This is a genomic window from Aquibaculum arenosum (assembly GCF_029222965.1).
GTDB classification, from domain to species: domain Bacteria; phylum Pseudomonadota; class Alphaproteobacteria; order Kiloniellales; family DSM-21159; genus Aquibaculum; species Aquibaculum arenosum.
Window position 1 is genome coordinate 340209 of the sequence record NZ_JARHUD010000001.1, and the last position, 55694, is coordinate 395902.

Consider the following 55694-nt stretch of genomic DNA (forward strand, 5'->3'; position numbering starts at 1 on the left):
TTGCGTGGCGTTATGCGCAGTTTCCATCAGAGATGCCCGCTAAGAGACTTTGATCGTGCGCCGTTGCACTCTTTCGCGTCAGGCGCTATCCACCGCGCTCATGTCACACTTCGTCATAGCTGTCGATGGACCGGCCGCCGCGGGCAAGGGTACGCTGTCCCGACGTCTGGCTGCTGCGCTCGACCTGGCCTACCTCGACACCGGCTGCTTGTATCGCGCCGTGGCGGCCCGATTGCTGGAAGCGGGCGGCGATCCTGCGGATGCCGAGCAAGCAGCCGCCATCGCTGCGCAATTGGATCCGGCCGACTTGGACCGCGACGATCTGCGCAGCGAGGCCGCTGGCGCGGCGGCCTCCCGCGTTTCTGCGCATCCGGCCGTGCGAACGGCTCTCTTGGATTTCCAGCACCGTTTTGCAGACAACCCGCCGGGCGGGCGTGCGGGAGCGGTGCTTGACGGCCGTGACATCGGCACCGTGGTCTGCCCCGATGCAAGCGTGAAGCTCTTCGTCACCGCCAGCGCCGAGGCACGGGCGCGGCGGCGCTATGAGGAGTTGCTCGCGCGCGGGGACAAGGTTATATACGCCGAGGTTCAGGCCGAGATGAAGGCGCGCGACGCCCGGGATCGGGATCGCGACGTCGCGCCTTTGCGTGCGGCAGATGATGCCGTCACCTTGGACAGCACCGACCTGAGCGCCGAGGCAGTCTTTCAGGCTGCCTTGGAGATCATTGCCGAAAAGACGGGGCGTTCGCTTGCCGCCATCGGCAAACCGGTGCCAGGCGAACCGAACTAAGGATAAGCCCGGGCCACATCCGGGAAGACCGCCGGAGACAACCGGCAGGCCCGAAACCGAGTGTTTGAAAGGACAGACTGAATGACCACCGAGACTGCGGTTGAACCGCAAATGAAAGAATCTTTTGCCGCCCTGCTCGAAGAGAGCCTGGGCACTGAGGACGGCCTTGAAGGCAACGTTCTGCGCGGGCGCGTCGTCGCCATCGACAACGATGCCGTCGTCGTCGACGTCGGCCTGAAGTCTGAAGGCCGCATCCCGCTGCGTGAGTTTTCGAAGGCCGGGGAAGACGCCGAGCTGAAGGCTGGCGATTTCGTCGAGGTCTTCCTGGAGCGCATGGAAGACAAGAACGGCGAAGCGATGCTGAGCCGCGAGAAGGCTCGCCGCGAGGAAGCCTGGAACCAGCTCGAGAAGGCCTTTGGCGAGAGCCGTCGCGTTACGGGTCAGATCTTCGGCCGCGTCAAGGGCGGCTTCACGGTCGACCTTTCCGGCGCCGTGGCCTTCCTGCCGGGCAGCCAGGTCGACATTCGCCCGGTGCGCGACGTCACCCCGCTGATGCACACGCCGCAGCCCTTCCAGATCCTCAAGATGGACCGTTCGCGCGGCAACATCGTTGTCTCCCGCCGCGCTGTGCTCGAGGAAGATCGTGCCGAGCAGCGCAGTGAGCTGATCGCCAACCTGAAGGAAGGCCAGATCCTCACCGGCGTGGTGAAGAACATCACCGATTACGGTGCTTTCGTGGACCTGGGTGGCGTTGACGGCCTGCTGCACGTCACCGACATTTCCTGGCGTCGCATCAACCACCCGACCGAGGCCCTGTCCATCGGTCAGCAGGTTCAGGTGCAGATCATCCGCTTCAATCCGGAGACCCAGCGCATCAGCCTCGGCATGAAGCAGCTGGAGGCCGATCCCTGGGAGGGTGTGGCCGCCAAGTATCCGGTCGGCGCCAAGTTCCTGGGCCGCGTGACCAACATCACCGACTACGGCGCCTTCGTGGAGCTGGAGCCGGGCATCGAGGGTCTGGTCCACGTCTCCGAGATGAGCTGGACCAAGAAGAACGTCCACCCGGGCAAGATCGTCTCCACCTCTCAGCAGGTCGAGGTCATGGTGCTGGATGTGGACGAAGAGAAGCGGCGCATCTCGCTTGGCCTCAAGCAGACCATGGCGAACCCCTGGGAAGACTTGGTGGAGAAGTACCCGCAGGGCTCCGTGCTCGAGGGCGAGGTCAAGAACATCACCGAGTTCGGTCTCTTCGTCGGCCTGCCTGGCGAGATCGACGGCATGGTTCACCTCTCCGACCTCGATTGGGAGCGTTCTGGCGAGGAAGCCGTGCAGGACTATGCCAAGGGCATGGTCGTGAAGGTGAAGCTCCTCGAAGTCGACGTGGAGAAGGAGCGGATCAGCCTGGGCATCAAGCAGCTCGAGTCCGATCCCTTCGAAGCGGCTGCCGACGGCATCAAGAAGGGCGATGTGGTCACCTGCACCGTGCGTGAGGTTCAGGACAATGGCATCGAGGTCGAATTGGCCGACGGCGCCACGGGCTTCATCCGCAAGGCCGAACTGTCGCGCGAGCGCAGCGAGCAGCGTCCTGACCGCTATGCAACCGGCGAGAAGCTGGATGCCAAGGTGACCGCGGTCGATCGCAAGACCCGCCGCATCACCCTGTCGATCAAGCAGCTGCAGATCCAGGAAGAGAAGCAGGCCATGGCCGAGTACGGTTCCACGGAGTCGGGTGCCAGCCTGGGCGACATCCTGGGGGCGGCCATCGCCAAGCAGCGCCAGGAGCAGAAGAAGGACGACTCGGCCGAGAGCTGAGGCCTCGTCAATCTCCTGCCACGACAAGAGGGCGTCGATCTTCGGATCGGCGCCTTTCTTGTATCTTCTTGTTCTGAAAGGCATCGTTGACCGCTTAGCGGGCCTCTGGCAGGTTAAGGCTTCGCACATCGGACCGGGACTCCTCCGGTCCGTCATTGCCATCCTTGTCGAACGCGGCAAGGCCTTGTCGGGAACACGGCATGACGAAGTCCGAGCTGATCCAGCGTATTGCCGAGCGCAATCCGCATCTCTATCAGCGCGATGTTGCGCGCATCGTGAACACCATCTTCGATGAGATAGGCAGCGCATTGGAGCGGGGCGATCGCGTGGAATTGCGCGGTTTCGGCGCCTTCTCCACCAAGCAGCGGGATGCGCGGACCGGACGGAACCCCCGCACAGGCGACACGGTTGACGTCGATGCCAAGGCCGTTCCCTACTTCAAGACCGGCAAGCAGCTCCGTGAGCGGCTGAACGGTGGCTAGGAAACTCACCAAGAGGAAGGGCGCCGAACCGTGCGACGGTTGAGCTGGATTATTACCATTCCCTTGTTGGTGATTGCGGTGGTCTTCGCGGTCGTCAACCGGCAGCCCGTGGCCGTGCAACTCTGGCCCTTTGAGATCACGCTGCAGGCGCCGCTGTTCCTAGTGGTGCTGCTGGCGATTTTCGTTGGCTTCGTGCTGGGCGGCATCGCGAGCTGGCTTGCGGCCGGACGCAAGCGGCGCGCGCAGCGCGACGAGCGTGAGCGTCTGCGGCGTCTGGAGCACGAGGTGGAAACGCTCCGCCGCAGCCGCGGCCAGCCGGCTCTTCCGGCGAGCACCGGCCACTGATTCGATCCGCCCTGTCCTGCAACGGTTAAGCGTAACGGTGCCCCATGCGTAATTTTTCCGCCGAGGAAACCCACAAGGCCTTGGATTTCCCCTCCCTGGTGGAGGCGCTGCGCGAGGCGTTTCGCAGCGACATCGAGGTGCCCGTGCGCCATCACCACACCATGGCGCGGGCCGAGGAGCCGGATGCCACGCTGCTGCTGATGCCGGCCTGGCAGGGCGAGCGCTATGTCGGCATCAAGATCGTCACCGTTACTCCCGGCAATTCAAATCGCTCTTTGCCCGCAATCCTCGGGGTCTATCTGCTCAATGACGGGCGAACCGGTGCGCCCCTGGCCCTGATCGACGGCCCCATGCTGACTCTTCGGCGCACGGCAGCGGCCTCCGCCCTGGCGGCAGACTACCTCGCCCGGCCGGACAGCGAGCGTCTTCTGATGGTGGGTACGGGAGCCCTCTCGACCCATCTGATCGAAGCCCACGCCGCGGTACGGCCGATCCGATCGGTCTCCGTCTGGGGGCGCAATCCGGAAAAGGCCAGGGCGGTGGCGGCGTCGGTCGACCTGCCGGGTATCGAGGTCACGGCGGTTGAGTCGCTGGAGACTGCGGTGCCGGAGGCTGATGTCATCTCCTGCGCCACTCTATCGACGGAGCCTCTGGTCAAGGGCGCCTGGCTGCGGCCGGGCCAGCACCTGGATCTGGTGGGCGCCTTCACTCCGGGGATGCGCGAAAGCGACGACGAGGCTGTCCGGCGCGCGGACATCTATGTGGACACGCGCGCCGGCTGCCTGAAGGAAGGCGGCGACATCGTCCAGCCCCTGTCCGATGGCGTGATGAGCGAAGGCGACGTGGTGGCCGATCTGCTGGACATGACCGCCGGGCGCCATGCGGGACGCAGCAGTGCCGAGGCGATCACGCTCTTCAAGTCCGTCGGCACGGCCGTTGAGGACTTCGCCGCCGCCCAGCTGGTGGTGGAGCGGACGGCAGACTGATGTCCGAGTCCTGCCCGCCGGGCATGGAGCGGGTCTTTGTCGGTCTGGACACTCCGGACTATGCCCGCGCCCAAGATCTCGTAGAGCGGCTTTCCGGGCTGGTGGGCGGCTTCAAGCTGGGCAAGGAGTTCTTGGCAGCACAGGGACCCAAGGTGGCGCGTGAAGTGGTCGGCGCGGCGCCGCTTTTCCTTGATGTAAAGTTCCACGACATCCCGAACACCGTGGCATCCGCTCTGCGCGCTCTGGCGCCGCAAGCGCCGGCCATCGTCAATGTCCATGCTAGTGGTGGTCCGGCCATGCTGCGCGCGGCCGCTGAGGCGGTCGAGCGCGCTGCCGAGGAGCAGGATAGGCCGCGGCCCTGGCTGATCGCCGTGACGGTGCTCACCAGCTTGGACGATACTGATCTGGTCGCTGTTGGCCAAAGCGGTCCGGTGGCGGATCAGGTGGTGCGCCTGGCCCGATTGGCACAGGACTGTGGGCTGGACGGCGTGGTCTGCTCGCCGCGGGAAATCACGGCCCTGCGGGCTGCCTGTGGGGCTGACTTCAAGCTGGTGGTGCCGGGGATTCGTCCCGCCTGGGCAGCGGCGGGAGACCAGAAGCGGATCATGACGCCGGCCGAAGCCGTGGCAGCGGGCGCGGATCGACTTGTGATCGGACGGCCCATCACTGCTGCGTCGGATCCTGCCGACGCCGCGCGACGTATCGCCGCCGAAATCGGCGCCGAAATCGACGCTGCGTCGAGCAGCTAGTTCCGAGTCTGCTTGCTCCGGGGCACGCCGACCACTAGATCAGGTCCAGGACAAGAGAAAGAGAGTGGCCGTGCCGAGCGAGAACGAACTGGATTTTTCCCGCTTGCCGGATGCGCGCCCACTGGCCCCTATCTCTCCGCGTGAAACGGCGCGCGAAATCTTCGCTCTGCTTTACCATTATGCCGGCGCGATGGCGCGGCTGGCGCTGCTGCCCGTGTCCATCGCCTTTGGGCTGACCGCAGTTGCGCTCTATTTCTCCCTGGGAGCCGGCTTTCACTTCTTTGTCGTCGGGGCCAAACTCTATCTTCTGGTCTGGTTCGCGGGCTCGGTCTTTCGGCTGTTGCTGTTGGGCCCCGGCCCGGAGCTGGCGCGCCCCTTGCCCAACTGGCGGCCGGCAGACGGGCGTTTGGCCCTGCGCGGCCTGGGCGTGATTGCCATCGCCATGCTGGTGACCCTGCCGGCGAGCTTCATCTTCGGGTCGCTGGGCGGCGGTTTGGGGCCGAATGGGCCGCAACCCGGACCCTGGATTATCGCTCCGCTCGTCGTGGCCGCCATCACCACGCTCGGGCTCAGCTTCACTCTGCCGGCGGCGGCGCTTGGTCGTGGCTACGGTTACAAGCGCGCCTGGCGCGAATCACGTGGTGCGCTGGCTCCCCTGTTCGGGCTGTTTGTGGTCATCGTGCTGCCCGTGGATCTGGCGATTGCCCTGATCGACCTGCTGCTGTTGCAGCTTCAACTTGCCACCAATCTCGTGATCCCGCGCGCGGCCGTCGGCACGGCGGCCAACTATCTCTCGGTCGCGCTGGCGTCCACCGTGCTCGCGGTGGCCTTTGCCAAGCGTACCGGCTGGCAGCGGCCGGGTGGGCAACAGCCGCTCATGAGGATGCAGGCATGACGGTTGACTGCAAGATCTGCGGCATCAGGGACCCCGAAGCGTTGCGGGCTGCCGTGCAGGGCAGGGCACGCTGGGTCGGCTTCGTCTTCTTTCCGCGCTCCCCGCGTTCGCTGACGCCCGAGCAGGCTGCCGTCCTGTCTGCAGAGGCGGCAGGCCGGGTGGAGCGGGTCGGCCTCTTCGTCGACCCCGACGATGCTCTGCTGGACGCCACGCTCGGCCGGGTTGATCTCGATATGCTGCAGCTGCACGGCAGCGAAACGCCGCGCCGCGTGGCCGAGATCCGCGCGCGCTGGGGCCTGCCGGTGATGAAGGCGATCAAGATCGCCAGGGCCGAGGACCTTGCGGTGGTCCCGGACTATGCCGAGGTGGTCGACTGCATCCTTTTCGATGCCAAGGCGCCCAAGGAGATGGTGGATGCCCTGCCGGGCGGCAATGCGCTCAGTTTCGATTGGCGCCTGCTCGCCGGGCGGAGCTGGCCCAAGCCCTGGATGCTCTCTGGTGGCCTCAATCCGGAGAACCTCACCGAGGCCGTGAACCTTACGGGCGCCGATGCCGTCGATGTCTCATCGGGTGTGGAGGTGCGGCCGGGTGTCAAGGATCCCGCACGCATAGCGGCCTTTCTGTCCGCAGCCGGGGAACTCTAGCCCCGGGGGATTGGCCCTTCGGGGCGTAACGCTTATGTTTCGCTCTATATGACCCAGCACGAATCCGATATCGAACGCTTCAAGCGCGTCACCGAGGCGACCATGCGGGCCCTGGCGGAGCGTGACGACCTGACCGTGGCCTTCTCGCCCGGCGGCCATGGCCTGTCCGGGACGGAAGCGCGTCTGCCGATGCCGGCGCGCGATCTGCCGGCGGAAGAAGTGGCCCTGGTGCGGGGCTCGGCCGACTCGCTTGGTTTCAAGCTGCGCCACCATGATGCCGGGCTGCATGCGGAGCAGCAGCCCCAAGCGGGCGAGGCGCGCGAGATCTTCGATGCGGTGGAACAGGCCCGCTGCGAAGCCCTGGGCATGCGCCGCTTCGGTGGAAGCGCGGCGAACCTGGATGCCGCACTGCAGGAGAACCTGCGCAACCGCGGGCTCAATCGGGCGCAGAGCCATGAAGAAGTCCCACTGAGCGAGGTCCTTCGGTTACTGGCCCGCGAGCGACTGAGTGGGCGCCCCTTGCCTCGAGAGGCCCAGCGCCTGGTTGAGGTCTGGAAGCCGCATCTGGACCCGCAGGCTCTGGAGGATTTCGCCCAGCTGCCGGATCTGGCGGAGGATCAGCAGGGTTACGCCAAAGCCATTCGGCGCATGCTGCAGCATCTGTCGCTCGATAGCCTCGACGACCAGGAGCCCCTGGAGGACGAGGCGGAGAGCGAGGGCGAGAATCAGCCCGACGACTCCATGCAGAGCCGCGGCGAGAGTGGCGAGCAGGATTCCTCCGAGGCGAGCGCTTCCGAAGAGGGCGAAAGCGCCGAGATGGAGGACGCCGGCGAGGCGGAAGACGGCGGTGAGGTCGATCCCGAGGGCGACATGATGGCCGCCGAGGGAGATGACAAGCCGGGCAGTCAGGCCCGTCGACCGAACTGGGATGGCCAGAACGAAAAGGCCAATGACAGCTACCGAGCCTATCTCACCGAGTTCGACGAGGAGGTGGGTGCAGCTGATCTGTGCGATTCCGAAGAGTTGGTGCGCCTGCGCCATCTGCTGGACCAGCAGTTGAACACTCTCCAGGGCGTGGTGGCCCGTTTGGCCAATCGCTTGCAGCGCCGCCTGATGGCGAAGCAGACCCGGGCCTGGGAGTTCAACATCGAGGAAGGGATCCTGGACACCGCTCGTTTGGCGCGGGTCGTGGTCGATCCCACTCACGCGCTCAGCTTTAAGCGCGAGTTGGACACGGACTTCCGCGACACGGTCGTCACTCTGCTGATCGACAACTCCGGCTCAATGCGCGGACGGCCGATCTCCGTGGCGGCGCTGAGCGCGGATATTCTGGCGCGCACATTGGAGCGCTGCGGCGTGAAGGTGGAGATTCTGGGCTTCACCACGCGCATGTGGAAGGGGGGGCACAGTCGCGAGCGCTGGATCGCTGCCGGCAAGCCGCCGCTCCCGGGGCGTCTCAACGACCTGCGGCATATCGTCTACAAGGACGCCGACATGCCCTGGCGCCGGGCGCGCAAGAACCTGGGTCTGATGCTGCGTGAAGGCATCCTCAAGGAGAACATCGACGGTGAGGCGATCCTCTGGGCGCACAGCCGCCTGCTGGCCCGCGCCGAGCAGCGCCGCATCCTGATGGTAATTTCCGATGGCGCGCCGGTGGACGATTCCACCCTGTCAGTCAATCCGGGCAATTACCTGGAACGCCACCTCCGCGAGGTGATTCATTACATCGAGACCCGCAGCCCGGTGGAACTGATCGCCATTGGCATCGGCCACGATGTCACCCGCTACTATCGCCGGGCCGTGACCATCGTCGATGCCGAACAGCTCGGCGGCACCATGCTGGAGAAGCTGGCCGAACTCTTTGATGAGGAGGGCGCCCAAATGGCAGCACGCGGCGGCGCCCGGCGCGGAGGAACCACGCGGGCCGCCGCTCGCTGAATCTGTTCCCTTGAGATGAGTCCGGGACTCTGACGCCGGTTCAGCTTTTGCCCATCAGGGCCTTCTTCCGCGTCGCCATCTTGTCGCCCAGCTCCTGGAGCGCGTCTTTGCTCAGGCTCTCGCGCGCCATCTTGAACATCATCTCCTCTTCCTCCTCCACATGGTGCTCCACCAGTTCCTTGAGCACCTTCGCCCGGCCGGAGAATTGGACGCTCTGCGCGTCGGTTTTCTGGAGGTCCGGTATGATCATCTCCTCGACCGCGCGGTGCTCCTCCAGCGCCTCGTGGTAGAGCTTGAGATGCTCCTTGCCGTCGGCATCGCGGAAGGCCGGATAGAAGATTTCCTCCTCCAGGGCGGTGTGGACCTTCAACTCCGTTGCGATCTGCTCCAGCAGGTCCTGGCGGGTCTTCCCGGCGCGGTCGGTGGTGCTGGTCAGCTTGGCGAGAAGATCGCGCACCTTGGAGTGATCTTCTTCGAGCAGCGCAATTGCGTCCTTGGCCATGGCGGGCCTCCCTGCTGGTGTGAAACACTGTGGGAGGTAACCCGACGCGGCGTGGCGGGTTCCGAGACCGGTCCGATACTGGGGGTGCGTCAGGCTTTGGGGAATACCTGGCGTGTGGGAAGGATGCTCACTTCGCGGAAGAGACCGGCGCGCGCATAGGGGTCGCCGCTGGCAAAAGCTTCTGCCGATCCCCGGTCGGGCACGTCGAGCACCAGCAGACTGCCGGCCGGTGCGCTCTCGTCCTCGTCGAGCAGTGGACCGGCGTAGACCAGCTGATCGGCGTGAGCCTCCAGGTAGGCAAGATGATCCGGGCGGTGTTGCATGCGCAACTCCAACTGGTTCGGCTTGTCGTGGCAGATCAATGCGAACAGCATTTCCCGGGGCTCCCTACGCGTTCAGATGAAAAGCCTAACCCGATTTGCGGTGAGGCGCCAAGCGGCCTGTTCGGCAGCTCAGGACGCAAGTTCGCTTGCGGTTGCTGCTGGCGTCGATGCCGTGGGCGCGCTCAGGCTGTCCAGCGGCCAGCGCGGCCGGGCCGGGAAGTCCAGGCCGTCGACGGCACCCAGGCGGAATCGCTCCAGCCCCGCCCAGGCAATCATGGCGCCGTTGTCCGTGCAAAGCGCCATTGGGGGCGCGATCAGTTCGGTGCCCTGGGCTTGCGCCACATCAGAGAGGCGCGCGCGCAAGGTGGCATTGGCCGCAACCCCGCCGGCCACCACCAACGGCCCGCTCTGGCCGGTTTCCGCCTGGAAGCGGGCCAGCGCCCGGGCGGAACGGTCAGCGAGCACGTCCGCTACTGCCGCCTGGAAGGCTGCGGCCAAATCGGCCCTGTCCTGCGGGGTGACGGATTCCAGCTTGCCAAGGGCGTGCCGCACGGCGGTCTTCAAGCCGGAGAAGGAGAAGTCGCAGCCCGGGCGCCCCACCATGGGCCGGGGCAGCGCGATGCGCCGCGGATCACCGCTGCGCGCGCGGCGTTCCACGGCGGGGCCGCCGGGATAGCCCAGTTCAAGCAGCTTCGCCGTTTTGTCGAAGGCTTCGCCCACCGCGTCGTCTATGGTCCCGCCATAGCGGCGATAGCGTCCCACGCCCTCGACCGCCAGCAGCTGACAATGCCCGCCCGAGACCAGTAGCAGCAGGTAAGGGAAGGGCAGGTCGTGGGTGAGGCGGGCGGTCAGGGCATGGCCCTCCAGATGATTGACTGCCACGAAGGGCTTGCCGTGAACCGCGGCGATCGCCTTGGCGGTCATCATGCCAACCATGACCCCGCCAATAAGACCGGGACCGGTGGTTGCGGCAATGGCATCCAGATCGGCAAAGTCCACGCCGGCCTCGCGCAGGGCCTCGGCCACCAGGGCATCGATCCGCTCAAGATGACTGCGCGCGGCGATTTCCGGCACGACGCCGCCGTAGAGGCGGTGCTCTTCCAATTGCGTGAAGACCAGGTTCGCGCGCAGGCGTGCGCCGACATCCGCGTCGGAAACGACAGCGGCGGCGGTTTCGTCGCAGGAGGTTTCGATACCAAGGATCAGCATGATGCTTTGTGTAACATGGGGGCGGGCAGGAGACATGGCAAAAGCCGGCGAGGTCGGCATCGCCGCGGTTTGTGCATGGCAGGCAGTCGGCCTATAAGGGCGGCCTGTTTGACCGCTGTTTTTCCGGAGGCCTTCATGCCCCTGCTTCGTCTCGGTTCCCGCGGCAGTCCTCTGGCCTTGGCCCAGACGGAAGAGACCAAACGCCGCCTGGCGGAAGCGCACCCGGAACTTGCGGCGCCTGACGCCGTTGAGATCGTCGTGATCAAGACCACCGGTGACCGGGTTCAAGACCGTCCCCTGTCGGAGATTGGTGGCAAGGGGCTTTTCACCAAGGAGATCGAGGAGGCTCTGTTCGACTCGCGGATCGATGTGGCCGTGCATTCGATGAAGGACATGCCCACCTGGCCGCCGGAGTCACTGGAACTGGCCGCTTATCTCCCGCGTGAAGATCCGCGTGACGCTTTCTTCTCGCCGCACGGCCATCGAATTGTGGATCTGCCGCAGGGCGCGGTGGTTGGAACGTCGAGCCTCCGGCGGCAGAGCCAGGTCCTGGCACTGCGGCCGGATCTGCGCGTCGTCTCCCTGCGCGGCAATGTTGACACCCGGCTGCGCAAGCTGGCGGCGAAAGATATCGATGCAACGCTCCTGGCCCTGGCGGGCTTGCGTCGGCTGGGGCGGGACGACCGACCGCACAGTGTGCTGGAAACGGATGAAATGCTGCCGGCTGTCGGACAGGGCGCGATCGGCCTGCAATGTCGCAAGGCGGACGAGCGTACGCAGGCGTGGCTGCGCACTATTGACGACGAGCTAACGCGCCAGCGCGTCGAAGCGGAACGTGCCTGCCTTGCCGTGTTGGATGGTTCCTGCCGTACGCCTATCGCTGCCTTGGCGGAGTGTACGCAGGAGGGGGGTATGCGCCTGCGTGCACTGGTGGCCACACCCGACGGCGCCCGCGTCTGGCAGGGCGAGGAGACCGGATCGCAGCGAGACTTTCTGCGACTGGGTCAGAGCCTTGGGCAAAGGCTGCGCCTGGACGCGGGCGAAGAGTTCTTCGCCTCTTTGGCTTCCCACTGATGCGACTCTTGGTCACACGACCACGCGAGGATGCCGGCGAGACCTTGGCTGCCCTTGAGCGGCGTGGCCATCAGGGGCTGAGCGAGCCGCTGCTGCACCTGCACCGCCTCGCGGTGGAATGGCCGCCGCGTGCCGAGCTGCAGGCTCTCGTGATCACAAGCCGCAACGGGCTGCGGGGTTATCTGGCCGAGGTGCCCGACCGCAGTCTTCCGGTCTATGCCGTGGGGCCGGGCAGTGCCGAGGAGGCGCGCCGCGCCGGCTTTGCCGAGGTGCACGATGCCGACGGCGATGCCCACGCGCTCGCAGACCTGATCCGTCGCTCCTTGGATCCGCGAGACGGGGCGCTGTTGCACCCCTCGGGGCGCGATGTTGCGGACGGCTTGAGCGATCCTCTGCGCGCTAACGGTTTCGATCTGCGCCGCTGCGTTGTTTACGCAGCCGATGCTGTCGAAGCGCTATCGCATGATTGTGTCAGCGCCCTGGAAAGGGGTACGCTTGACGGCGCGTTGTTCTTTTCCCCTCGTACAGGTGCAACTTTTGCCGCCTTGATCGAGGGGGCGGGATTGCAGCAGGCTTGCAGTGCAATGACGGCGTACTGTTTGAGCGACGCTGTTGCGCAGACGGTGGTTTCAATGCCGTGGCACGCTATTCGTACAGCCGCGGCGCCGAACCAGGCGGCGTTGTTGAGTTTGCTGCCGGCACAGACAGAAGCGGAAGGGCGATCATGAGTGACGACCGGGACGAGACCGCAGGTGGCGAAGAGGGCGGCGGAAGCGCTGCGGAGCGGATAATCGCGCGCTTTGGCGGTATTCGTCCCATGGCGGCAAAGCTGGGTGTGGCCGTGTCCACCGTTCAGGGTTGGAAGATCCGCGGTCACATCCCGCCCGCCCGTCGATCTCAGATCGAGCAGGCGGCGGAAGATCAGGGGCTGGAACTGGAGGAAAGCGACCTCGAAGCAGCCTTCTCTTCCGGCGGTGATGCCGGTGACGAGGCGGAAGCGGATGCTGTCGCCCGGGAGTCCGACGCGGAAGCCGGCCACGGCGGCACCTCCCTGGAAACGGAACAGTCCGATGCCACGCCCTGGCGCAGTGTCGGAGAGGAGGCCGACAAGGCCTCGGAGCCTGGCGGAGCGACTGGAACCGCGGACGCACCGCCGGCGCGGACCAGCCCGCTTCCGGCCATGCTGTTGGGCGGGGTTCTGGTGGCTGCCGGCGCGGTGATTGTCATCCTGCTGAGCGATCTCTGGATGCCGCGGGATGAGCCGCCGGCGGCGGCAGCAGTCGAGGCACTGGAGCGGCGCATGGAGCGCCTCGAGGACCAGCGGGTCGAGGGTGAGGGCGCCAGCGAACTACAGCGCGCCATCGAGCAGGCGCGCAGTCGCCTGGAAGAGATGGACGGCCGCCTGGCCAATATCGAGGGCAGCGCCGGTGAGGGATCCGGCGAACTTGAGTCCCTGCGCACGGTGACCGAGCGCCTGTCGGAGCGTCTTGAAGGTGTGGAAACCACGCTCGGCGCCAATGACGAGGAGTCGCGGGTGGGCGCCCTGGAAGCACGGGTGCAGGAGTTGGCCGGTCGGATCGAGGAGGTGGCTGAGACGCCTACCGAGGCGGACGAGATCACCCAATCGCGATTGGACGCTCTCGACGGTCGCATCGAAGGGGCTGCCGGCCGGATTGAGGCACTCGAGGCACGCTTGCGCGATGCGCTCGACGAAGTGGCTGCCGCACGTGCGCGCGTCGGTGAGGAAACGGTGATCGCCCTGGCGGCGGGTCAGCTCCGCGAGGCCTTCCGCACCGGCCGGCCCTATTCCGAGGAGCTCGACGGTCTGCGCCGGCTTGCCGGCCAGGATGAAGACATTAAGGCCGTACTGGGACGCCTCGAGCAGCAGGCAGAGGCCGGTGTGCCCACCCTTGCTGCACTCCAGGCCAGCTATGCGGAGGCCGCCCGGCGCGCGGTCACCGCAGAGCGGGCGGAGGGGGCCGACAGCGAATGGCAGGGAATGCTCTGGGAGCGGGTTTCGGATCTCGTCTCCGTGCGCTCCGTGGGCGAGCCCGAAGGCAACGACGCGGAAGCCATTCTGGCCCGCGCCGAAAGCCGCCTGGAAGGTGGAGACGTTGCCGCAGCCCTGGGGGAGCTCGACGCCCTGGAGGGCGCGCCTGCCGAAGCGATGAGTGCCTGGCGCGCACGCGCCGAACGTCGTCTGGAGGCCGAGGCGGCCCTGGGGGAACTGGGGCGCGTCTCCCTGAATCGCCTGAGCGGCGGGGAGGGCTGAGGCCATGTGGCGCGGCATCTTCTTCTTCATCAAGCTGGCGATCCTGGTCGCCATTGCCGTCTGGCTCGCGAACAACCCCGGTCAAGTCGCCTTCGAATGGCTTGGATACCGAATCGACACCAGCATGGCGCTGCTCGTCCTGGCTTTGGCCGTGCTGGCAGTGGTGGTCATCCTGCTCTATCGCCTGTTCCGGGGCATTTTCGGGGCACCGGGCGGCGTGCGGCGCGGCTTTGGTCGCCGCCGGCAGCGCCGCGGCCAGGAGGCTCTGACTCAGGGTCTGGTCGCTGTGCATGTCGGCGACACCAAGGGAGCGGAGCGCTGGTCACGCAAGGCCGCGGACCTACTGGAGCCGCAGCCGGTCCTGAAGCTTCTCCAAGCTCAGACTGCGCAGCTTTCTGGTGACGAGAGCACGGCGCGCAAACACTACACAGAGATGCTCCAGGCCGAAGAGACGCGGGTTCTGGGCTTGCGAGGCTTGACCATGCTGGCCCTGCGCGAGGGTAACGAAGCCGAGGCGCGGGAGCATCTGGATCGGGCGCGCGCCCTGCAGCCCGATGCGCCCTGGGTTCTGGGCAACCTCTTCGAACTCAGCGAGAAGAGCGGCGACCTGCCGACGGCGGAAGCGGTCATGCTGGAGAGCGAGCGCCAGGGTGTGCTGCCCAAGCCGGAGGCTCAGCGCAAGCGTGCCGTGGTGATCTACGAGCGCGCGGAAGCCGCGCTGGTGGAAGGCGACAAGGAGACGGCCGAGAGCAAGGCCCGTGCCGCGGCCAAGCTGGAGCCGAGCCTGGTTGCTGCGACGCTGCTTCAGGTGCGCCTGCTTGCGGAGCGCGGTCGTAAGCGCAAGGCTGAGAAGCTGCTTGAGGAAGCCTGGCAGCGTGCGCCTCATCCGGACCTGGCGGATGCCTGGCTGGAGCTCAATGGCGATGTCGCACCCCTGGATCTGGCAAAGCGGGCCGCTGCCTTCGTGCAGGGGCGCAGCGAGGAGCGCGAAAGCCGGATCCTGCTGGCACGGGTCGATCTGCGTGCCGAGCTTTGGGGTGAAGCGCGTCGCCATCTGACTGCCTTGAGTGCGGAATCCCCTCCCGAACAGCGGGTCTGCCGCTTGATGGCGGAGATCGAGGAGGGGGAACATGACGAGGCGGCGGGCAAGGAGTGGCTGCGGCGCGCAACTGTGGCGGTTCCAGATCCGGCTTGGCTCTGCGAGACCTGCGGTGCCATTTCCCCCAGCTGGACGCCCCACTGCGGCGCCTGCGGCAGCCTGGATAGCCTGCGCTGGCGCACGCCGCCGCATCTGGCGCCTTCGGTCCCGGCCGTTGTGGAGGCGGTCGAGGCAGAGACCGTCGACCTGGACGAAGAGGAAAGCTCTCCCAGTCCGGCTGCTGCCTGACCGGAGCTCGGGAGCGTCTCAGGCGGGGTGCCCACCCTGAGACGCTGCCGGCACGGCGAGGGACGTCGGTGCCTCTTGATCCCTCGCAGGATTGTCGAGCAGCGTTGCCAGGGTGGTGCTGTCCAGAACCGCTGTCGTGGCAGCGTGGGCCTTGGCGAAGACCCGGCGCATTCCGCAGCGCGCCTCATCGGGGCAGTCGCTGCAGCGGCGATAGGCGGTGCGGCTGAGGCAGGGCAGGGGCGCCATTGGCCCGTCGATTCCCCGCACCACCTGACCGAAGGTGATCTCCTCCGGGCGTTTTAGCAGGCCGTAGCCGCCACCGCGGCCGCGCCGACTGTAAACAAGACCTTGGTGCTTGAGGTCGAGCAGGATCTGCTCAAGGAACTTATGCGGAATGCGTTCGCCGGCCGCGATCTCCGAGATCATCACTGTCTGCTGCGCGGGCAGGCGCGCCAGCGCCATAAGGGCACGCAAGGCATAGCGCGCCTTCTGCGACATCATTCCGCGTCAATCCGATCCATCTTCAGAGTGTTGGGGGCAGAGCCTAACATCTATGCCGTGAAGGTCACCCTTTTTAACGCGAGCTATCCGCCGCGAGTTCGGCCTGCCTGGCCCGCCAGCGGCGCCAAAGCAAATAGCCGCCCCAGACCAGCAGCGCCTCCACCAGCACGACGCCGAGCAGCACCGGCAGGGCCAAGCCATCTTCGCCCAGCGGACTGGCTTCCAACAGATAGCCAGCCAAAACGAAAGCCCCGTTCCAGCCGAGGATTCCGATGACGGTGGGCAACAGCACGCCCTTGGCCGGCACGCGAAGCACGCCGGCGGGGAAGGTGGCAAAGATACGCACAGTGGGCACAAGCTGCGTCAGCGCCAGCAGCAGCCGGCTGTGTCTACGGTATCCGCGGGCAGCTTGATCGTAGGCCCGTGGCGTCAAGCCCAGCCAGCGACCGCGTCGTGCGATGAAGTTGTCCACGCGATCCGGCCCGACGGCGTGGCCCAGAGCATACCAGCCCAGGCTTCCGAGGAAGGAGCCGAGCACGCTGGCAAAAATAGCGGCCTCAACGCCATAGGCACCTTCCGCGGCGGCGATGCCGCCCAGTGCGAGAACCGCGTAGGATGGCAGGATAGGCAGGAAGCGCTCACTCGCCATCACGGCGACCAGGGCAATCAGGCCGCCTACCTCCAGCCAGTGTATGAGAAAGGCTTCCAAGGTCGGGATTCCGCGCAGCGGCCGCTTGCGGCCTTTGAAGTTGATTCTTTAAGCCAAAGGCGCAGGGCCGGACAACGCACCCAGGCGCAGATCAGCCTTGCGCTTCCTCCATCTTGCGGGCAGCCAGGCGTTGTACCATCGCCCGCTTCGGCTCCCACACTTCGCCCTGCTCGTAGGCCACGACCTGGAGCTGTTGGCGCACAGCCTCCAGCAGCTCGCCCGGCGCCAGCAGGAAATTAGGGTTGCTGGGGCGCCCGAACCGCTCGTTGCCCTGGGCGAAGGTCTCGTAGAGCAGGAGCCCGCCGGATGAGAGCAGGTCCGGCAGCCGCGGCAACAAAGGCCGATGCAGATAGTTCGTGACGATGACGCAGTCGAAACGCCGCCCCTCAAGCGGGAAAGGCGAACCATTTTCCAGATCGGCCTCGATCATCTCGACATCGGGCAGATGCGCCAGATCGGCAAGCGGACTGATATCCCGGTCCACGCCGGTCACGGGATGGCCCATGGCGCGCAGCAGTCGCAGATGTCGACCGCTGCCGCAGGCGAGATCGAGCACGGCCCCGCCCGGCGGAATCAGCGGGGCAAAGCGACAGACCCAGGCGGAAGGCCGGGGCAAACCCGGGGCGTGATCTTTACTTGTTGCCATGGCAATGCCATTTAGCAGTCAGTGCAACCTCTTACGCAACACCTGTGATGATCCGCTACGCCCTCTCCTGTGACAACGATCATGGCTTTGATTCCTGGTTTCGCAATTCCGAAGCCTTCGACACGCTTTCAGCCAGCGGCAACATTGCCTGTCCGCACTGTGGTTCGACCGCGGTGAGCAAGGCTCTGATGGCGCCGCGCGTGGGCAAGGAGGTGGTCGAACTGCAGCAACCGCTAGCCAACGCGCCCCAGGCGCCGGATGAGGCGCAGGTCGAGCAAGCGTCGCCGAACAGCCAAGCCGTCATGGCGCAGGCGGAGCAGTTGCGCCGGATGCTGCAGGCCATGCGCCGCAAGGTGGAAGAAAGCTGTGATTATGTCGGCGGCGAGTTTGCCGAGGAGGCCCGGCGCATCCACTACGGTGAGAGCGCGCAGCGCGGCATCTACGGCGAAACCTCCAGAGAGGAAGCCGAGGCCCTGGCGGACGAAGGCATCGACTTCGCACGCATCCCCTGGGTGCCGCGTGAGGACGCCTGAGCCCGTCTCGCGCTAGGCGGTCTTTTTCGCGGCCGGTGCCTTCTTCTTCGCCGTGGTCTTGGTCGCGGCAGTCTTTTTGGCTGGTGCCTTTTTGGCCGGCGCTTTCTTTGCGGTGCTTGCTGTGCGTTTGCCTGCGGGAGCCTTGGCCGCCTTTGCGGCGATCAGGGGCAGGGCTTCCTCCAGCGTGACCGCTTGCGGATCGCTGTCCTTGGGCAGGGTGGCGTTGATCTTGCCGTGCTTCACATAGGGGCCGTAGCGTCCCGAGTGGACAGTCACCTCGCCCCCATCGGGGTGATCGCCCAGCGTCTTGAGCGCACCGCCACCGCGTTCCACCTTCTGTGCCAGAAGGTCCACCGCCCGATTGAGCCCGATATTGAGCACGTCCTCGTCGGCCGGGATCGATTTGTAGGTCTTGCCCTTGCGCACATAGGGGCCGAAGCGTCCGATGCCGGCGGTGACCTCCTCGCCCTCGTGCTGGCCCAGTGTGCGTGGCAGGGAGAGCAACGCCAGGGCGCGTTCCAGGTCGACCTGGTCCGGCGGCAGGGTCTTGGGCAGCGAGGAGCGCTTGGGCTTCTCGCCCTTTGCCGCGGCTTCGCCCAGTTGCACGTACAGTCCATAAGGGCCCTTGCGCAGGGTCACTTCGAGGCCGCTTTCGGGGTCGAGGCCCAGCTTGCGCGGTTCGGCGGCAAGATCACCGCCTTCGCCATCGGCTTGCGCCAGCGGCCGAGTGTAGCGGCAATCGGGGTAGTTCGAGCAGCCGATGAAGCCGCCGGTCTTGCCGATGCGCAGACCCAGGCGCCCCTCGTTGCAGGAAGGGCAGAGCCTCGGGTCCTTGTCCGGGTTCTCCGCATCGACCGGGAAGAAGTGCGGGCCGAGGTCCCGGTCCAGCGCATCAATCACTTCGGCGATGCGCAGCCCCTTTGTCTCCTCGACCGCAGTGGAGAAGGCGCTCCAGAAGCGGCGCAGCACCTCTTTCCAGTCTTCGCGGCCGCCCGAAATGTCGTCGAGCTGGTCCTCGAGCTGGGCAGTAAAATCGTATTCCACGTAGCGCTGGAAGAAGGCCTGCAGGAAGGCAGTGACCATGCGGCCGCGGTCTTCCGGAATGAAGCGCTTCTTTTCCAGGCGCACGTAGTCGCGATCCTGCAGCACCTGGAGGATCGAGGCATAGGTGGAGGGCCGGCCGATGCCGAGCTCTTCCAGCTTCTTCACCAGGCTCGCCTCGGAATAGCGCGGCGGCGGCTGGGTGAAATGCTGCTCGGTCAGCACGTCGCGCAGATGCAGGTCCTGACCTTCCTCGAGCTTGGGCAGGCGCGCCTGGTTCTCGTCCTCGCTGTCCTCATCGCGGCCTTCCTGATAGAGCTTCAGGAAGCCGTCGAAGAGCGGGATCTGACCGGTGGCGCGCAGGCGGGTGCGGCCATCGCCGACAGCGATATCCACGGACACCTGCTCGAAGCGGGCGCTTTCCATCTGGCTCGCCAAGGCGCGCAGGTAGATGAGTTCATAGAGCCGGGCCTCGTCCTGAGGCAGGAACCGTCGCATTTGCTCGGGCGTGCGGCGGAAATCCGTCGGGCGTACGGGCTCGTGGGCCTCCTGCGCGTTCTTGGCCTTCGACTTGTAGTGGCGTGGCGCGCTGGGAAGATAGGTGTCGCCGTACTGCTCGCTCACCATCTGCCGGGCCAGGGAAATGGCCTCGTTGGACATGGCGACGCCGTCGGTCCGCATATAGGTGATGAGCCCGACCGTCTCGCCGTTGATCTCGTGCCCCTCGTAGAGCTGCTGTGCCAGGCGCATGGTGCGGGTGGCACCCAGCCCCAGCTTGCGCGAGGCTTCCTGCTGCAGGGTCGAGGTGGTGAAGGGGGGCTGCGGATGGCGGCGGACCTGCTTGCGGTCCACCGAGGCCACACGATAGGTGCCGGCAGCGCGCACCACCTCCTCCGCATGGCGAGCGGCACCCTCGTTGCCCAGGGACAGCCGCTCGATCTTCTCGCCCTCGAGCTGTGCCAGGCGCGCCTTGAAGCGACCCTGTCCGACGGCTTCCAGCTCCGCCGCAAGCGACCAATACTCCTGCGGCCGGAAGATCTCGATCTCCGACTCCCGCTCGCAGATCAGGCGCAGCGCCACGGACTGCACGCGGCCGGCAGAGCGGCTGCCCGGCAGCTTGCGCCAGAGCACGGGCGACAGCGTGAAGCCAACCAGGTAGTCCAGCGCGCGGCGGGCCAGATAGGCGTCGATCAGCTCGCGGTTCAACTCGCGTGGATGCTTGAAGGCCTCGATCACCGCGGATTTTGTGATCTCGTTGAAAACGACGCGCTTGACCGGCGTGCCCTTCTTTAGCGCCTTGCGTCGCTGCAGTTCCTCGACGATGTGCCAAGAAATCGCTTCGCCTTCGCGATCCGGGTCAGTGGCGAGATAGAGCTGGTCGGCCTGCTTTACGGCACGGGCGATGTCGCGCAGGCGCTTCTCGCCGCGCTCATCGACGCTCCAGGCCATGTCGAAATCCGCCTCGGGATTGACCGAGCCATCCTTCGAGGGCAGGTCGCGGACGTGACCATAGCTGGCCAGGACCTCGAAGTCCTTGCCCAGGTACTTGTTGATGGTCTTGGCCTTGGCGGGGGATTCGACAACGACGACGTGCATGCGGTTTTACTGCGCTATCCAGAAGCAGGGGCGTCCGGATTGCGCGCCGGACGGCCGTTAGCCAGGCTCGGCGGCCAATGCCACACGGTTGCCCGGACGACGTTCGATCAAGCCGGCAAGCTCCATCTCCAAGAGCGCAAGGCTGACCGTCGGTCCGGAGAATTGGCACTGGCGAAGGAGTTCGTCAACCGATACCGCGGTGGGAGACAGCAGCTCACGCAGCTCCCGGTGTGCTGCATCGGCTGCATTCTTGTCGGTCTCTTCGAGCTCCGGCAGCTCGAAGTTGACCGGCGGGGCTTCACGCAGCGGTGTGAGTGGGCCGGCCAGCGCCTGGAGCACGTCGTCTGCAGTTTCGACCAAAGTGGCCCCCTGGCGCAGCAGGTCATTGCAGCCGCGGGCGCGGGGATCGAGCGGAGAACCGGGCACCGCAAGGACCTCGCGACCCTGCTCGGCGGCCAGGCGGGCGGTGATCAGGGAGCCGGAGCGAGGGGCCGCCTCCACTACGAGCACGCCACGGCTCAGCCCGGAGATGATGCGATTGCGCCGCGGAAAGTGACGGGCCTGTGGCTCGGTGCCGGGGGCCAGCTCCGCCAGAAGAAGCCCCTGATCGGCAATGGCCTGATGCAGCGCCTCGTTCTGCGGCGGATAGATGCAGTCGATGCCGCCGGCGAGGACGGCAGCGGTGCCATCATCAAGCGCACCTTCATGCGCGGCCGCGTCGATGCCACGCGCCAACCCCGATATGATCAGCAGCCCTTCTGCTGCCAGATCTCGAGCAAGGTGCCGCGCTAGGCTGCGCCCGCTGCTGGAGGCATTGCGGGCGCCCACAACGGCCAGTGCCGGACGGTCCAGCAGATCGCGCCGGCCTTGCAGTGAAAGTGTCGGCGGTGCGTCGCTCACGGCAGCAAGCGGCGGTGGAAAGTCGCCATCGCCGTAGATCAAGAGCTGCGCCCCGATCTCGGCCAGTCGCTCCATCTCTCGTGTTGCTGCCTCGCGGCGGCAGAGCCGAACCGGTCGCCGCCGGCCGCCGCGCCGTGCCAGTTCTGGCAGCGCCTCCAGCGCGGCGTCGGCGCTGCCATAGCGCTGGAGCAACTGCCGGAAGGTCACCGGGCCCACATTCTCCGTACGCGCCAGCTGCAGGCGCGCCAGGCGCTCCGCCTCGGAGAGGCCGCATGCCGTTGTAATCGCCATCATGCAACTCTTAACAGAAAATGCAACTCGGTCAAGTCGCTCTGGGAGAACGTGGGTTGCCTAGAGGTCCAGAGGCTCGGTCCAGCCGGTTTCTTCGAGAAACCAGACCGCGTGCCACCTGCCGGCCTCGTTGCAGTTCAGCAGAAGGAAGTTGCGCTGGGCGGCGTAGATTTTGCTTCGCCCCGGCAAGGGATGCAGCGAGATCGGGCGACCTGGCAATGGCGTTTCGCCGAAGCTGGCCAGCAGTCCCAGCGCGCGCGCATAGGCTTTTGGCGGTGGCGGATGAGCGATGCCAGAAGCGACCAACTGGTGCAGCGCGCCATGCTCCAAGCGCATCTCGGCCCGGGTTGCCAGATGGATCTCCCCCGAAAGGAGGGTTATGTGCTGTCGGCGCAGGTTGATCTGCTGCTCCAGAAACGAGAGGAAACGGATCCATTCGCTGCGATGATGGCGGCTTTGCCACTGGTCGCGCAGGTCGTCCTCGTACTGGCGCAACTTCGGAACGAAGCCAATGCAGGCCTCGACCCAGGAGAGGCGCGGGCCCAGGGCGGGAACGCTGGAAAGCATCAAAATGCGCCGGTCGTCCGGCTCGGCTTCCAGGGCGTTGCGGAAGCCCTGCCACCCGGGTGCGCCCATCACCTGATTGGGGCGCCTTTCGGAGCGCAGGTCGGGCGCAATGACCGTGAAGTCCGGGTAACGGAAAACCCAACCCAGAGAAGCGCCACTGGGGTCGAGGGCGCCTGGCGGTTCATCCTCGGGCCGCATGCCCAGCTGCAACAGGCAATAGGCCTGCCGAGCCGCCTGGAAAACGCCGGCGCCCACGGGGCAGTCGAGCACCTCCTCGGGGTGGCTGCCCCAGCCGTCGAAGATGTCGTGATCGTCCCAGATCATCAGCGAGGGCACCCGCGCCAGCAACCAGGCTGTGGGCGGCTGCGCGTAGACCTGGCAATAGCGCTCAATGTAGAACTCGCAGGCGGCCGCACGCATTTCTTCGGTGAAGTCCATGCCGAGCTGTTCGCGCCGGCCCGCTTCCGTCCAGCGCTTGAGCGCAGCATGCGCTTCCCACACAGGATCGGCGTAGAGCTGATCGCCACCGTGCAGCATGAGGTGGAAGGGCGCGGCTTCGTGCTCTTCGCGCAGCCGATACCAGAGCGCGTTTCTCTCGCCCTCGGGGCGCAGCAGGTCGCCGTCCTCCTGACCGTTGCAGGATACGAATGCCACCCGGGTTTGGGGCGTGTCCGTCACGGCCACCTCAAAAGTCTCGGGTCCCAACTGGTAGTGCGACTGCTGCGGTGACAGCGCGAAATCGTAACGCCAGATCGTGCGCTGCCGGCTGTCTGAAAGGCGAAGCGGCTCTACCGCCTGGCCGCTGGCAGGGGTCAGAGGCAGGGGGGCTTGATCACGTGCGGTGATCAGCAGTGCGGAGAGGCGGTGCTTGCCCTCCTCGAAGCCGCGGGCCAGCAGAATGGGACCGACGATTTCCTGCGTCATTCGGCAAGCCTTGTGCCGTGAAGGGGGAGGGGAACTTGACCGCGGTCAGGAGAATTGGTCTGGGAGAGCTTCAAAAGGAGGTGAGTGTTCATGCCGGCAAAATCAAAGGCTCAACAGAAGGCGGCGGGTGCGGCCCTGGCGGCGAAGCGAGGGGAGCAAAACCCAAAGGACCTGCAAGGCGCTTCCAAAGAGATGTATGACTCGATGAGCGAGAAGGAACTCGACGACATGGCGTCCACCAAGCGCAAGGGCAAGCCGGAGCACGCGTCGAAAGAGTGACTTTTTCAGACTGAAGCCTTGCGACCCGAGGTGGCTCAGGGTTTCTGCTCCGGTTTCCGCTGCCCGATGCGTGGTTCATCGCCCCGCAGCAGCCGGCGGATGTTGTCGGCGTGGCGCAGCCAAGCGAGGATCGCCAGGATCCCTGCGAACTCCACCAGTTGCAGATCGCCCAGCAGCCACCAAGCCAATGCTGGGGCTGCGGCCAGAGAGAGCAGAGCGGCGAGCGAGGAATAACGCGTCACCGCGGCCACCAGCAGCCAGGCACCGCAGGTGGCGAGGCCCAATGGCCAGGCGATGGCGAGCAGGGTGCCGAGTGTTGTGGCAACGCCCTTTCCCCCCTTGAAGCGCAGCCAGATCGGGAAGAGGTGCCCCACCACAGCCGCCAGACCGGCGCTGAGCGCCATGTCCGGGCCCCAGCAGCCGGCGACCAGCACCGCCAGCGCTCCTTTGCCACCATCGAGCAGCAAGGTGGCGGCCGCCAGGTCCTTGCGGCCGGTGCGCAGAACGTTGGTGGCGCCGATGTTGCCGGAACCGATGCGGCGCAGATCCCCGGCGCCGGTGAGGCGGGTCAGAAGCAGCCCAAAGGGGATGGCGCCAAGCAGATAGCCGGCCACCGCGGCGGTCAGGAGATAGGGCCAGGAGAAGGCCCAGGAAATGGGGTCCGGCATCGCGCGTCGCTTTGCTGCCTTTGGTCAGGCCTGTGATGGCGCTTGCCGGGCCCCGGCGTCAAGGTGCGGAAGTCGCTCTCCTACTCCGTGAGGCTGACCGCCGTCAGTTCCGGATCAAGACTTCGCGGATCTCCGCGGGCAAAGCACCGACGGGTTCGCCGATCAGCCGGGGCTTCTCGCCGCTGGACTTGAGCGCACCCAGCAGGCTGCCGGTCTGACGGTGGATGGCAAAGGCGCCGTAATCTGTGTTGCACATGTGCGGCCTGCAGCCCGATCCCACGATCCAGTCACCATCCGCTTCCATTCCCCCGCTCCCCACGATGGTCGAGTTGCGCAACTGATCCAGGTCGTCCCAGCCAAAGGCGGCGATGAGATCGGCTTCCGTTTCGGCCGCGGTCAGGAACTCGTGCATGCTTTCGCCGATCCAGGCATCAGGATTGCCGGCGGCTGCCTTCGCGATGTCGGACTCTTCAAGTCCCAGGACGCGGCGCGTGATGGTCTTCCCATCGTAGTCGAAGGCGACATTGCCCTCGCTTGCGTTGTAGGAGTTCATGGTCACGGTGAGGATGCCATCGGCGTGGGTGACCTCGCCACCTTCCGCACAGGTGCCGAAAGTCTCGCTGAGACGGACGTTTCCTGCCGAGGTGTCCAGCCAGGCGAAAGTCGTCGGGCAAGCGACCCCGCCGCTGGAGATGGACACAAGGATGTAGTTGCCGACGCGGGTCGAAAGATACGACCTGGAGTAAGTATTTAAGGGAATGACCTGGTTGCCGATGGCGACCATATAACCTTCGCCCTCAAGTTCGATGATCTGCGCCCGGCCCGATGGCGTGTCGTAGGCCTGGAACGCCCAGGCGCTTGGCATGGCGAGCAAAGCCGCGAACAGCGAGAGGGCGAAGAGAGTAGGGCGCATGGGTCCGCTCCGGGGCATGGTTCGTTCAAGAGGCGAACAGGAGGCCCTATCATTCCGCATATCTAGAGGCGACACAACCCTGAGAAGTATCCTGTGAAACGGAATCGCCAATGTCTGTGGGACAGGGGGGTGGGCGGGGGACCAGAGTGCCGGCCAGGCCCCCTGGACAGGCCTTGCCTGGACGTTGACAGGTCCAGCGCCCTCCGTTCTAACCCTTAGGGCCGTTTCCAGGAGGGGCGAGAGTGTTCGACAAGATACTGATTGCCAACCGAGGCGAGATCGCCTGTCGTATCATCAAGACCTGCCGCCGGCTCGGGATCAAGACGGTGGCGGTCTATTCCGAGGCTGACGCTGACACGCTGCATGTGCGCCAGGCCGACGAGGCCGTGCACATCGGCGGTGCTGCGGCCTCCGAAAGTTATCTGCAGGCTGATCGGATCATAGAGGCGGCCAAGCGCAGCGGCGCCCAGGCGATCCACCCGGGCTTCGGCTTTCTGTCCGAGCGCGCCAGCTTTGTGGAAGCGGTGGAAGCGGCTGGGCTGGTGTTCATTGGACCGCCGGCCAATGCCATCGCTGCCATGGGCGACAAGATCGAGTCCAAGCGCCTGGCCGACAAGGCGGGTGTCAACACTGTCCCCGGCTATATCGGTGAGATCGACAGCGCGGAAGATGCCGTGCGCATCGCCGAGGAGGTCGGCCTGCCGGTCATGATCAAGGCCTCGGCCGGTGGGGGCGGCAAGGGTATGCGCATCGCGCGCAGCGCCGAAGAGGTGCGCGACGGCTTCCGCTCGGCTCAAAACGAGGCACGCGGCAGCTTCGGTGACGAGCGGGTCTTCATCGAACGCTATGTAGAGCAGCCGCGCCACATCGAGATTCAGATTCTGGCCGACGGGCAGGGGCGCTGCCTCTACCTCTGGGAGCGCGAATGCTCCATCCAGCGCCGGCATCAGAAGGTGGTGGAGGAAGCACCCTCTCCCTTTCTCGACGAGGAAACGCGCAAGGCCATGGGCGAGCAGGCCGTGGCCCTGTCCGAGGCCGTCGGCTACCGCTCAGCCGGGACGGTGGAGTTCATCGTCGATCAGAACCGCAATTTCTTCTTCCTGGAAATGAACACCCGCCTGCAGGTCGAGCACCCGGTGACCGAAATGATCACCGGCCTCGATCTGGTGGAGTGGATGATCCGGATCGCGGCCGGTGAGCGTTTGAGTTTCGGCCAGGACGAGGTCCGACGCGACGGCTGGGCCGTGGAGACCCGCGTATACGCCGAAGATCCGGCCCGCGGCTTTCTGCCGTCCATCGGCCGCCTGCGCCGCTACCAGGAGCCCAAGGAGGAAGAGGGCGTGCGCGTGGATAGCGGCGTGCAGGAAGGCGCCGAGATTTCCATGTACTATGACCCCATGATTGCCAAGCTGGTGACCTGGGGGCCGGATCGTGAGGCGGCGATCGACCGCCATCGCACGGCGCTGGACGCCTACTACGTCCGCGGTGTCGACCACAACATGGCCTTCCTTTCGGCGGTGATGGCGCACCCACGCTTTCGCGAGGGCCGACTTTCCACCGATTTCATCGCCGAGGAGTTTCCTGACGGCTTCACCGGCCGGGCACTGTCTGAGGCCGAGCGGGACGAACTCTCGGCCGTGGCGGCCTATCTGGAGCTGCTGCGCCAGGCACGCGGGGAGCCCTTAAAGGCCCGTGAACTGGTGGTGGAGATGGATCGCGAGCAGAAGCAGCTTCGCGTCGAGCCCAGTGAAGGCGGCATCCTGGCGCACAGTGGCGAGCGGGCTATCCGCGTCGAGGGCGATGATTGGTGGCCGGGACAGCCGCTGCTGCGCTGCCGGGTCGATGGTCGCCCCATGACGCTGCAGGTGGATGCCCTGGGACCGCGGCTGCTGCTGCGCCACGACGGCACGATGGTCTCCGCCCTGGTGCTGCGCCGCTCGGTCGGAAAACTAGCGGCGCTGATGCCGGTCAAGGAGCCGCCGGACCTCTCCAAGTTCGTGCTCTCGCCCATGCCGGGCCTGCTGGTCACCCTCAAGGTCGAGGTGGGCATGAGCGTGAAGGCCGGCGAAGAGGTAGCGGTGGTCGAGGCCATGAAGATGGAGAACGTGCTGCGCGCCCTGGCTGATGGCATGGTCAAGGAGATCCACGCCCAGCCCGGCGACAGTCTCTCGGTGGACCAGAAGATCGTCGAGTTCGAGTAGGCCTGCGCGGTCCTGTCGGCTGCTGTGTCTTTTCCGGGGCCGGCGCATCCGCTAAAGCCTGAGCAGTCGTCCACTGCGTGAGGCCCGAGTCGTGTCGATTGCGCCAAATCCATCGATTGCCCCGGCCGGCCGTTCCCAGCCGCCGGCCCGCGTGATCGTGCTCGGCAATGAGAAGGGCGGTTCCGGCAAGTCGACCACCGCCATGCACCTGGTGGTCGCTCTGCTTCGCACGGGACGCAGCGTCGGTGTGATCGACCTCGACGCCCGCCAGGGCACGCTCTCGCGCTATGTGGAGAACCGGCGCAGCTTCTGCGAGCGTGAAGGCCTGTCGCTGCCGCAACCCGAATTGCGTAAGGTGGAGCGCTCTCAGGCCGCTGACCGCGACGCTGCCGAGGCCGAGGAAGCAGGAGCGCTCGAGCAGGCGCGCATGGACCTGGCGGACTGCGACTATTTGGTCATCGACACGCCGGGCTCGGACTCTCATCTCTCGCGCCTCGGGCACACGCTGGCAGATATCCTGATCAGCCCGATGAACGATTCCTTTGTCGATCTCGACCTCCTGGCCCGGATCGATCCCGACGGCCAGAAGATCCTCGGGCCCAGCGTCTATGCCCAGATGGTCTGGGAGCAACGGCTGAGGCGCGCCAAGGCCGGCGGCCGACCCATCGACTGGGTGGTGATGCGCAACCGGCTCTCGCACCTGGACGCCCGCAACAAGCAGCGTGTCGGCGCGCTGCTCACCCAACTGGCCAAACGCATCAACTTCCGGCTTGCGCCCGGCTTTGGCGAGCGGGTGATTTTCCGCGAGCTCTTCCCCAAGGGGCTGACGCTGCTCGACCTGAAGGAGAGCGGCGAGGGCCTGACCATGAGCCACATCGCCGCCCGCCAGGAAGTGCGCGAGCTGCTGCGCACCATCGGGTTGGGCAGCGAGGAAACCGGTGCCGAGGAGGCCTTTGCCCGGGCTGCGGTGCTCTGATCCGCTGACGTCCCCGGCCTTTCGTTACCGCCGTGAAGGCTCCAAGTCTGGCGCCCGGGCGCTGACGTGCCTACCTTAAGCCTTGTGATGAGCAGGGACAGCAAGCTTCCAAACAAGACCGGGACGGCGCCGTCGCAGCCGGACCGCAGCGGTGGGAAACGCAGTGAGGTAGACGCCTTTTTGCGTCAGGTCGCCGCCACGCCGCCTCCGCGGAAGCAGGGAAGCGGACGCGGGCGCCTGATCTTCGCCCTGGACGCCACCGCCAGCCGCCAGCCCACCTGGGACCGGGCGATGAACACCCAGGCGGAGATGTTCGAGGCGGCCGCCGGGCTGGGCGGTCTCGATATCCAACTTCTCTTCTATCGCGGTTTCGGTGAGTGCAAGGCAAGCAAGTGGCACGCCGATGCCGGCGGCCTGCTGCGTGCCATGACCGCGGTGAAGTGTCTCGCCGGACGCACTCAGATCGCCCGTGTGCTGCGTCACGCCGCGAAGGAAAGTCGCAAGCGGAAGGTCAACGCCCTGGTCTTCGTCGGTGATTGTGTCGAGGAGAACGTTGACGAACTGGGTCATCTTGCCGGTGAACTGGGGTTGCTGGGCGTGCCCTGCTTCCTGTTTCAGGAAGGCCACGATCCCGCGGCGCGCCAGGCCTTTCAACAGATCGCACGATTGACCGGCGGCGCATGCTGCCGCTTCGATAGCAATTCGGTTCAGGAACTGCGCGATCTTCTGGCTGCCGTGGCGGTCTTCGCCGCTGGAGGCAGGCAGGCGCTGGCCGATTTTTCGCAAGCGCGGGGCGGCGCCGCCTTGCAGCTCACCCACCAGCTGCTCTGAAGCGGAGACAAGGCGCCCATGCTCCTCTGGCTCCTGGTCGGTGTCGCGCTGCTTGTGGCGGTCGTGGCCGGCCTGCGCTGGTTCGCCAACGCCCAGCCGGGAGAGGTGCTGCGGGCGCTGCGTTGGGTGGCCGCGGTGGCCGGTGGCGCACTGCTGCTGCTGGTCGTCCTGGGTGCGGCACGCCAGCTTCTCGCCGTGGCCCTGCCGCTGTTGCTTCCGTTGCTTGCTCAGGCCATCGGGCGCTTGCGCAGCTGGAGTCCGCCTTCCGGCAGCGACAGCGGGCAGATCTCGGAGATCGTTACCCGCTTCCTGCGCATGCGCCTCGATCACGACAGCGGCGCCATGGAGGGAACGGTGCTGGAGGGGCCCTTTCGCGGCCGGCACTTGTCGGAACTGACGGCGGCGGAACTCTTGGCCCTGCTGCGCGATTGCCGTGCCGAGGACGAGGAATCGGCGTCGGTGCTGGAAGCCTACCTGGATCGCACCCAGGGCGCGGAGTGGCGCGGTTCGGGCGAGGACGAGGCCAGCGCCGATCAGGGGGCGGGCAACGCCGGGCCCTCGATGGGCGGTACGATGAGCGTGGAGGAGGCCCGCGCCGTGCTGGGCATTGGACCGGACGCCGACGAAGCGGCGATCAAGGCGGCGCACCGACGCTTGATGCAGCAGCTTCATCCCGATCTCGGCGGCAGCGACTATCTGGCGGCCAAGATCAACCAGGCTAAGCAGGTGCTTCTGGGTCGATGATGCGGCGGCCTGAAACCTTTAGCGGCCGCGGGGGAGGCCTCGGTTGCCGCGCTCGCCGCTGGCGCCTATAGATAGATCGAATGCTATACAATTCGGGTCAAAGTGAACAGGGAACGGACATGAGCAAAGCCATCCGGAAAGCAGTCTTCCCCGTTGCGGGGCTGGGCACGCGCTTTCTCCCGGCCACCAAGTCGATGCCGAAGGAGATGCTGCCGGTCGTCGATAAGCCCTTGATCCAGTACGCGCTGGAGGAGGCCAAGGCCGCGGGAATCGAAGAGTTCATCCTGGTCACCGGCCGCGGCAAGAGCGCGATGGAAGACCACTTCGACCATGCCTTCGAACTGGAAGCCACCCTGCAGCAGCGCGGCAAGCAGGAGGCGCTGGAAAGCCTTTCCGACACCATGTTCGAGGCCGGGCAGATCGCTTACGTCCGGCAGCAGCAGCCTCTGGGTCTGGGGCACGCGGTCTGGTGCGCGCGCCACCTCATCGGCGACGAGCCCTTTGCGGTCCTGCTGCCCGATGATCTGGTGCTGGCTCAGACCCCCTGCCTGGCGCAGATGGTGGAGGTGCATGGCAGCGTGGGCGGCAATGTCGTTGCTGTCATGGACGTACCGCGCGAGCACACCAAGCGATACGGCATCCTCGACGTGGTGGAGGACGACGGGCGGGTGGCCAAGGCCAAGGGGTTGGTCGAGAAGCCGGACCCCTCGGAAGCGCCCTCAACCCTCTCGATCATCGGCCGCTACATCCTGGACCCGCAGGTGCTGCGCGCGCTGGACCGCAAGGAGACGGGGGCCGGCGGGGAGATTCAGCTCACCGACGCCATGGCTCGCACGATCACTGATGTGCCCTTCCATGGCCTGCGGTTCGAGGGCACCCGCTTTGATTGCGGCAGCAAGGAAGGCTTCCTCGAAGCCAATGTGGCCTATGCACTCGCACGCGACGACCTGCGCGAAGCGATGCAGGGCATTTTGAAGACCTACGCGTGATTCGAGGAGCCTCGATAATGCCAGCCCATACCTTCGATCCGACCCTGCTGCGCGAGTACGATGTGCGCGGGGTGGTTGGAAAGACCCTGCATGAAGCCGATGCCCGGGCCCTGGGTCGTGCCGTGGGAACTGCCGTTCGTCGGCGTGGCGGGTCACGCGTCGCCGTCTGCTATGACGGTCGCCTGTCCTCGCCGGACATGGAAGCGGCGGTGGTCGAGGGTCTTTCGGCCGCCGGGGTGACTGCCCTCAAGATCGGGCTTGGGCCGACGCCGCAGCTTTATTTCGCGGTGCATCATCTCGATGCCGACGGCGGCATCATGATCACCGGCTCGCACAATCCGCCGGAGTACAACGGCTTCAAGCTGGTTCTGGGCAAGAAGGCCGTCTTCGGGGAGGATATCCAGGCCCTGGGGCGGATGGCCGCGGCCGGTGATTTTGAGAGCGGCTCGGCTGAGCCGGAAACGCACGATGTTTTCGAGGCTTATGTCGACCGCCTCGTGCAGGACTTCCACGGGCCGGAAAGCCTGAAGATCGCCTGGGACGCGGGCAACGGCGCCGCCGGCCCGGCCATGCGCCGCCTGACCGAGCGTCTTCCCGGCGAGCATATTCTGCTCTTTGATGAGGTCGATGGCACCTTCCCCAACCACCATCCCGACCCGACGGTGCCGCGCTACCTCGAAACCCTCAAGGAGACGGTGCTGCGCGAAGGCTGCGACCTGGGCATCGCCTTCGACGGCGACGGCGACCGCATCGGCGCGCTGGACGGGCAGGGGCGGCCGCTCTGGGGCGACCAGATGATGCTGCTGCTGGCGCGCGATGTGCTGAAGGAGCGCCCGGGCGCCACCATCATCGCCGACGTGAAGGCCAGCCAGATCCTCTTCGACGGCATTGCCGAATTGGGCGGCACGCCGCTGATGTGGAAGACGGGCCATTCCCTGATCAAGGCCAAGATGCAGGAGGTGGATTCGCCCTTTGCCGGGGAGATGAGCGCACACCTCTTCTTCGCCGACCACTTCTATGGCCATGATGACGGGCTTTATGCGGCAGTGCGCCTGCTCAACGCCCTGGGAAGCTGGGGCAAGAGCCTGGCCGAGTTCCGGGACAGCCTGCCACAAGTGATGAACACGCCGGAGCTGCGCTTTCCCTGTCCCGAGGAACGCAAGAAGCCGGTGATCGAAGAGGTGCGGTCGCGCCTGCAGGAGGCCGGCGCGGAGGTCGATGCCACTGATGGCGTGCGGGTGCGCGATGGAAGCGGCTGGTGGCTGCTGCGGGCCTCCAATACCCAGGATGTGCTGGTGGCACGCTGCGAAGCCCAGGATGAAGCGGCCCTCGAGCGGCTGCGTCGGACCCTCAATGAACAGCTTGCGGCCAGCGGCATCGAGGCGCAGGAGAACTGATCTTCGATATCGGCATCGAATCCCGACGCGGGCCATTGCGCCGCATCACGGGATTCGTTAGGCATCGGCCCTTTCCAACGCTGGGGCTGGGCCGATGCAGTTCTTTTTCTATGGGACCCTTCTCGATCCCGAAGTGCGCGCGGCGGTCATGCCGCACATCGCTGAGTCGCTGGAACTGCAACCGGCGCGCCTGCGCGGCTATCGCCGGGTTCGCGCCCGGCATGGCACCTATCCGGTTCTGGTTTCCGATGCACGCAGCCGGGTAGACGGGTTGTTGGTCTCCGGTCTGGATGCCCGCGCGCTCTATCGCATGGCCCACTTCGAGGGTGACCTCTACCTGCCGCAGCAACGCCGGGTGCGCGCAACCGATGGGGCGGCCGCTCAGGCCTGGATCTTCATGGCAGTGCACCCCGGGCTTGCGGCCCAGCGCAGTTGGAGCCTGCAGCGCTGGCGCATGCAGCACAAGCGCCGGCTCCTGGCCGACACCAGCCGTTGGATGCGTGAGTTTGGTGTCGATAACGGACAGGCCCACGACATGAACTGGCCCTTCCGCCGCACAATCCAGGCGCTCGCGGCAGATCTGGAAATGCCGGAGGATACGCTCTCCTGGCAGGAGGCGGCCTGACTTCGGTGGGGCCTGGCCCACAGAGGTGAGAAAGCAAAACGCCCGCCATTTCAGGCGGGCGTTTCTTGGCTTTGCCGGTTGGTCGGGGAGAGAGGATTCGAACCTCCGGCCCCTACGTCCCGAACGTAGTGCTCTACCAGGCTGAGCTACTCCCCGGCGAAGCGGAGCGCGCCGCTAAAGCGTGCGATCCGGGCGGCTATATAGCCGCTCCCAGGGGGGCTTGCAACGATGAAGCGCAAGCCTCGGACGATTGATTTTCGAACCGCTTGGTCTTCGGGTCGCTCGGCCTCAATCGCGCACCACAATCACCGAGGCTTTGGCGTGGCGTACCACGCGGGCGGCGTTGGGGCCCAGGAGATAATCCTCCAGTTCCGGGCGATGCGAGGCCATGACGATGAGGTCGCAGCCGGTCTTGTCGGCGTAGTGCAGGATTTCACGGTAGATGGTTCCGTGGCCGACAATGTGCTGCACGGAGATATCGTCAGGGATTTTCTCTGCGACATAGGCGTGAAGCGCTTTGTTGGCTTGGGCCAGAGCGTCGCGCTCATAGTTCTTGGGAAAGAAACCGGCAACCATCGACATGCCGAAATCTGGCACGACCGAGATCACGTGTAGCCTCGCCCCGAAGGAGCGGGCGCAGGAGATTGCGGTTGCAACCGCCTTTTCCTGCGTCTCCGGGTTCGATAGATCGACAGCCAAGAGTATGTCGCGATACATGGCAGCCTCCCTAGGGTTCAGGCCTTGGCGCGGCGGGGGGAGCCGCTGGTAGCACCGGCCCGACGTTTCTGCAGCAGATAGACCAACCCCAGCAGCAGCAGGGCGGGGATGAACATCAGCTCCTTCGGCGGTCTTTCGGGATTGGGCACCAGCACCTGATTGATGTCCCAGCCCATGCCGATGCCGTAGCGCCCGGCGTCGCCACGCTCAATCACCTGCGTGATCGACACGGCATCACCCATTGGCGCGACCATCAGGCCGGCATGCATCAGGCGTTCCTGTGCTGCGGCCTTGGGACCGACGTTGAGCATAACCGTCTTCTCGATATCGTCGAAGCTCGCGGGATCGTACCCGGCCACGCGCAATCTCAGGAAGCCGTTGTTGGGGACTTCCTTCACGATCTCATAGATCTCGCTGGCAGGCCGGGCCACATAGTCTGGCTCGATCATGTCCATCCAGAAACCGGGCCGGAAGAGGGTGAAAGCGACCAGCAGCAGCGCGATGCTCTCGTAGATGCGGCTACGGGTGTAGAAGTAGCCCTGGGTTGCCGCGGCAAAAACCAGCATGGCCAGAAGAGCGCTGATCACGATGATCGCGAGCTGGAACGGCCCCTCGATGCCGATCAGCAGGAGTTGGTAGTTGAAGATGAAGATGAAGGGCAAGGCGACCGTGCGCATGGAGTAGTAGAAGGCCTGCACGCCGGTTTGTAAGGGGTCGCCGCGCGAGACCGCAGCGGCCGCGAAGGAAGCCAGACCCACCGGGGGCGTCACGTCCGCCATGATGCCGAAGTAGAAGACGAAGAGGTGCACGGCGATCAGGGGCACGACCAAGCCCTGCTGAGAACCCAGTTCGGCGATCACCGGAGCCATCAGAGAGGCGACGATGATGTAATTGGCCGTCGTCGGCAGGCCCAGGCCAAGGACGAGGCTGAGCAACGCGGTGAGCACCAGGATGATGATGAGGTTGCCGCCGGAAACCTGCTCGATCACCTGGGTGAGCACCTGACCCACGCCGGTCTGGGCGACCACGCCCACGATGATGCCTGCTGCCGCCGTGGCAACGCCGATGCCGACCATGTTGCGCGCACCGGTGACCAGGCCGTCGATCAGGTCGCGGAAGCCCTGCACCAGAGCCGAGCCGAGGTTGCTGTCATGCTTGCGGAAGAGGGTCAGCAGCGGCCGTTGCGTCAGCATGATGAAGATCATGAAGACCACGGCATAGAAGGCCGACAGACCCGGCGACAACCGCTCGACGATCAGGCACCAGATCAGGATGACCACCGGCAGGATGTAGTAGAGGCCGCTCTTGACCGTTGGCGCCACCTCGGGGAGATGCAGCACCGGGGCGTTGGGATCATCCAGCTTCAGCTCGGGAACCTGGGCGGCGTACCACACCAGGCCGACGTAAGCGACCAGCACACCCAGGCCGACGAACCAGGTGGCTGCTTCGCCGAAGACGTCGCGAGTCCAGCCGATGCCGTAATAGACCAGCCCGGCCAGGATGATGATGCTGCTGACCGTGATGCCGAAGTTGATCAGGCTCTGATAGAGCGGCTTGGGGTTGGGCCGCTCCATGCCCTGCATGTTGGCCTTCAGGGCCTCCAGGTGCACGATGTAGAGCAGTGCGATGTAAGAAATGATCGCCGGCAGGAAGGCGTGCTTGATGACGTCGACATAGGGAATGCCGACGTACTCCACCATCAGGAAGGCGGCCGCGCCCATCACCGGGGGCATGATCTGGCCATTGACCGAACTGGCCACCTCTACGGCGCCCGCCTTCTCCGAAGAGAAGCCGACGCGCTTCATCAGAGGAATGGTGAAGGTGCCGGTGGTGACGGTGTTGGCGATGGACGAACCCGAAATGAGACCCGTGAGGCCGGAAGCCACCACCGCTGCCTTGGCAGGCCCGCCGCGCAGATGGCCGAGCAGGGCGAAGGCCACCTGGATGAAATAGTTGCCCGCCCCGGCGCGGTCGAGCATCGATCCAAACAGCACAAAGAGGAAGACGAAGGATGTGGAGACCCCCAGCGCGATGCCGAACACACCTTCTGCGGTCAACCACTGCTGCGACATGACGCGCGAAAAGGAGGCGCCGCGATGCGCGATCAGGTCGGGCATATAGGGCCCGGCGAAGGTGTAGAAGAGGAAGATCGAGGCGATGATGGTCAGCGCCGGGCCGAGCGCGCGCCGGGTGGCTTCCAGGAGCAGCACCATGCCCATGCCAGCGATCATCAGGTCGGCCAGGGTCGGCGCGCCGGGCCGCATGGCCAGCGCCTCGTAGAACACGAAGAGATAGCCGGCACTGACGGCACCGGCAAAGGCCATCACCCAGTCGAGCTTCGGAATGCGATCGAGCGGGGTCGGGCGGCTCGCGGACCAGGCAACAACAAAGGCGGTCGCGGCGGAAAGCCCGAAGATCAGCAGGCCGTTGGTGTTGCCCGCCAACCCTTGCTGCACAGCGGCGTAAGCGGCGCCCAGTCCGCCGAGCGCGAAGATGACGCCAAAGATCGGAAAGCGCCTGCCGCTGGCGACGATGCCGGGAAAGGCGGTGAAGGCCAGAAACAGCGCAAAGGACAGGTGGATGGCCCGGGCGTGGGTATCATTGAAAATCAAGAAACCCAGCATGAAAGGCAGCGGCGAAGCGTACCAGAGCTGGAACAGCGACCAACACAGCGCCACGGCATAGAGCAGGCGTGCCTGAAAGCCTGTGGGGGAGCGGGCACCGGTATCGGCCGTTGCAACCAGATCTTCCGCGCTCTTCTCTGACACGTTCCCGTGCCGCTGCTCGCTCATGATCCTTGCCCCCGTTCAGAACGTCCAGGTGATCATTCTTTGTCTTATGGCTCGCAGGAAGGGGCAGGGCAGCGCCCGATGGTGCTGCCCTGCCGTCCGATCAGTTTAGACCGGCTTCCTCGTAGTAGCGGGTCGCACCTTCGTGCATCGGCGCGGAATTACCCTGGGAGATCATCGAGTCCTGCTCCAGCACGGCGAAGGCCGGATGCAGCTCCTTGAAGGAGTCGAAGTTCTCGAACACGGCCTTCACCACCTCATAGACCACGTCGGCCGAGGTGCGGGTGGAGGATACGAAGGTGGCACCCACGCCGTAGGTGTGGATGTCTTCCTCGTTGTTATAGGTGCCCGCCGGAATGGTCGCGGAGAAATAGTAGGGGTTGTCCTCGACCAGTTCGTCGACCTCGTCACCCTCGAGAGAGATGAGCTGCGCGCCGCAGGTGGCGACCGGCTCGGCGATGGAGCCGGAGGGGTGGCCGACGGTGAAGAGGAAGGCGTCGACCCGATTGTCGCAGAGTGCCTGGGACTGCTCACGCGAGGGCAGCTCGGAAGCCAGTTCGAAGTCATCGATGGTCCAGCCGAGCTTCTCCATCAGGATCTCGACCGCGGCGCGCTGACCGGAACCTGGGTTGCCGATGTTGACGCGCTTGCCCTTCAGATCCTCCAGGCTGTCGATGCCCGAATCAGCACGCACCACGGCGGTCAGCGGCTCGGGGTGCAGAGAGAAGACCGAACGGAGCTCTTCGTCGGGGCCGGCGTCGGAGAAGTTCTCCAGGCCATTCATGGCGTTGTACTGGACGTCGGACTGAACGATGCCCATGTCCAGTTCGCCCTGGCGGATCGTGTTGACGTTGAACACGGAGCCGCCGGTGCTCTCGGCAGAGCAGCGAATGCCATGCTCGGAGCGACTCTGGTTGACCAGGCGGCAGATGGCACCGCCCGCCGGATAGTAAACGCCCGTGACGCCACCGGTGCCGATGGTCACGAACTGCTGCTGCGCCTGCGCGTCGCCGGCGCCGAGCAGGCCGTAAGCGCCTGCAGCGAGGGCCGTGGCTGCGGCCGTGAGTGCGATCCTCTTCATCTCGTCATCCTTCCGTATCTTTGACTTTGGGGCAGGGTGCACCGTGGCGGTCTCGCCACTTCGTTGAGCGAAGCACCGCTGGAAGAGTCGCGGATTCCGGCCCTCTGGCCGATTTCAATCCTAGAAGCACTCCCATGCCGGGCTCGCAACCCGAACGACACCCTGTTCACGGCTTGCTCCTTTGCCGTTTGTCGAGAAACTAAAGCATCCTTCGTCTCGGGAAGGCTACTCCAATTTCTCCTGCCCAGGGTTTAGCAGAAATTGGCGAGTCGCGCGCTATCTTTGCGTGCCACGGTTACGCAGGCTCACTCCGCCAATTGCCGCAACTCTCTGGCCGTGCCGATAGGACGGCCAAAATGGGCGGCTCCCTGGGCGAGGCTTGCCACCAGGGCGGCGTTGTTCGGTGCAAGCTGTCCATCCGGCAGAAAGAGGTTGTTCTCAAATCCGACGCGCGCGTGACCGCCCAGCGCCGCGGCCGTGAGGGCACAAGCTGCCTCCTTTGGCCCGAAGGCACAGACCGCCCAAGGATGGCCGCTTTGATTGGCCTGGATGAAGGGCAGCAGCTCATGCGGTTCCGAGGTCTGGTCCTTGGCGTAGCGCCCCAGCACGAAAAGCAGAAGCTGTCGGCCGGCCGGGAGGACACCGCGCGCCACCAAAGCCTCGAAGCGTTCCACGTCTTCCGGGCTGTAGAGAATGAACTGCGCTTGGATACCGGCTTCCTGCAGCCAGCCGAAGAAAGCCTTAGCGTCCGCCTCGGAAGCGACATCGGGAATCAGTTCGCGCACCGCAAAGCTCGCCGCTTCGGGCTCGAGTGCCCGAATGCAGGCCATTTGTTCGTCTGGTGTGTAGCGGCCAACCGCCTCGGTGGTGACCTGAATGACGATCGAGTCGCCGCAGCTCTCCCGCACAGCCGCAGTCGCTTCGCGATAGCGGCCCGCATCGAGGCTGTGCGCGCCCGACGCGTCGCGTACATGCAGGTGAATCATGGTCGCTCCCGCGTCGACGCAGGATCGGGCCGTGGCGGAGAGTTCGTCCGGGGTGATCGGCAGGGCCGGATGATCTGCTTTGGTCTTGCGGGCGCCGTTGGGGGCGACAGCGATAAACAGCGGATCCCAGGCAGCCTTGCTCATGTCGCTCGCACCTCTGTGAGGGAGCGCTCGATGGCGCGGCCGAGCTTGTCGACGATCTCCGCCACCTGCTCCTCCTCGATGATATAAGGCGGCGCCAGCAGGACATGGTCGCCGGCGCGGCCGTCCACGGTTCCGCCGCCCGGATAGCACATCAGGCCTTCCTGCATGGCATTGTGCTTGATGTGCGCATGCAGCTTCAGAGCCGGGTCGAAGGGCTGCTTGCTTGCCCTGTCTTCCACCAGCTCCAGACCCAGGAAGAGCCCGCGGCCGCGGATGTCGCCGATGTTGGGATGCTTGCCGAAGCGCTCGATCAGGGCGGCCGTGAGTTCGCCGCCGCGTTTGCCCACCTGATCCAGAAGCGATTCGCGCTCGATGGTTTGCTGCACTGCCAGAGCGCCGGCACAGGCGGTGGCATGGCCGATATAGGTGAAGCCGTGCTGAAACGCGCCGCTGCCACCCACGATGGTGTCGTGGATCTTGCCGGAGATCAAGCAGGCCCCGATGGGTTGGTAGCCGGCGCCCAGACCCTTGGCGCAGGTCAAAAGGTCGGGGGCGATGCTTTCCTGGTCGCAGGCGAAGAGCGTGCCCGTCCGGCCCATGCCGCTCATCACCTCGTCGAGGATCAGCAGGATGCCGTATTGGTCGCAGATCTCGCGCACGCGCTTGAAGTAGCCCGGCACCGCCGGCACCGCCCCCAGTGTCGCGCCCACCACCGTTTCCGCGACGAAGCCGATCACCGTGTCGGGTCCCAGCTGCTGCAGCATGGCTTCCAGCTCGTTCGCAACGCGCAGGCCATAGGCCTCCTCGCTCTCCGTATCCTGCCGCTCGCGATAGGCATAGCAGGGCGCGATGTGATGCGCTGGCATCAGGATCGGCTCGTAGACGGCCCTGCGTCCCGGATTGCCGCCGATGGAAAGCGCGCCCAGGGTGTTACCGTGGTAGCTCTGGCGGCGCGAGATGAACCAGCGGCGCTGGGTCTCGCCCTTCTCATGGAAGTATTGGCGCGCCAGTTTCAGGGCCGTTTCGTTGGCTTCTGAGCCGCCGGAGAGAAAATAGACTTTCTCGAGGCCCTCAGGGGCACGGTCGATCAGGTGCTCGGCCAAGGCTTCCGAGGGCTCGTTGGTGAAGAAGCCGGTGTGAGCATAGGGCAGGCGGTCGAGCTGAGCCTTGATGGCCTCGACAACCGGCTTGTAGCTGTGCCCGAGGCAGGAGACCGCGGCGCCGCCCGAGGCATCTAGATAGCGCTTGCCCTCCGCGTCGATGATGTAGGGGCCCGAGCCGGCAACGGCGGTGGGCAGGGTCTGCTTCGGGTCGCGATGAAGGATGCGTGTCATGCTGCTGTCCTAATTGACCGCTCGGCCGCCATAGACGCGCCGTGTTGCTTGAGGCTGGTGCTCCAACTCTACTTCAGTGCCGGGACCAGCCGCTCCATGGCCTGAGCGATGCGGGCAGGGGAAGAGGCGAAGCACAGGCGCAGATAGCCTTCACCGGCTGCACCGAAGGTCGAGCCCGGCGCCAGCCCGACGCCGCAGTCGAGCACAAGTTGCTTGGCGAAGGCCAGGCTGTCCGTCACGCCCTCGACTCCGAAGAAAGCATAGAAGGCCGCCTGCGGCTTGGCGATGGTCACCCGCGGGCATTGCGACAGGGCTTCGAAGACGATCTCGCCGCCCTGGCGGCAGCGGTTCACCATCTCCTCGACGAAGGGCTCGCCCTCGCGGATGGCCGCGACGGCCCCGTCCTGCAGGAAATGCTGCGCACCGGAGCTTGAGTACTCGATCAGCTTGCCGAATGTCTCGGCCATGGAGGGGGGATGCAGCAGCCAGCCCAGCCGCCAGCCGGTCATAGCCCAGGCCTTGGAGAAGGAGTGGACGCAGATCAGCGCGTCCTCCGGATCGGCAATGCTGGCGAAGGAGGGGGCCAGCGGTCGGTCATAGGTGAAGCGGTGGTAGACCTCGTCGGCGATGATCCAAAGCCCCTTCTCTCGCGCCAGGGCCAAGACCTCGCGCTGCTGCTCGCGCTCCATCATCCAGCCGGTGGGATTGCCGGGTGAGGCGATGAAGAGCGCGCGGGTGCGCGGGCCGATGGCCGCCTTCAGCCGATCGAGGTCGAGCAGGAAGCCTCCGTCTGAGCGGGGCGTCAGCGCGACCTCCACAGGGCGCCCGCCGGCTATGCTCACGGCTGCCATGGCGTTGGGCCAGATCGGCGAGACCAGTATCACCTCATCTTCCGGCTCCAGGATCGCCTGGAACACCAGTGCCAGCGCCGACATCCCCGAGGAGGTGACGGAGATGCGCTCCTGGTCCGGGGCGATGCCCAGGTGCTTTGCGTGGTAGTCGACCAGAGCGGCGCAGAGCGGCGGGATGCCACGCTTGTGGGTGTAGTAGGTGTTGCCAGCACGCAGGGAGGCGATGGCCGGCTCACAGATGAATTCCGGCGTCGGGACGTCACCTTCCCCAACCCAAAGTCCGATCACGTCGTCACGCTGGAAGCCCATCTCCCAGACCTGCTGAATGCCCGAGACCGGAAGCTCCGCCACCTGCCTGCGAATCGGCAATGGTGTGTCGTGGGAGGCAGGCCGAGCTTGGACGTTGCTGACAGACATGAATTGGACCTTCTGGACGCTGGCGGGACACTGGGACTATGAATCTACCTGCCAGACGCAACGCTGTCCTGGCAAGCAGCGCCTCTTCTGCGCAGGGCAGCTCTGCCCTTTCTTGGTCACAAGCTGAGGGCGTGAAACCCAGGAATGTCACACCTCTGCTCTGATGCTTCGACTAGAGTGTGTTTCGAGGCCATGGCGTCAGGCCATGGCTCGATCGTCCGGCGGCGGCAGACGGGTATGCCCATCCCCCATCCCCCCGTGTATCCGCCTTGCCGCCGCCGTGACGACTGGCAGCAGACTCTCCTCCTCTCGTTGCGGCGACAGGCCCCAGGATACTCCCCCTGGTAGGCCTGTCGGCTGCTGTGCGCCTTTTGCGGCGTGTGGCTTGCCCCAATGGAGCGGTTTGATCTCGCGTTGCCGGGCAATTGGTTGCACTATTCTTGCCGATTCCGGTCGAAACGACCGGACCATTGGCCGAGAGACTTCCCCCATGCTGCGTCGTGCGTCCACCGCGCCACTCTTCACCCTCACATTGGAACGGGGTGCCAAGGCGCCGCCGCTCTACCGTCAGGTCTATGACCAGGTGCGGCTGGCCGTGCTGGAGGGGCGCCTGCCACCGGGCACGCGCCTGCCATCGAGTCGGATTCTGGCTGACGAGCTGCGCTGCTCGCGCAACACCGTGGTGGGTGCGTTCGAACAGCTCCTGGCCGAAGGCTATCTCGAAGGGCACGTAGGCTCAGGCACCTATGTGTCCCGAGTACTACCGGACGAGCTGCTGGCCGTGCGACCGGAGCGTCCGGTCGCAACCAAGCCGACGGAGAGTGCACCGCCGACGCTGGGCAAGCGCGGCCATCGCTTGGCACGGCTCGAGCCACCGGGTGCACCCGCGCGGCGCGGTGACGGCCGGCGCGCCTTCGTGCCTGGCATGCCAGAGACGGCCTTCTTTCCCTTTTCGGTCTGGGGGCGTCTGGTGGGGCGCTTTTGGCGGGTGCCGCCGCGTGAACTGCTGCGCCCTGGAGAGCCGGGCGGCTTCCGCCCACTGCGCGAAGCCATTGCTGCCTACCTTCGCGCCGTGCGGGCGCTGCCGGTGGAGCCCGAGCAGGTATTTGTCACCTCAGGCGCCCAGCAGGCGCTCGATCTGGTGGCGCGGCTGCTCCTCGATCCCGGCGAACGGGTTTGGATCGAAGACCCCGGCTATGCTGGCTTGCGCGGTCCTCTGTTGGCGGCGGGCGCGGAGGTGGTGCCTTTGCCGGTGGACCAGGAGGGGATCGAGGTGGCCGAGGGGCAACGGCGGGCGCCCGATGCCCGCATGGCCGTGGTCACCCCGGCGCGGCAGTACCCGCTCGGACTGGCCATGACCCTGGCGCGGCGGCTGGAACTCCTGTCCTGGGCGCAGCAGGTCTCGGCCTGGGTAGTGGAGGACGACTACGACAGCGAATACCGCTACGCGGGTCGTCCCCTAGCGCCGCTGCAGTCGCTCGATGAGGGCGCTGGACGGGTGGTCTATATCGGCAGTCTCTCCAAGGTGCTCTTTCCTTCGATCCGGCTCGGCTACCTAGTGGTGCCGCCGGCGCTGGTGGAGCCGGTGACCCGCGCGCGGGCCGTGCTGGAGGATTATCCCGCGTTGGCGCTGCAGCCGGCCCTGGCCGCTTTCATACAGGAGGGCCACTTTGCCGCGCACCTGCGGCGGATGCGGGCGCTCTATCAGAGTCGTCAGGATGCCATGCTGGATGCAGCCCGGCGTCACCTGGTCGGCATGGTGCAATTGTCCGGCAGTGAGGCAGGCTTGCACCTGTTGGCGCGCCTGCAGCGCCCGATCACCGATCACCAGGCCAGCGCAGCGGCATCGGCGGAAGGTCTGATCGCGCCGCCGCTCTCCGCCTACTTCTACGACGGACCGCCAGGCGGAAGCAGCGATGCCTTGCTGCTCGGCTTTTCCGCCGTGCCCGAAGAGGTGATGGATGGACAGGTGGCGAAGCTGGCGCAGGCTCTGGAGCGCGCCGAAAGGTCGGCTCGCACCTGACCTGGGAGCAGTCTCCTGCCGTCAGCCCTGCGGCTCGATGCGAGACGGCACGATCTCACCATCTTCCAAACGTGGTGCCTGATAGTCGCTCCAGGCTTCCCCGCCGCGGTGGGCGTGGAACCAGAAGAGCGACGCGGCCAGCAGCACCACGGCCGAGAGGAACATTGCCAGCCAGGGCGCGCGCGTCCAGCCGGGCGGGTCGGGCTCATTGGCCTTGCGTGCTCGGTAGCGTGCCAAGACCATGTAGAGCCACCAGATCAGGAAAGGCGCTATCAGCGGCAGTACGACTGTCAGAAGCTTTCTCAGCATTCCTGGTCCAGGAGCCGTTCCGCCAGATTGTTCAGCATCCCCGCCGTCGCGCCCCAGATGTAGTAGTTGCGATAGGGATAGGCATAGAAGTAGCGCGCGCGACCCTCATAAGTCCGGGCATGGCGTTGCCGGTTGGCCGGGTTGAGGAAGAAATCCAAGGGCACCTCGAAGACCTCGTCCACCTCGCGCGGGTCGAGGATGAGTTGATCCAGAGCGATTTCCTCTTCGATCCAGCCCACGATCGGGGTCACCGCAAAGCCCGTGCGGGTCACATAGAGATCCAGTTGGCCCAGCGGCTGGATGCGCTCCGGCCCCAACCCGATCTCCTCGTGTGTCTCGCGTAGCGCCGTCGCGCGGGCATCGGCGTCCTGCGGCTCGGAGCAGCCGCCCGGAAAGGCGATCTGGCCGGCATGGTTCGTCAGGGCGCTGCTGCGTCGGGTCAGCAGGACGTGCGGTTCGCGCCGGCGCCCGAACAGGGGCACCAGGACGGCTGCCGGCCGTTCCCTGCCTCCGGGGCAGCGCAGGTCGGGGTTGAGATCGTGGTCGCCGCGCAAGACAGTCGTTGACTGCTCTGACGGCGCGTTCCCGCTGTGATTGTCACGCAGGACGGCCGCAAGCAGGTCGGGTGTCACGAGCGAGCGGCTGGACCCGGACTGGACGCGGTCAGGGGGAAAAAGTGTCCGTTGCTCCATACGCCCAGTCGTTCCTCCTTTCCCACGCTTTCCGATTCAGCCAAGTCGGCCAGATGATAATACACGGATCGGACGAGCCGTGCCTCAAGTCCAGGCCTGACCAGGATATAGGGACGCGGTTCCTCGCTGTCGCCCCGTTCCTCGACACGAAGCGGATGTTCGCCGTCCAGATCGACCCAGTCGTCCACATTGGTGCGCAGGCGTAGGCGCCGATCACGACCGCTGCCTTCCTGGGCGAGTTCCACCGCCAGGAAGGGCGCATCCTCGACCACCACCCGGCCACGCTCCACGGGCGTCACCAGCCAGTAGCTGCCGTCATCTTCTCGTCGCAAAACCGTGGAAAAGAGTTTCACCAGAGGTTGCCTGCGGATCGGGCTGCCTTGGTAGAACCAGGTTCCGTCTGCCGCGATGCGCATGTCCAGCTCACCGCCGTCGAGCAACCGGTCCGGCAGGTCCGTGAGGGTGCTGGCCTTGGCGCCCGTCTTCGGGGATGCTTGAGTGTCGTTCGGATCCGTCATCGCTCACACTGTGCTGCTGTATTGCACGCGAGGGAAGTAAGGAGAGGCCGTGACTAGCACCGACACAGCCGACCATCGAGCCGAAGCCGAACGCCTGGTAGGAGAAATCGAGAGCTTCGGCCTGCGCCTTTCCGACCTCCGTTCGGCAATCGGCAAGGTGATATTTGGGCAGTCGGAGGTCATCGATCAAACCCTGATCACCATGCTGGCCGGCGGGCATGCCCTGCTGGTGGGGGTGCCCGGGCTGGCCAAGACGCGGCTCGTGGAAACTCTGGGGCGGGTTTTCGGGCTCGATGAACGGCGCATTCAGTGCACGCCCGACTTGATGCCGGCCGACATTCTCGGCTCCGAGGTGCTGGAGGAAGGCGAGGGCGGTCGGCGCAGTTTCCGCTTCATTCCGGGGCCGGTCTTTGCCCAGGTGCTCATGGCCGACGAGATCAACCGCGCCAGCCCGCGTACCCAGTCGGCGCTGCTCCAGGCCATGCAGGAGCGCCGGGTGACTGTTGCCGGAAAGCCGCATGAGCTGCCAACCCCCTTCCATGTGCTGGCGACGCAGAACCCGCTGGAGCAAGAGGGCACCTATCCTCTGCCGGAAGCCCAGCTCGATCGTTTCTTCATGCAGATCGACGTGGGCTACCCCGACTACGAGGCCGAGCGCGAGATGCTGCTGGTCACCACGGGGGTTCACGACAGCACCCCAGTTGCCGTGCTCACGGCGGCCGATCTGCTCGCCGCCCAGCAGTTGGTGCGGCGCATGCCGGTGGGCGAGACGGTGGTCGACGCCATTCTCGGCCTGGTGCGGCGGGGGCGACCGGAGGAGAGCGAACTGGCCGAGGTGCGCGCTCATGTGGCGTGGGGGCCGGGGCCGCGCGCCAGCCAGGCGCTCATGCTGGCCGTGCGCGCTCGTGCCATGCTGGAAGGCCGGCTGGCCCCCTCGGTCGAGGACGTGATCACCATGGCGCCGCCGGTTCTGCGTCATCGCATGGCGCTCAACTTTGCGGCCCGCGCCGACGGCGTCTCGCTCGACGATGTCATCAACCGTCTGGCCGAGCCCTATCTGTGAGAATTCTCACCACTGCCTGAGGAGAGTCGCGCCCGCTCATGGCACCTGCTTCCAAGCAACGCAGTCCGCCCCTCGACGCACAGCGGCGCGGCGAAGCGCTGGCCGCGGGCCTGCCGCCGCTGCTCGTGGCGGCGGAGCGGGTGGCCGCGACGGTTGTCCAGGGGGTGCATGGTCGCCGGCGCGTGGGCCTGGGCGAGACCTTTTGGCAGTTCCGTAGCTATGAACCCGGCGATCCGCCGCAGCTGATTGATTGGCGGCAGACGGCAAAGAGCGATCGGGTGTACGTGCGTGATCTGGAGTGGGAAGCGGCGCAGTCGCTCTGGCTTTGGTCGGATGGCAGTGGCTCGATGAACTGGCAATCGATCGAGGCGGCGGAGCAGAAGAAGCGCCGGGCGGACGTCCTGCTGCTCGCCCTGGCATCGCTTCTGGTGAGGGGCGGCGAGCGTGTGGCCCTGCTCGGCAGTGGCCGGCGGCCCCACAGCGGGCGCGATGCCCTGCAGCGACTGGCGCTCGCCCTGGAGCGGGAGCAGGGCACGGAGCAGGGCGATGGGCAGGAGGGTGAGGGGCTGCCGCCGCGCGATACGCTGCCACGCCATTCTCGATTAATCCTCTTCAGCGATTTTCTGGCGCCGGTGGAGGCGATAGAGGCGCGCTTGCGCGTCTTTGCCGAGCGCGGCGTCGGCGGGCACCTTGTCCAAATCCTGGATCCGGCCGAACTCTCCTTTCCCTTCACCGGCCGCCTCAACTTCATCGGCCTGGAATCCGAGAAGTCCTGGCTGCTCAGCCGTAGCGAGGCCGTGCGCGGGGAGTACCTCAAGCGCATGGAGCGGCAGCGCGCGGCCCTGGCCGATCTGGCGCGCCGGCTCGGCTGGCGCTACCAGTTGCATCACACTGATCGCTCGGCTGAAGGCGCGCTGCTCAGTCTCTATCAGACCATCGGCACTCTGCCGACGGCCCGTGGAGGAGCGCGCTGATGCTCGGCTTTGGTCCGCTCGCCTTCGCCAGTCCCTGGCTGCTGCTGGCCCTCCTGGCCCTGCCGGTGCTCTGGTTCCTGTTGCGGGTCACGCCGCCGTCGCCGCGTCGGCAATTTTTTCCAGCCGTGCGCCTGCTCATGGGCCTGCGAACACCGGAAGAAACCCCGGCTCGCACGCCCTGGTGGCTTCTGTTGCTCCGACTGTTGATCGCTGCGCTGGTGATCCTGGCACTGGCACGGCCCATCCTCAATCCGACGGCGCCCTGGGGCGGGGAGGGACCGCTGGTGCTGGTGGTGGATGATGGCTGGTCTGCGGCCCTGGACTGGGATGCGCGGCAGGAGGCGGCCAATGCCCTCGTCGATCAGGCGGAACGGCGGGAGCGAGCCGTGCTGCTGCTGACGACGGCGCCGGCGCGGAGCGGACGCGCGCAGGAGCCCCAGGTTGCCGCCTTGCAGGATGCGGAGGCGGTGCGCCGACAGCTGCGCACGCTGTCGCCGAAACCCTGGGCGGTTGATCGGCAGCGCGTGGTCGAGGCCCTGCAGGACACGCGGCTGCCGGGACCGGCGCAGGTCTATTGGCTGGCCGACGGCCTGGATGCCCCGGGCACCACGGCCATGCTGCAGCGGCTGCGCCGATTGGGCGCCGTTACCATGCTGCGCGGCGCTGCGGACGAGGCGCCCAAGCTACTGCTGCCGCCGGAAAACGAAGGGGCAGAGATGCTTGTCCGGGCAGCCCGTGTCCCGGCAGACTTCAGTGAAACAGTCACACTGCGCGCCGTCGACGCCGAAGGATACGCCGTCGCCTCGACCGACCTGACCTTCGAGCCGGGCAGTGCCGAAGCGCGGCAGCCACTCGATCTGCCGTTGGAACTGCGCAACCGGATCGATCGCCTGCGTCTCGAACGTGAACAGGGGGCCGGCGCGGTGGTCCTGCTGGACGAGCGTTGGCGCCGGCGTCCGGTCGGTCTTGTGACCGTCAGTGCTGGCGCGGGCTCCCAGCCACTCCTCGACGAACTCTACTATCTGGAGCGCGCGCTCGATCCCTTCACCGAGATCTATCGCGGCAGTCTGGAGCAGCTTCTGGAGCGCCGTCCCGCGGTCATGATCCTGGCGGACAGCCGGCCGGGCAGTCCCTCCGAAGCAGCCTCCCTCCGCGAATGGGTGGAGGATGGCGGGCTGCTGCTGCACTTCGCCGGCCCGCGCTTGCTGGATACGCCCGACTCGTCGCTTCTGCCGGTGGAACTGCGCGACGGAAGCCGCACGCTGGGTGGAGCTCTTGCTTGGGATCGACCGGCCGGCCTCGGAGCCTTTCCGGCAGAGGGGCCGTTGAGTGGCTTGGCTGTGCCTGACGATGTCGTGGTGCGCCGCCAGGTGTTGGCCGAACCTGCGTTGGATCTGGCGGAGAAGACCTGGGCGCGTCTGGAAGACGGCACTCCCTTGATCACCGCCGAACGCTGGGAGGCGGGGTGGAGCGTTTTGGTGCACACGACCGCGAACGCCGAGTGGTCGAACCTGGCGCTTTCCGGTCTGTTCGTGGAATTGCTGCAGCGGGTGGTCGCGCTGAGCGAGGGTGTCGAGACCGACGGGGAGGAGGCGCTGCCGCCGCTCCGCCTGCTCGACGGATTCGGTCGCTTGGTCCGGCCGTCGCCTGGCGTGCAGTCCCTGCCTGCCGATTCGGAAGTGGTGCCCGGGCCGGCGCATCCGCCAGGGCTCTACGGTTCGGCCTTGTCTCGCCGGGCGTTGAACTTGGCAGAGGCGGTGCCGGCGCTGGAGCCGCTGCCCGAGGTGATTGGGGACGTGGCCATGGCGCCCTATCGGGCAGAGCGCGAGCAGTCGCTGATGCCGTGGCTGTTGACCGCAGCCTTGCTGCTCGCCCTGCTGGATCAGTTCCTTGGCCTGGCCTTGCGCGGGCTCCTGCCCGGACGGCCGCACCGCCGCTTGGGCCGCCTGGGCAGGAGACCGCGCCGTGGCGCCGGTGCCGCGGGCCTTGTCTGCGCGCTGGCGATCACCGGCCTTGTCATGGCGGACACAGCGCGGGCGCAGGATGGGTCAGCGGGCACCGATGAGAGCTATGCCTTCGCGGCACTGGAGGAGACCCGCCTGGCCTACGTGGTCACTGGCCAGACCGATATCGACGAGATGAGCCGTGCCGGACTTCTGGGGCTGAGCCAGATGCTCACGCGGCGCACGACCATCGAACCGGGCGAGCCGATGGGTGTGCGGCCCGGGCGTGACGAACTGGCCTTCTTCCCACTGGTGTACTGGCCCATCACCGCGAGCCAGGGCGGTCTGGATCAGGCAGGGCAGGATGCGCTCAACCGCTTTTTGGAGCATGGTGGCACCTTGCTGATCGATCTGCTGCGGCCCGACGCCCTGCGCGATGTCATGGGTGGCACAAACAGCAGGCTGCAGCAGACCACGGACGGCCTCGGCATTCCCCCCCTGCAGCCGCTTCCCCCGGATCACGTTCTGACCCGCGCCTTCTATCTCATTCAGGAGTTTCCGGGGCGCTACAGTGGCGCCGGCCTCTGGGTGGAGGAGACCGATGAGCGACGCCATGATGGAGTCGCCACCGTGATTCTCGGCGCCGGCGACTGGGCCTCTGCCTGGGCCGTGGATGCTCGAGGCCGCCCGATGGCTGCGGTGGTGCCCGGCGGAGAACGCCAACGCGAGATCGCCTATCGCTTCGGGATCAATCTCGTGATGTACGCCCTGACCGGCAACTACAAGGCCGACCAGGTACACGTGCCCTACATCCTTGAGCGCCTGGGACAGTAGGCGATGGCGCTTGATCTGGCCTTCTCCCCCTATCTGCCGACCTGGGCACTGCTTGTGCTGGGGCTGGGCGTGCTGTTGCTCGGGCTGCTCGCTATCCTGCGGCGTGCGCGCGGCGCCTGGTTGCGACTGGCTTCGGCTGCGCTGCTGCTGCTTCTGCTGGCCAATCCGGCGCTGATCCGTGAGCAACGCGAACCGCTGAACGACCTTGCGCTGGTCGTGGTCGACCGCAGCCCCAGCCAGGGGATCGAGGAGCGTCAGGCACAAACAAGCGCCGCCCTGGCCCGCTTGCGTGAACGCCTCTCCGATCTCCCTGTGACCGATGTGCGCGTGGTGGAAAGCCGGCCGGGCGGAGCCGAGCAGGATGATGGCACGCGGCTTTTCCGCGAGGTGGGCCGGGTCTTGGCCGAGGTCAACCGCGAGCAGGTGGGCGCCATCTTCCTGCTGAGCGACGGTCGGGTGCATGACGTGCCCGAGGACGCCGCCGCGCTAGGCATCGATGCGCCGATCCATCTGCTGCGCAGCGGTCGAGATGGCGAGCGCGACCGCCGGCTTTCGTTGATCAACGCTCCCAGCTACGGCCTGGTCGGAGAGCAGCTCGAGGTGAGCTTCCAGGTTGATGATCTGCCGCAAGCGGAAGAGGGTTTGGCAGAGGTCCGACTGTCGGTCGATGGTGAGGCCGTTGATTGGGAGGTGGTACGCCTCGGTCAAGAGCAGAGCCTAAGCTTCCACCTCGATCGCCGCGGACCTGCGGTGATCGAATTGGAGGTCGAGGCTGGTCCCGAGGAGCTGACGCTGATCAACAACCGGGACGGCACCATCGTGAACGGCGTGCGCGATCGACTGCGCGTCCTGTTGGTCTCGGGCGAGCCGCATGTGGGGGAGCGGGCCTGGCGCAACATCCTGAAGTCGGACCCCTCGGTCGATCTGGTCCACTTCACCATTCTGCGCCCGCCGGAGAAGCAAGACGGCACGCCGATCAGCGAGTTGGCTCTTATCGCCTTTCCCACGCGAGAACTCTTCGAGCTGAAGCTCCAGGAATTCGACCTGGTGATCTTCGACCGCTATCAGCGCCGTGGCATTCTGCCGACCAGCTACTACGAGAACATCGTGCGCTATGTCGAGGAGGGCGGCGCGCTTTTGGAGGCCGTGGGGCCGGTAACCGCAACGCCGCTTTCGGTGCATCGCACGCCGCTGCGCCAGGTGCTGCCGGGGGAGCCCAGCGGGCGGATTGTGGAGCAGGCCTTCCATCCGCGCATTACCGAGCGCGGGCAGCGCCACCCCGTGACAGCTGAACTTAACGGCTCCGCCCGCACTGGCCAGGCGGACACCCCGGCTTGGGGGCGCTGGTTCCGGCAGCTGGAAACGGTGCGGCGCCGGGGCGAGGTGGTGATGAGCGGAGCGGAAGAGCTGCCGCTGCTGATCCTCGACCGGGTCGGCGAGGGGCGCGTGGCCCAGTTGAACAGTGACCAGATCTGGCTGTGGAGCCGCGGCTTCGAGGGCGGAGGCCCGCAAGCCGAACTGCTTCGCCGTACGGCACACTGGCTGATGAAGGAGCCCGATCTGGAGGAAGAGGTTCTGCGTGCCCGTGTGGACGACGGCGAACTGCAGATCAGCCGCCGTAGCCTGGAGGAGGGGGATGCCGCGGTGACGGTGACGCTGCCCGATGGCGAGGAGCGGGAGGTGACACTCGAGGCGCAGGCTCCCGGGCTTGCCCAGGCGCGCCTGCCGGCCTCTCAGGCCGGCCTGCACCGGGTCACGGACGGCGAGAATGTGGCTCTGGCGCCGGCCGGCCCGGCCAATCCGCGCGAGTTCGAGGATCCGCGCGCGACCACGGAGATCCTGCAGCCGGTGATCGCGCAGACCGGCGGCGGCGCCAGAACGATGGAAGAGGGTCTGCCAGAGCTGCGCAAGGTGTCGCCCGGCCGTGATCGCGAAGGCCGCGGCTGGCTGGGCGTGGTGGGGCATGGGGCCTATCTGGTGACCGGCATCGAGCGGGTTGCGCTCTTCCCGGGGATCATCGCTCTGTTGCTCACCCTGGGCCTGCTTCTCTCGGCCTGGCGCCGCGAAGGACGATAGCGGCGCGGGCATCACCGTAGTATCAGGTGGCCGAGTGGCCGAAAAAAGAAGAAAGGCCGCTGGTTCCGCCAGCGGCCTTTCCTGACTCTGCTGTGGGCGGGAAGTCTCTCCCGCCACACCTCAGCGAGGGATCAGAGCAGCTTGCCCATCGCAACCGCCGTGTCGCTCATGCGGTTCGAGAAGCCCCATTCGTTGTCGTACCAGGACATGACCCGCACCAGGGTACCGTCGATCACCTGCGTGCCCGAGAGATCGAAGATCGAGCTGGCCGGGTGGTGGTTAAAGTCGATGGAGACCAGAGGCTCGTCGTTCACGTCCAGCACGCCCTTGAGCGGGCCACTGGCTGCCGCACGGATGGCGTCGTTGATCTCTTCGCGGGTCGTGCTGCGGCCGGCGTCGAACTTCAGGTCCACCAGGCTGACGTTCGGCGTGGGCACGCGGATGGCCACGCCGTCGAGCAGGCCCTTCAGTTCCGGCAGCACCAGGCCCACGGCCCGGGCGGCGCCGGTGGAGGTGGGGATCTGCGACAGGGCCGCCGCGCGGGCGCGGTGAAGGTCCTTATGCAGCGTGTCCACGGTGCGCTGGTCGCCGGTGTAGGCGTGAATGGTGGTCATGAAGCCGCGCTGGATGCCGACCGCCTCGTGCAGCACCGCAGCAACCGGCGCCAGGCAGTTGGTGGTGCAGGAAGCGTTGGAGATCACCTCATGGGCCGCCGTCAGTTTGTCGTGGTTGACGCCGTAAACCACCGTGAGGTCGGCATCGCCCGCCGGGGCGGAGATGATGACCTTCTTGGCTCCCCCCTGGAGGTGGGCCGCTGCCTTGTCGCGGCTGGCGAAGAGGCCCGTGCACTCCAGCACGATGTCGACGCCCAGATCGCCCCAGGGCAGCTTTGCCGGGTCGCGCTCGGCGAGGACCTTGATCTCCTTACCGTCGACCAGAAGCGCAGCTTCCCGGGATTCGACTTGGCCGGGATAGCGACCGTGCACCGAATCGTACTTCAAGAGGTGGGCGTTGGCTTCGGCCGTGCCCAGGTCGTTGATCGCCACGAACTCAATATCGTCGCGCTTAGATTCCGCGGCTGCCCGCAACACCAGGCGACCGATACGGCCGAAGCCGTTGATACCGACACGAACTGCCATCCCTTTAGTCCTCCACCAGGTTGAGAATGTCCGCCATCACAGGCCGTTGCGTACGGCCTTTACGATTGCGTCCACCGTGATGCCGAAGTGCTCGTAAAGCTGTTCCGCGGGCCCCGAGGCACCGAAACCCTGCATGCCGATGTAGACGCCGTCCGGACCCAGCCAGCGCGGCCAGCCGAAGGGACCGGCCGCCTCGATGGCCACGGGCAGGGCACCCGGCCCCATCACTTCGTCGCGGTAGTGAGGCGGCTGCTCCAGGAAGAGCTCCCATGACGGCATGGAGACGACGGCTGCCGAGATGCCTTCCTCGCGCAGTTGCGCCTGGGCCTGGAGTGCCAGATGCACTTCAGAGCCGCTGGCGAAGAGCGTTGCCTGACGCGCACCGGCGGCAGGGGAGAGGATGTAGGCTCCCAGCGCCGACCAGTTGTCCTCCCCGGCCTCCTGGCGAACCGTCGGCAGGCCCTGGCGGGTCAGCGCCAGGATGGAGGGCCGCTCCTGGGTTTGCAGCGCCACCTGCCAGCACTCCGCGGTTTCGATTGCGTCGGCCGGGCGGAAGACGTTGAGGTTGGGCATGGCGCGCAGGGCCGCCAGATGCTCGACCGGCTGATGGGTCGGGCCATCTTCGCCCAGACCGATGGAGTCGTGGGTCATCACATAGACCACCCGCTTGCCCATCAGCGCCGACAGCCGGATCGAGGGTCGGCAGTAGTCGGAGAAGACCAGGAAGGTCCCGCCGTAGGGGACGACGCCACCGTGCAGGGCGAGGCCGTTCATCGCCGCGGCCATGCCGTGCTCGCGGATGCCGTAGTAGACGTACTGTCCGGAGTAGTCATCGGCGGTGATCGGCTGCTGCGCCTTGGCCTTGGTGTTGTTGGAGCCGGTCAGGTCGGCTGAGCCGCCCACCAACTCCGGCAGGATCCCCGCCAGGGTTTCGATGACGTTGCCCGAGGCCTGGCGCGTTGCCACCTTCGGCTGCTCGCTTTGCACCTTCCGCTTGAAGTCCAGGATGGCCTGGTCAAAGCCCTCGGGGAGATCGCCGGCCATGCGCCGCTGAAACTCCTGGCGCAGCTCTGCCGGCGCGGCCTGCAGGCGGGCTTCCCAGGCATCGGCGGTGGCGGCGCCGCGGCGGCCGATGGCGCGCCAGGCTTCCAGCACCGCATCGGGAATCTCGAAGGGCGCATGCGGCCAGCCCAGGGCCTCGCGCGTCGCGGCGATCTCGTCGTCGCCCAGCGGGGCCCCATGCGTCGCCGCGGTGCCCTGCTTGTTCGGCGAACCAAAGCCGATCACCGTGCGGCAGGCGATCAGTGCCGGCTTCGTGGTGTCGACCTGCGCGGCGGCGATCGCTGCGGCAACGGCCTCAGGGTCGTGACCGTCCACCTGAAAGGTCTGCCAGCCGTAGGACTCGAAGCGGCGCAGTTGGTCGTCGGAGCAGGAGAGGCTGGTGGCGCCGTCGATGGAGATGCCGTTGTCGTCGAAGAGAACGATCAGCTTGCCGAGATTGAGGTGCCCTGCCAAGGAGCCAACTTCGTGACTGATGCCCTCCATCAGGCAGCCGTCGCCGGCGATCGCGTAGGTGAAGTGGTCCACCAGATCCTTGCCGAAGCGCGCTGCCATGATGCGCTCGGCCAGTGCCATTCCGACGGCGTTGCCCAGGCCTTGGCCCAGCGGACCGGTGGTGGTCTCAATGCCCTTGGCGTGGCCGTACTCGGGATGGCCGGCGGTGCGGCTGCCGAGCTGGCGGAAGTTCTTGAGCTCCTCCAGCGTCATGTCCGGATAGCCGGTCAGGTGCAGCAGGGAGTAGAGCAGCATGGAGCCGTGCCCGGCCGAGAGCACGAAGCGATCGCGGTCAGGCCAGTCGGGGCGCTGGGGATCGAACTTCAGGAAACGATCGAACAGCACTGTCGCTACATCGGCCATGCCCATGGGCATGCCCGGATGCCCGGACTTGGCTTTCTGGACCGCATCCATGGACAGGGCACGGATCGCGTTGGCGAGATCCTTGCGGCTCACGTCGGTTCCGGCCGCGGGTGTCGCCGGCGAAGCGTTCATCTGGCACTCACTAATCTTGGTTCAGGCTCGGTCGAGGCGCTGTGGGGAGAACGCGCGAAAGGCTCCGCCCGTTGCAGCATTGCGCTGCACAATGCCGAGACAGGGGGCGGGGGTCAACCGACGAACCGGGCCAGCCTAACCGTGCCATGGGTGAAGAGCAAAGGTGTCGTTGACCCCGACTCCCGCGCATCCCTATTCTGGCCTCGAGAGCGGTGCGGCCCTGCGATGAGGCAAGCGGTACCTTCTCGTACTTATAAGATTCCTGGAAAGGTCTTTTTCATGAGCATATCCGAGCCGACCGGCTACGCAGTATCAGGGGCGCAGGACGGCAACCCGGTGGCCGCGGCCGCGCATCGTCTGGATGATGCTTTGGGGCGGCTGGAAGCGCTGGTGGAAAAACGAGCGGCCCGAGAGGGCGAACTGCAGTCGGCCTTGCGCGAGGCGCGTGACGAGAATGCGCAGCTTCGCGAACTGCTGCAGACCCTGGCCGGGCGGGTCGACGCGGCGGTCAGCCGGCTGGAAGAGGTGCTGGAGGAGTAGGAGCTTTGGCGCGTGTTAATCTCTCCGTAAATGGCCGCTCCTACGAAGTGGCCTGTGCCGACGGTCAGGAAGAGCAGTTGGAGCGTCTGGGCGCCGACCTCGATCGGCGCATTCACGAGCTTGTTTCGCGGCTGGGGCAGGTGGGAGAGGCACGCCTGCTGCTTCTGGGCGCCTTGTTGATCGCCAATGAGGCCGAGGCACTCCGTAACGGGGCCTCGGGTACCGAGGATGGTGGCACGCTGGAACTGCTGCAAAGCGCCGCGCAGCGGGTCGATACCCTTGCAGCACGCCTTGAGGAAGCCTAAGTCTGGCCGCGGCGGACAGCGAGCCGCCGAGGGGCTGCTGCGGAGTGCGTCAGGTTTTTTCGATCCCTGGGGCCAATGCACATCTCTAGGGAGCTGCCTCTGTCGGGGTCCTGGCCTCGTTACGCGGTGCCCACCTGTCCATGACAGGCCACAGAGGATGAATCGCAACCG

51 protein-coding genes, 1 tRNA gene and 1 other RNA gene (1 of these 53 only partly in view) are annotated in these 55694 nt (G+C 66.1%); 30 read left to right on the forward strand and 23 right to left on the reverse strand.

Annotated elements, in window-relative coordinates; translation table 11 throughout:
• The first annotated feature begins 100 nt into the window (after positions 1–100).
• From cmk to cobT, 9 genes are all read left to right on the forward strand, one after another.
• Entirely contained in the window at positions 101–790 is a 690-nt protein-coding gene (gene cmk, locus P2G67_RS01560; protein WP_275819849.1) for a (d)CMP kinase, read from the forward strand.
• An 81-nt stretch (positions 791–871) separates the two neighbouring features.
• Positions 872–2602, forward strand: coding sequence for a 30S ribosomal protein S1 (gene rpsA, locus P2G67_RS01565; RefSeq protein WP_275819331.1), 1731 nt, complete (start codon positions 872–874; stop codon positions 2600–2602).
• Between the two features lie 164 nt (positions 2603–2766).
• Entirely contained in the window at positions 2767–3084 is a 318-nt protein-coding gene (ihfB, locus tag P2G67_RS01570) for an integration host factor subunit beta (RefSeq protein ID WP_275819333.1), read from the forward strand.
• Between the two features lie 30 nt (positions 3085–3114).
• A complete protein-coding gene (locus P2G67_RS01575; RefSeq protein WP_275819335.1) occupies positions 3115–3429 on the forward strand; it encodes a lipopolysaccharide assembly protein LapA domain-containing protein in 315 nt (104 codons plus the stop codon).
• 44 nt (positions 3430–3473) lie between these two features.
• Positions 3474–4415, forward strand: coding sequence for a bifunctional Delta(1)-pyrroline-2-carboxylate/Delta(1)-piperideine-2-carboxylate reductase (gene lhpI, locus P2G67_RS01580; protein ID WP_275819337.1), 942 nt, complete (start codon positions 3474–3476; stop codon positions 4413–4415).
• The gene (pyrF, locus tag P2G67_RS01585) at positions 4415–5164 is read left to right on the forward strand and encodes an orotidine-5'-phosphate decarboxylase (RefSeq protein WP_275819339.1); all 750 of its coding nucleotides are present in this window, start codon (positions 4415–4417) and stop codon (positions 5162–5164) included. Before lhpI ends, pyrF begins: the two co-directional genes overlap by 1 nt.
• 70 nt (positions 5165–5234) lie before the next feature.
• Positions 5235–6059: a hypothetical protein gene (locus P2G67_RS01590; RefSeq protein ID WP_275819341.1), complete on the forward strand. Its 825-nt coding sequence runs from the start codon at positions 5235–5237 to the stop codon at positions 6057–6059.
• Positions 6056–6703 carry a phosphoribosylanthranilate isomerase gene (locus P2G67_RS01595; protein ID WP_275819343.1) on the forward strand — a complete coding sequence of 216 codons (648 nt, stop codon included), beginning with the start codon at positions 6056–6058 and terminating at the stop codon, positions 6701–6703. The genes P2G67_RS01590 and P2G67_RS01595 overlap by 4 nt, the downstream gene beginning before the upstream one ends.
• A gap of 48 nt (positions 6704–6751) precedes the next feature.
• On the forward strand, positions 6752–8641 hold the full coding sequence (gene cobT, locus P2G67_RS01600; RefSeq protein ID WP_275819345.1) for a cobaltochelatase subunit CobT: 1890 nt from the start codon (positions 6752–6754) through the stop codon (positions 8639–8641).
• A gap of 40 nt (positions 8642–8681) precedes the next feature.
• Here cobT and P2G67_RS01605 read toward each other — a convergent pair whose 3' ends face one another.
• The 3 genes from P2G67_RS01605 to tsaD form a co-directional block, all read right to left on the reverse strand.
• The gene (locus P2G67_RS01605; RefSeq protein ID WP_275819347.1) at positions 8682–9143 is read right to left on the reverse strand and encodes a PA2171 family ribosome-binding persister protein; all 462 of its coding nucleotides are present in this window, start codon (positions 9141–9143) and stop codon (positions 8682–8684) included.
• 89 nt (positions 9144–9232) lie between these two features.
• The gene (locus tag P2G67_RS01610) at positions 9233–9517 is read right to left on the reverse strand and encodes a YciI family protein (RefSeq protein ID WP_275819349.1); all 285 of its coding nucleotides are present in this window, start codon (positions 9515–9517) and stop codon (positions 9233–9235) included.
• Positions 9518–9595: 78 nt separating this feature from the next.
• Positions 9596–10675: a tRNA (adenosine(37)-N6)-threonylcarbamoyltransferase complex transferase subunit TsaD gene (gene tsaD / locus P2G67_RS01615; protein WP_275819351.1), complete on the reverse strand. Its 1080-nt coding sequence runs from the start codon at positions 10673–10675 to the stop codon at positions 9596–9598.
• Between the two features lie 135 nt (positions 10676–10810).
• Here tsaD and hemC point away from each other — a divergent pair, with 135 nt between their 5' ends.
• Genes hemC through P2G67_RS01635 form a run of 4 tightly spaced genes read left to right on the forward strand, consistent with a single transcriptional unit; the run spans position 10811 to position 15408 of the window.
• A complete protein-coding gene (gene hemC / locus P2G67_RS01620) occupies positions 10811–11749 on the forward strand; it encodes a hydroxymethylbilane synthase (protein ID WP_275819353.1) in 939 nt (312 codons plus the stop codon).
• Positions 11749–12477 carry a uroporphyrinogen-III synthase gene (locus P2G67_RS01625; RefSeq protein ID WP_275819355.1) on the forward strand — a complete coding sequence of 243 codons (729 nt, stop codon included), beginning with the start codon at positions 11749–11751 and terminating at the stop codon, positions 12475–12477. Before hemC ends, P2G67_RS01625 begins: the two co-directional genes overlap by 1 nt.
• On the forward strand, positions 12474–14021 hold the full coding sequence (locus P2G67_RS01630) for a carph-isopro domain-containing protein (protein ID WP_275819357.1): 1548 nt from the start codon (positions 12474–12476) through the stop codon (positions 14019–14021). The genes P2G67_RS01625 and P2G67_RS01630 overlap by 4 nt, the downstream gene beginning before the upstream one ends.
• 4 nt (positions 14022–14025) lie before the next feature.
• A complete protein-coding gene (locus tag P2G67_RS01635) occupies positions 14026–15408 on the forward strand; it encodes a heme biosynthesis protein HemY (RefSeq protein ID WP_275819359.1) in 1383 nt (460 codons plus the stop codon).
• An 18-nt stretch (positions 15409–15426) separates the two neighbouring features.
• Here the strand turns inward: P2G67_RS01635 and P2G67_RS01640 are convergent, their stop codons facing one another.
• From P2G67_RS01640 to P2G67_RS01650, 3 genes are all read right to left on the reverse strand, one after another.
• Positions 15427–15909, reverse strand: coding sequence for an RrF2 family transcriptional regulator (locus tag P2G67_RS01640; RefSeq protein WP_275819361.1), 483 nt, complete (start codon positions 15907–15909; stop codon positions 15427–15429).
• 73 nt (positions 15910–15982) lie between these two features.
• Positions 15983–16618 (reverse strand): DedA family protein, encoded by a 636-nt coding sequence (locus P2G67_RS01645; RefSeq protein ID WP_275819363.1) that lies wholly within the window; start codon positions 16616–16618, stop codon positions 15983–15985.
• A gap of 91 nt (positions 16619–16709) precedes the next feature.
• On the reverse strand, positions 16710–17264 hold the full coding sequence (locus P2G67_RS01650) for a class I SAM-dependent methyltransferase (RefSeq protein ID WP_275819365.1): 555 nt from the start codon (positions 17262–17264) through the stop codon (positions 16710–16712).
• A gap of 47 nt (positions 17265–17311) precedes the next feature.
• Here P2G67_RS01650 and P2G67_RS01655 point away from each other — a divergent pair, with 47 nt between their 5' ends.
• The gene (locus P2G67_RS01655) at positions 17312–17797 is read left to right on the forward strand and encodes a DUF1178 family protein (RefSeq protein WP_275819368.1); all 486 of its coding nucleotides are present in this window, start codon (positions 17312–17314) and stop codon (positions 17795–17797) included.
• A 12-nt stretch (positions 17798–17809) separates the two neighbouring features.
• Here P2G67_RS01655 and topA read toward each other — a convergent pair whose 3' ends face one another.
• Genes topA through P2G67_RS01670 form a run of 3 tightly spaced genes read right to left on the reverse strand, consistent with a single transcriptional unit; the run spans position 17810 to position 23116 of the window.
• The gene (gene topA / locus P2G67_RS01660) at positions 17810–20434 is read right to left on the reverse strand and encodes a type I DNA topoisomerase (RefSeq protein ID WP_275819370.1); all 2625 of its coding nucleotides are present in this window, start codon (positions 20432–20434) and stop codon (positions 17810–17812) included.
• 57 nt (positions 20435–20491) lie between these two features.
• Complete coding sequence (gene dprA / locus P2G67_RS01665) at positions 20492–21625, reverse strand: DNA-processing protein DprA (protein WP_322099619.1); 1134 nt, start codon at positions 21623–21625, stop codon at positions 20492–20494.
• A gap of 60 nt (positions 21626–21685) precedes the next feature.
• Entirely contained in the window at positions 21686–23116 is a 1431-nt protein-coding gene (locus P2G67_RS01670) for an alkaline phosphatase D family protein (protein ID WP_275819374.1), read from the reverse strand.
• A gap of 90 nt (positions 23117–23206) precedes the next feature.
• Between P2G67_RS01670 and P2G67_RS01675 the strand changes: the two genes are divergently transcribed.
• Complete coding sequence (locus P2G67_RS01675) at positions 23207–23395, forward strand: DUF3008 family protein (RefSeq protein ID WP_275819376.1); 189 nt, start codon at positions 23207–23209, stop codon at positions 23393–23395.
• A gap of 35 nt (positions 23396–23430) precedes the next feature.
• On the opposite strand, the gene plsY is transcribed toward P2G67_RS01675, so the two are convergent.
• Positions 23431–24063: a glycerol-3-phosphate 1-O-acyltransferase PlsY gene (gene plsY, locus P2G67_RS01680; RefSeq protein WP_275819378.1), complete on the reverse strand. Its 633-nt coding sequence runs from the start codon at positions 24061–24063 to the stop codon at positions 23431–23433.
• A 103-nt stretch (positions 24064–24166) separates the two neighbouring features.
• Positions 24167–24976: an Ivy family c-type lysozyme inhibitor gene (locus P2G67_RS01685; RefSeq protein WP_275819380.1), complete on the reverse strand. Its 810-nt coding sequence runs from the start codon at positions 24974–24976 to the stop codon at positions 24167–24169.
• Positions 24977–25218: 242 nt separating this feature from the next.
• Here P2G67_RS01685 and P2G67_RS01690 point away from each other — a divergent pair, with 242 nt between their 5' ends.
• The 7 genes from P2G67_RS01690 (at position 25219) to P2G67_RS01720 (ending at position 32739) form a co-directional block, all read left to right on the forward strand.
• Positions 25219–27177: an acetyl-CoA carboxylase biotin carboxylase subunit gene (locus P2G67_RS01690; protein WP_275819382.1), complete on the forward strand. Its 1959-nt coding sequence runs from the start codon at positions 25219–25221 to the stop codon at positions 27175–27177.
• Between the two features lie 91 nt (positions 27178–27268).
• Positions 27269–28153 carry a division plane positioning ATPase MipZ gene (locus P2G67_RS01695; protein ID WP_275819384.1) on the forward strand — a complete coding sequence of 295 codons (885 nt, stop codon included), beginning with the start codon at positions 27269–27271 and terminating at the stop codon, positions 28151–28153.
• Positions 28154–28240: 87 nt separating this feature from the next.
• Positions 28241–28984, forward strand: a complete 744-nt coding sequence (locus tag P2G67_RS01700) for a VWA domain-containing protein (RefSeq protein WP_275819386.1) — start codon at positions 28241–28243, stop codon at positions 28982–28984.
• Between the two features lie 18 nt (positions 28985–29002).
• Positions 29003–29728 (forward strand): DnaJ domain-containing protein, encoded by a 726-nt coding sequence (locus P2G67_RS01705; protein ID WP_275819388.1) that lies wholly within the window; start codon positions 29003–29005, stop codon positions 29726–29728.
• A gap of 119 nt (positions 29729–29847) precedes the next feature.
• A complete protein-coding gene (gene galU, locus P2G67_RS01710; protein WP_275819390.1) occupies positions 29848–30717 on the forward strand; it encodes a UTP--glucose-1-phosphate uridylyltransferase GalU in 870 nt (289 codons plus the stop codon).
• Positions 30718–30734: 17 nt separating this feature from the next.
• Positions 30735–32114 (forward strand): phosphoglucomutase/phosphomannomutase PgmG, encoded by a 1380-nt coding sequence (pgmG, locus tag P2G67_RS01715; protein WP_275819393.1) that lies wholly within the window; start codon positions 30735–30737, stop codon positions 32112–32114.
• 94 nt (positions 32115–32208) lie between these two features.
• Positions 32209–32739, forward strand: a complete 531-nt coding sequence (locus P2G67_RS01720) for a gamma-glutamylcyclotransferase family protein (protein WP_275819395.1) — start codon at positions 32209–32211, stop codon at positions 32737–32739.
• Positions 32740–32818: 79 nt separating this feature from the next.
• Here the strand turns inward: P2G67_RS01720 and P2G67_RS01725 are convergent.
• From P2G67_RS01725 to P2G67_RS01755, 7 genes are all read right to left on the reverse strand, one after another.
• Positions 32819–32895: transfer RNA gene (locus tag P2G67_RS01725), tRNA-Pro, on the reverse strand.
• A gap of 132 nt (positions 32896–33027) precedes the next feature.
• On the reverse strand, positions 33028–33456 hold the full coding sequence (locus tag P2G67_RS01730) for a universal stress protein (protein ID WP_275819397.1): 429 nt from the start codon (positions 33454–33456) through the stop codon (positions 33028–33030).
• Between the two features lie 17 nt (positions 33457–33473).
• Entirely contained in the window at positions 33474–36248 is a 2775-nt protein-coding gene (locus P2G67_RS01735; RefSeq protein WP_275819399.1) for a TRAP transporter permease, read from the reverse strand.
• Between the two features lie 100 nt (positions 36249–36348).
• Entirely contained in the window at positions 36349–37326 is a 978-nt protein-coding gene (locus tag P2G67_RS01740) for a TAXI family TRAP transporter solute-binding subunit (RefSeq protein ID WP_275819402.1), read from the reverse strand.
• Positions 37327–37631: 305 nt separating this feature from the next.
• A complete protein-coding gene (locus P2G67_RS01745) occupies positions 37632–38456 on the reverse strand; it encodes a beta-keto acid cleavage family enzyme (RefSeq protein WP_275819404.1) in 825 nt (274 codons plus the stop codon).
• Entirely contained in the window at positions 38453–39790 is a 1338-nt protein-coding gene (locus P2G67_RS01750; protein ID WP_275819406.1) for an aspartate aminotransferase family protein, read from the reverse strand. The genes P2G67_RS01745 and P2G67_RS01750 overlap by 4 nt, the downstream gene beginning before the upstream one ends.
• 68 nt (positions 39791–39858) lie before the next feature.
• Complete coding sequence (locus P2G67_RS01755) at positions 39859–41058, reverse strand: pyridoxal phosphate-dependent aminotransferase (protein WP_275819408.1); 1200 nt, start codon at positions 41056–41058, stop codon at positions 39859–39861.
• Positions 41059–41548: 490 nt separating this feature from the next.
• Here P2G67_RS01755 and pdxR point away from each other — a divergent pair, with 490 nt between their 5' ends.
• Complete coding sequence (gene pdxR, locus P2G67_RS01760) at positions 41549–43081, forward strand: MocR-like pyridoxine biosynthesis transcription factor PdxR (protein ID WP_275819410.1); 1533 nt, start codon at positions 41549–41551, stop codon at positions 43079–43081.
• Positions 43082–43102: 21 nt separating this feature from the next.
• On the opposite strand, the gene P2G67_RS01765 is transcribed toward pdxR, so the two are convergent.
• Genes P2G67_RS01765 through P2G67_RS01775 form a run of 3 tightly spaced genes read right to left on the reverse strand, consistent with a single transcriptional unit; the run spans position 43103 to position 44600 of the window.
• Positions 43103–43390: a hypothetical protein gene (locus P2G67_RS01765; protein ID WP_275819413.1), complete on the reverse strand. Its 288-nt coding sequence runs from the start codon at positions 43388–43390 to the stop codon at positions 43103–43105.
• Positions 43384–44082: a CoA pyrophosphatase gene (locus P2G67_RS01770; protein ID WP_275819415.1), complete on the reverse strand. Its 699-nt coding sequence runs from the start codon at positions 44080–44082 to the stop codon at positions 43384–43386. The genes P2G67_RS01765 and P2G67_RS01770 overlap by 7 nt, the downstream gene beginning before the upstream one ends.
• Positions 44019–44600, reverse strand: a complete 582-nt coding sequence (locus P2G67_RS01775) for a DUF1285 domain-containing protein (RefSeq protein WP_275819417.1) — start codon at positions 44598–44600, stop codon at positions 44019–44021. The genes P2G67_RS01770 and P2G67_RS01775 overlap by 64 nt, the downstream gene beginning before the upstream one ends.
• A gap of 49 nt (positions 44601–44649) precedes the next feature.
• Between P2G67_RS01775 and P2G67_RS01780 the strand changes: the two genes are divergently transcribed.
• From P2G67_RS01780 to P2G67_RS01795, 4 genes are read left to right on the forward strand one after another with little or no spacing between them, the layout of a single operon-like run.
• Entirely contained in the window at positions 44650–45663 is a 1014-nt protein-coding gene (locus P2G67_RS01780) for an AAA family ATPase (protein WP_322099620.1), read from the forward strand.
• Between the two features lie 38 nt (positions 45664–45701).
• Positions 45702–46637 (forward strand): DUF58 domain-containing protein, encoded by a 936-nt coding sequence (locus P2G67_RS01785; RefSeq protein WP_275819419.1) that lies wholly within the window; start codon positions 45702–45704, stop codon positions 46635–46637.
• Entirely contained in the window at positions 46637–49414 is a 2778-nt protein-coding gene (locus P2G67_RS01790) for a DUF4159 domain-containing protein (RefSeq protein ID WP_275819421.1), read from the forward strand. Before P2G67_RS01785 ends, P2G67_RS01790 begins: the two co-directional genes overlap by 1 nt.
• Positions 49415–49417: 3 nt before the next feature.
• A complete protein-coding gene (locus tag P2G67_RS01795) occupies positions 49418–51490 on the forward strand; it encodes a hypothetical protein (protein ID WP_275819423.1) in 2073 nt (690 codons plus the stop codon).
• A 131-nt stretch (positions 51491–51621) separates the two neighbouring features.
• On the opposite strand, the gene gap is transcribed toward P2G67_RS01795, so the two are convergent.
• Complete coding sequence (gene gap, locus P2G67_RS01800) at positions 51622–52629, reverse strand: type I glyceraldehyde-3-phosphate dehydrogenase (RefSeq protein ID WP_275819425.1); 1008 nt, start codon at positions 52627–52629, stop codon at positions 51622–51624.
• Between the two features lie 36 nt (positions 52630–52665).
• Positions 52666–54678 (reverse strand): transketolase, encoded by a 2013-nt coding sequence (tkt, locus tag P2G67_RS01805; RefSeq protein WP_275819427.1) that lies wholly within the window; start codon positions 54676–54678, stop codon positions 52666–52668.
• Positions 54679–54957: 279 nt separating this feature from the next.
• Between tkt and P2G67_RS01810 the strand changes: the two genes are divergently transcribed.
• The 3 genes from P2G67_RS01810 to ssrS form a co-directional block, all read left to right on the forward strand.
• Positions 54958–55218 carry a hypothetical protein gene (locus tag P2G67_RS01810; RefSeq protein ID WP_275819429.1) on the forward strand — a complete coding sequence of 87 codons (261 nt, stop codon included), beginning with the start codon at positions 54958–54960 and terminating at the stop codon, positions 55216–55218.
• Positions 55219–55223: 5 nt separating this feature from the next.
• Entirely contained in the window at positions 55224–55523 is a 300-nt protein-coding gene (locus tag P2G67_RS01815) for a cell division protein ZapA (RefSeq protein ID WP_275819431.1), read from the forward strand.
• 31 nt (positions 55524–55554) lie between these two features.
• A non-coding RNA gene (ssrS, locus tag P2G67_RS01820) (6S RNA) lies at positions 55555–55694 on the forward strand (it continues 20 nt past the right edge of the window).

Bases quoted from the DNA above. Each gene is read 5' to 3' on its own strand.
- cmk (WP_275819849.1), top strand. From the start codon at position 101: ATGTCACACTTCGTCATAGCTGTCGATGGACCGGCCGCCGCGGGCAAG.
- rpsA (WP_275819331.1), top strand. From the start codon at position 872: ATGACCACCGAGACTGCGGTTGAACCGCAAATGAAAGAATCTTTTGCC.
- lhpI (WP_275819337.1), top strand. From the start codon at position 3,474: ATGCGTAATTTTTCCGCCGAGGAAACCCACAAGGCCTTGGATTTCCCC.
- pyrF (WP_275819339.1), top strand. From the start codon at position 4,415: ATGTCCGAGTCCTGCCCGCCGGGCATGGAGCGGGTCTTTGTCGGTCTG.
- P2G67_RS01595 (WP_275819343.1), top strand. From the start codon at position 6,056: ATGACGGTTGACTGCAAGATCTGCGGCATCAGGGACCCCGAAGCGTTG.
- cobT (WP_275819345.1), top strand. From the start codon at position 6,752: ATGACCCAGCACGAATCCGATATCGAACGCTTCAAGCGCGTCACCGAG.
- P2G67_RS01605 (WP_275819347.1), bottom strand. From the start codon at position 9,143: ATGGCCAAGGACGCAATTGCGCTGCTCGAAGAAGATCACTCCAAGGTG.
- P2G67_RS01610 (WP_275819349.1), bottom strand. From the start codon at position 9,517: ATGCTGTTCGCATTGATCTGCCACGACAAGCCGAACCAGTTGGAGTTG.
- tsaD (WP_275819351.1), bottom strand. From the start codon at position 10,675: ATGCTGATCCTTGGTATCGAAACCTCCTGCGACGAAACCGCCGCCGCT.
- hemC (WP_275819353.1), top strand. From the start codon at position 10,811: ATGCCCCTGCTTCGTCTCGGTTCCCGCGGCAGTCCTCTGGCCTTGGCC.
- P2G67_RS01625 (WP_275819355.1), top strand. From the start codon at position 11,749: ATGCGACTCTTGGTCACACGACCACGCGAGGATGCCGGCGAGACCTTG.
- P2G67_RS01630 (WP_275819357.1), top strand. From the start codon at position 12,474: ATGAGTGACGACCGGGACGAGACCGCAGGTGGCGAAGAGGGCGGCGGA.
- P2G67_RS01635 (WP_275819359.1), top strand. From the start codon at position 14,026: ATGTGGCGCGGCATCTTCTTCTTCATCAAGCTGGCGATCCTGGTCGCC.
- P2G67_RS01640 (WP_275819361.1), bottom strand. From the start codon at position 15,909: ATGATGTCGCAGAAGGCGCGCTATGCCTTGCGTGCCCTTATGGCGCTG.
- P2G67_RS01650 (WP_275819365.1), bottom strand. From the start codon at position 17,264: ATGGCAACAAGTAAAGATCACGCCCCGGGTTTGCCCCGGCCTTCCGCC.
- P2G67_RS01655 (WP_275819368.1), top strand. From the start codon at position 17,312: ATGATCCGCTACGCCCTCTCCTGTGACAACGATCATGGCTTTGATTCC.
- topA (WP_275819370.1), bottom strand. From the start codon at position 20,434: ATGCACGTCGTCGTTGTCGAATCCCCCGCCAAGGCCAAGACCATCAAC.
- dprA (WP_322099619.1), bottom strand. From the start codon at position 21,625: ATGGCGATTACAACGGCATGCGGCCTCTCCGAGGCGGAGCGCCTGGCG.
- P2G67_RS01670 (WP_275819374.1), bottom strand. From the start codon at position 23,116: ATGACGCAGGAAATCGTCGGTCCCATTCTGCTGGCCCGCGGCTTCGAG.
- P2G67_RS01675 (WP_275819376.1), top strand. From the start codon at position 23,207: ATGCCGGCAAAATCAAAGGCTCAACAGAAGGCGGCGGGTGCGGCCCTG.
- plsY (WP_275819378.1), bottom strand. From the start codon at position 24,063: ATGCCGGACCCCATTTCCTGGGCCTTCTCCTGGCCCTATCTCCTGACC.
- P2G67_RS01685 (WP_275819380.1), bottom strand. From the start codon at position 24,976: ATGCGCCCTACTCTCTTCGCCCTCTCGCTGTTCGCGGCTTTGCTCGCC.
- P2G67_RS01700 (WP_275819386.1), top strand. From the start codon at position 28,241: ATGAGCAGGGACAGCAAGCTTCCAAACAAGACCGGGACGGCGCCGTCG.
- P2G67_RS01705 (WP_275819388.1), top strand. From the start codon at position 29,003: ATGCTCCTCTGGCTCCTGGTCGGTGTCGCGCTGCTTGTGGCGGTCGTG.
- galU (WP_275819390.1), top strand. From the start codon at position 29,848: ATGAGCAAAGCCATCCGGAAAGCAGTCTTCCCCGTTGCGGGGCTGGGC.
- pgmG (WP_275819393.1), top strand. From the start codon at position 30,735: ATGCCAGCCCATACCTTCGATCCGACCCTGCTGCGCGAGTACGATGTG.
- P2G67_RS01720 (WP_275819395.1), top strand. From the start codon at position 32,209: ATGCAGTTCTTTTTCTATGGGACCCTTCTCGATCCCGAAGTGCGCGCG.
- P2G67_RS01730 (WP_275819397.1), bottom strand. From the start codon at position 33,456: ATGTATCGCGACATACTCTTGGCTGTCGATCTATCGAACCCGGAGACG.
- P2G67_RS01735 (WP_275819399.1), bottom strand. From the start codon at position 36,248: ATGAGCGAGCAGCGGCACGGGAACGTGTCAGAGAAGAGCGCGGAAGAT.
- P2G67_RS01740 (WP_275819402.1), bottom strand. From the start codon at position 37,326: ATGAAGAGGATCGCACTCACGGCCGCAGCCACGGCCCTCGCTGCAGGC.
- P2G67_RS01745 (WP_275819404.1), bottom strand. From the start codon at position 38,456: ATGAGCAAGGCTGCCTGGGATCCGCTGTTTATCGCTGTCGCCCCCAAC.
- P2G67_RS01750 (WP_275819406.1), bottom strand. From the start codon at position 39,790: ATGACACGCATCCTTCATCGCGACCCGAAGCAGACCCTGCCCACCGCC.
- P2G67_RS01755 (WP_275819408.1), bottom strand. From the start codon at position 41,058: ATGTCTGTCAGCAACGTCCAAGCTCGGCCTGCCTCCCACGACACACCA.
- pdxR (WP_275819410.1), top strand. From the start codon at position 41,549: ATGCTGCGTCGTGCGTCCACCGCGCCACTCTTCACCCTCACATTGGAA.
- P2G67_RS01765 (WP_275819413.1), bottom strand. From the start codon at position 43,390: ATGCTGAGAAAGCTTCTGACAGTCGTACTGCCGCTGATAGCGCCTTTC.
- P2G67_RS01770 (WP_275819415.1), bottom strand. From the start codon at position 44,082: ATGGAGCAACGGACACTTTTTCCCCCTGACCGCGTCCAGTCCGGGTCC.
- P2G67_RS01775 (WP_275819417.1), bottom strand. From the start codon at position 44,600: ATGACGGATCCGAACGACACTCAAGCATCCCCGAAGACGGGCGCCAAG.
- P2G67_RS01785 (WP_275819419.1), top strand. From the start codon at position 45,702: ATGGCACCTGCTTCCAAGCAACGCAGTCCGCCCCTCGACGCACAGCGG.
- P2G67_RS01790 (WP_275819421.1), top strand. From the start codon at position 46,637: ATGCTCGGCTTTGGTCCGCTCGCCTTCGCCAGTCCCTGGCTGCTGCTG.
- P2G67_RS01795 (WP_275819423.1), top strand. From the start codon at position 49,418: ATGGCGCTTGATCTGGCCTTCTCCCCCTATCTGCCGACCTGGGCACTG.
- gap (WP_275819425.1), bottom strand. From the start codon at position 52,629: ATGGCAGTTCGTGTCGGTATCAACGGCTTCGGCCGTATCGGTCGCCTG.
- tkt (WP_275819427.1), bottom strand. From the start codon at position 54,678: ATGAACGCTTCGCCGGCGACACCCGCGGCCGGAACCGACGTGAGCCGC.
- P2G67_RS01810 (WP_275819429.1), top strand. From the start codon at position 54,958: ATGAGCATATCCGAGCCGACCGGCTACGCAGTATCAGGGGCGCAGGAC.